Consider the following 57,671-nt stretch of genomic DNA (forward strand, 5'->3'; position numbering starts at 1 on the left):
TACAATGTGTTTGTAGTAGTTAATAAATCATAGAGGTGAAACGTTTTGAGAGAAAATAAAGTCTTGTCATCATTATGTTACTTCAGTATCTTTTTCGCACCATTTTTGTTCCCAATTATCGTCTATTTCTTAGGTCAGGACGAAGTGAAATACCATGCGAAAAAATCATTATGGACGCATGTCATACCTTATTTGATTTTTGGTGTTGGCATTCTTGGTTCAGGTTTACTTGGTATGAAAGATATCAGCCATGCGGGGCCTTTCTTAATTGCGACATATGCAGTGACATTTCTTATTGCCATCTACTTCTTCATTTGGAACATTGTGAAAGGCATCAAAGTGTTTTCAGAATAAATAATAGGTGAAAAAAAACGGTTCTGTTGTTGATCAGAACCGTTTTTTTTGTCTATTTTTATGCTGGTAGTTGGATATCAATTGTTGTTCCTTTTCCTACACTGCTGCGGATCGTGATGTCTCCGCCGTGCTTGACGATAATATCCTTTGCAATGGCCATCCCAAGACCAGAGCCAGCATGTGAAACTCCTGTATTCGTCCCTCTGTAATAGCGGTCAAACACTTTTTCAAGCTCTGCCTCTTCTATTCCACTGCCGTTGTCTTTAATCGTGATATGGGTTTTTTCTTTTTGTTCAAGCTGTACAATGATCGTCACATCAGGATCATTGTGAACGAGGGCATTTAAAATCAGATTGGTAACCGCTCTACGAATGAGGATTTTATCAATATTCAGCATGAGCTTGTCTTCATTCGTTTGAAGCTCAATCGTCTGATCCGCATATCTTGAATCGTTTAAAATATCAATTAACGTTTCCCGCAGCAGTGACACGATGTTGACCAGCTCTTTATTGAGCATGACGCCGTTATTTTTCAGCCTTGTCGTTAAATTCAGATCCTCCATAACATCTTTGATATACAATGATTTATTCTCAATGATGCCCGCGTAATGTCTGATGTCTTGCTTTGAAAGAGGATACTTTGGGTCTTTCATGATTTCTGCATAGCCTTGAATAGAAGCGAGCGGCGTTTTAATATCATGAGAAATATGGCTGATCCATTCTTCCCGCATTTGCTCTAGTTTGTCTTTTTCTTTTTTGCTTGAAGCGAGCTGCTCTGATAAGTGATTGACATTATAGAAGACATCTTTATAAATTCCTTTAGCAGGCAGATGAATCGTGTAATCTCCGTTTGCCAGCCGCTGGATGCTATGAATGGCACGGCCGAGCGGTTTTGTGAGCTGCCGGCTGAATAAGTAACCAATGAGTAAAGCTATGATGGCATCAATTGATAATAAAATCATCGTCCCGATATTGAATCTTGTTACTAAATCCTTCGTGTCAAACGAGAATAGGTATTTTCCGATGGAAGGATCTTTAAATCCGATAAAGTAACTGTATTCTTTGCCCTTTACTTTTTTTTCGCCTGCATAAATGGTCGATAATAATTGCTTATCTTTATATTTATGTAAGTTCACGATGTCAATCGGTGTATATTTGTTCTTTAATCCTTTAGGTGCCTGCGCATGATACACGTCTTGTCCATTTTCGTCTAAAATTTGAATCCATGCATTCTGTTGTTTTAAGGCTTTCTGTCCTTCTTTGTTTACGGTGATTCCTTGATCAGAAAAAGAGACGTATTGTTCAAATGATCTTGTGAAGGTTTCGGGCGTATTTTCCTCGTTATGCTGGCTGTTTGCCTGAAGTACGAGCCAAATCATAAATACGAATAAGTTGATAAAGACCGTGATTATGGTCACGATAATGACAGAAACCATATACCTGCCTGTTAATCGCCATTTCATCCTTACGCATCCTTTACAACAAATTTATAGCCAAGCCCTTTGACGGTGACGAGAAACTCTGGTGTTGACGGGGAATTTTCTATTTTTTCCCGAAGTCTTCGGATATGAACCATCACCGTATTGTCAGAACCGAAGAATTCTTCCCCCCAAACGGTTTGATAAAGCGTTTCTTTACTGATGATGCGGTTCGGGTGCTGCATGAAGTAGGTCATCAGCAGAAGTTCTTTCGGCGTAAGCTCAATGACTGCGCCATTTTTCGTCAGTTCTGCTTGCTGCTCGTTTAACTCAAACGGCCCTTTTTTGATCACGGGATCGGCTTGAGATGACTGCAAGTATGAGAGCCGTCTCAGCTGCGCTTTCACCCGGTAGGCGACTTCCTTTGGGCTGAACGGTTTTGTAATGTAATCATCCCCGCCGATGGCAAGTCCTACAATTTTGTCTGATTCCTCTCCCTTTGCTGATAAAAAGATAATCGGAACATGGGAGGTCTCTCTGATTTGTCTGCAAATATCATAGCCTTCACCGTCTGGCAGCATAATATCAAGTATGACAAGATCGGGTTGTTCTTGATGAAATTTCGTGAGCCCATCACGTGCAGTTGAAGCTGTTATGACACAATCTATACCTTCTCTTGTTAATACTGTGTTGATTAATTCCAAAATTTCTTTTTCGTCATCGATCATTAATACTTTGCTTTGATGCTTTGGCATACATTGATCACTCTCCTGAAGTCATTGCCATTATTATACCCAATGTAAGTACATAGTGAAAAATCAACTTCCTATCTGCATAAAAAAAGCCAATTTTCTTTTGAAATGAGAAAATTGGCTTTTGGTAATTCAATTGATTCTAGCGTTTGACTACAAATGTTGTCACACTTTGAGCCGGGAGATGAGCCCAAAATTGATTACCTGATATATTTAAGTCTGTACCGGGCTGAAGGTTGCTGTTGCTGCTCGTAATCCATCTTGATGCTTGCGAAGCAGTTCCATTTTGCATCACAAAGTGCTGATTGACTCCTGAATTGTTTTTGTTAATTGCGACAATGACGACCTGATTGTTTCCTTTGTAGGCAGATACGAAAACATTTGATTCAGGACTTTTCGTTGCATCAATTCTGACGTATCCCGGGCGTACAAACTTGGAGAAATGCGCCATGTTGTAACCGCGTTTACTGATCAGGCCATCTTCCTTCATAGGGCCGTAGGATCTGCGGATGTACCACCAAACATATGCCTGAAAGTCCCCTTCTACCATCGAGTGATGAATATGCTCTGAAACCCCTAATGCCTCAGGCCAGCGGTCGGCTGAATTGTTATCGCTATTCGGGTAGTAGACCTCTGTCATCCAAAGCTCCTTCCCCCCTCCTTTTTGTTTGAACAGAGGATACGGAAGCTGGCTGATTTGGGTTCCATACAAATGGGCTCCGAGAATGTCCATATTTCCAAGCGCCTGCGGATCATTTAAGATAGGATCTGATATATTTTTAAGGTATTGAAAGGATTCTGGCGCAATCACGCGGGCATTAATGGAGCCGGCATTTTCTCTCATGAAACGCAGAATTTCCTGAGGAGTCCACCATGTCCATTCATGTGCATAATCGGGCTCGTTTTGTACTGATATCGCATAGAGATTGACGCCATTATTTTTCATATACGTCACAAAATCGTTCAGATGCTGAGCATATGCAGCGTATTGATTGTATCTCAGGCGCTTTGCAGTTGTACCATTACGGTTGAAAGTCTCGACCATATGGCTTGGAGGATTCCAAGGTGAAGCGATCACTAAAGCTCCATGCTCTATTGCTCTTTTAGCTGTGGCGACCTCTCTGTGCCAATTATTTCTGTTCTCATCTACAAAAATTCTTAGAATGGAAAACCCTAATTGATTCTGCCCATTGCCAAAAGCGGTTTCCCTTTGAGGTGCGGTCAAATCACCAATCCAAGCCGGGTGGTTCATTCCGCCAAAGCCGCGAATCACTTGTCTTTCTGCATTGATATTAATATTGGCATCTGCTGCTGAAACTTCAGTGACGCCAGGTCCGATGAACATGACAGACAGCATGGTGAAGCAGATCAATAAAGTACAGATTGGTTTTTTAATCATTGACATCAAATTTTTCCACTCTCCTATCATTTTGTCATCCTTTGTTATTGAGTAAACCGCCAGGAATCAAACTGAAATAGGTTTGAACCTGTTCCAGTAAAGACAAAAAATACGTTGTGCACGCCAGCTGCTCCGTTTACTGTCGTTTCTACTTCTCGCCAATTGTTTGTTCCGCCTGTGGAAGGGACATTTAGTGTCCCGACGAGTCTGCCGTCAGGGCTTCCGAGGCGTACTTCTATTTTTCCGCCTGCATTTGATGCTACATTCGCTTTAAATGTTCTTGCGCCGTTTGATCCGAAATCGACGTTACTGGCAGCCACCCAATCTCCATTTTGAATGTTTGTGACATGCTGGTTATTGACCGGTCCGCCTGGAGCTGAGGAGGCCTCTGTTAAAATGCGTCCATTCCAAGCAAATGTTTCAGCTTCTACCCGCTGATAAGGATTCAGGTTGGAAAGCTGTTTGACCCCTTCAAAATTGGCTGCAACCTCTCGAAGGGAGCCGTCAGCATTATGCACAAGCTTGTTAATATGCGGAGATCTGTAGCCTTTTCCTGCCCCGTATAAGGCAGAGCTGACCGTTTGGGTATGATACACGACATACCACTCGTTTTTAAAATTGAACACAGCATGATGGTTGTTACCGCCTCCACCGAAAAATGCACCCGGATTTTTCAGGAAGTGCCCTCTATACGTAAAGGGACCCATCGGACTTGAGCTCGTCATATATCCGATCTCACCAGGTGGTTTATCTGCTGGGTGGGAGCCGCCAAAGTTGATGCAATAGGAATAGTAATAGGTTCCGTTATACTTATGCATCCCTGAGTCTTCAAACATAAAAGGAGCATCAATGGTCGAGGCGCTGCCCACAACACTTGTCATATCAGGCCCTAGTTTTAAGACTCTTGCTGTTTTAGGATTTGCCCATTGTCCCTGAGTTGGATTAGAACCGCCTGGTACGCCTCCGCCGGCATATAAATACCCAGTGCCGTCATCATCTACAAAAACGGCTGGATCAAACAGCCATACAACCCCGGACATTCCTGGTGTATTTGGCGTGACGAGCGCTTTTCCGATAGGATCTGTCCATGGGCCGATTGGGGAATCTGCTGTCAGAACACCAATTCCTCCGCCGCTGTTCGCGAAATAAAGGAAAAATTTATCTTTCCCATTGATTTTTTTCACCGCCGCTGATGGAGCCCAGGAAGCACCTGCCCATTTAGCAATCCCTTTGCCGCCATTTGCCCCATTAGCCCCGGCTACTGGAATCGCGCCATGATCTGTCCAGTTCACCATATCTGCTGAAGAGATGACGAAGACCCTATTCAAATTGGCAAAAGAATTATCTTTAATCGTTCCGTTGCTGTGATATTCATAGTCATCACTCGACATATAAATGTACACTCTTCCGTTATAGGTGAGCGCAAACGGATCAGCGCCTAAATGGTGGTCTATGAGCGGGTTTGCATTTCCAACACGTTTTGCAATTGTTGTGCTTGCCGCACTCGCATCATATACCGGTAAAAAGCTCAGTACCAAAGCAAAAATCAATAAACCAACGCCGCACTTCATCCTCGTCCTCATCGTTTCATTTCCTCCTGTTTTCATCTTCCTAATATTGGGGTTTAGGCCCAATTTCAAAATATGTTGATAGGTACTGATGAAGAATGAATAGAAAGAATGATTTCTAGTGCAAATCCTTGCTGTAATCATGATGAAAACCCTTACTTTTTGACTAGAAGACAACAAAAATGCAGTCTCCGATGATGGAGCTGCATTTTTTCTTTTTGGTAATGAAAAAAGAGACTGCTTTCAGCAGCCTCTTCTTTTGAATTGATTATACTTTTTCAGGAACAAATGATTGATGATAAAAGGCTGGACGTTCTTGGAGATGGATTGGTGTTGTCTTACCAGTTGCCTTTGCTTTAAGACAAGCATCTGCTGTTACGGCAGCTACATATCCATCCCAAGCAGTAGGTCCATTTACTTCTCCTTTTAAGGAGGAATTGATCCAATCCTGCAATTCTTCGTCATAGGCTGCTTTAAATCGATGCTGCCAGTCTGTTAAGATATTTGTAGATCGTGTTGCCTGACTATGCAAAACGACACTGGCAGGATCAGGAAGACTTGCAATCCCTTTTTCACCGACAATTTGACACTGAATGTCATAGCCGTACTGACAATGAACGAATATTTCGCCATTGATGATGGTTCCTTGCTGCGTTTTCATGATCACTAATAAAGGATCTTGTAAGTGCTCAGCCGCTTGCTGCGTTTTTTTAGGTGCAATGACTTGTACGGATACGTATTCATCATTTAGTAACCAGCGGTGGACATCGATTTCATGAATGAATGTATCGACAATTGACATATCTCCTGTATATGTGTCAGGGACGGTTTGGTTTCTATGTGCAGCATGAATTATTAATGGTTCACCTACTTGTCCTTCATCCAGTACTTGTTTTAAAGCGCGATATCCCGAATCGTACCGGCGCATATATCCAACCTGTACGAGTAATTTCCCTTTCTTCATTTCAGCCTCGACTATACGAATGCAGCCTTCTGCTGTGGTTGCAAGTGGTTTTTCACAAAAAACAGGTTTATTAGCTTCAATAGCAGCTAACACATATTCTTCATGTGTCGGCCCCCATGATGTGACGATAACGGCATCTACCTCATCTGATTGAATGAGTTGATGGCCATCCTCATAAATACGTGCATCAAGGCTGAATGCATCTACGATGGCTTTCGCCTGCTGTCTGTTTACATCAGTAACAGCCACCACTCTTCCTTTAGACAGCGTATTTGTAATTCGTTTCATATGATCTTGACCAATGGCACCTATACCAATAACACCAATCTTTAATTCCATCTTGTTACCTCCTGTTATTGTGCTTTTTCGCACAGCTGTTTTGAAGTTGATAGGAGTATGTTGTATTACATATAACGAGCGGTGACCATTTTCTTTCTAGTATAAAATTCAACACCGTCCGTGCCATTTGCGTGCAGGTCGCCATAGAATGAATCTTTCCAACCTGAGAATGGGAAAAATGCCATTGGTGCTGGAACGCCGACATTAATACCTAACATGCCTGCATCAATATTCTCGCGGAATTCCCTCACACTTGATGCACTGTCAGTGTAAAGGCAGGCACCGTTTGCAAATTTAGACTCATTGGCAATTTCAATAGCATCAGCAAGCGATGAAACGCGAACAATGGATAAAACTGGAGCGAAAATTTCGTCCTGCCAAATTTTCATTTCTTTTGTTACATGATCAAAAATAGTCGGTCCGATAAAGTATCCTTCTCCTTCTGTTTCACGATCTTTGCGGCCATCACGAATGAGACTCGCTCCTTCTTCAATACCTGATTGAATATATTGAAGCGTTCGTTCTTTGTGACTTTCCCGAATGACCGGGCCGAGGAAAACATCTTCGTTCATGCCATTTCCAATGACCATTTGATTGGATTCAGCGATTAATTTTTGAATGAGCTCGTCAGCGATGTCTTCTTCTACTGTGACAACAGCTGCAGCCATACATCTTTCTCCAGCAGAGCCAAAGGCAGCGCCGGCAATTTGTTTGACGGCCGCATCTATATCTGCGTCTTTTAGGACAATAGAGTGATTTTTAGCCCCTGCAAGTGCTTGGACACGTTTGCCATGCTCTGTTCCTTTTTTATAGACATATTCTGCGACTGGCTGAGAGCCGACAAATGAAATAGCTTTGACGTTTTGATGTTCAAGCAGGCCGTTAACGACATCGTGAGCCCCATTGACTATGTTAAGAACACCTTTTGGAAGACCCGCTTCTTCAAACAGCTCTGCTAACCGTGCCGCAAGAACTGGGGTACGTTCTGAAGGTTTTAAGACAAATGTATTTCCGCAGGCAATGGCAAGCGGGAACATCCAGCAAGGAACCATCATTGGAAAGTTAAATGGCGTAATGCCGCCAATGACGCCAATAGGATAGCGGTACATGCCTGATTCAAGTCCAGTCGCAATATCTGGCAGCTGTTTTCCCATCATTAAAGTTGGGGCACCGGCTGCGAATTCGACGCATTCAATGCCTCGCTGTACTTCTCCGCGTGCTTCAGTTAAGCTTTTTCCATTTTCGAGCGTAACCAGTTCGGCTAATTCCTCCCATTTTTCGACTAATAATTGCTGATATTTAAAGAGAATACGTGCACGTCTTGGTACAGGGGTTTTCGACCAGCTGGTGAACGCTTCTTTAGCTGCTTGAACTGCTCGTTCTACATCTCCTTTTGTTGATAGGGGAACTTCTGCAATGATTTTCCCTGTTGCTGGATTATAAACGGGTTCAGTTTGACTTGTTTCAGCATTTACCCATTCTCCTCCAATATAATTTTTTAATGTTTTGACAGTTGTTTTAGCCATGGTATTCTCTCCTCTACGATTAAATTGGTTGTGTTTGTTCAACTTTTGTTTTGTTCATCAAGTCTTTGATTTCTTTAACTGTGGGCATGGCATCTGATGAACTATGCTTAGAAATTACGATGGAGGCAGAAGCGCTTCCAAAACGCATAGCTTCTTCAATGGACATGTTGTTCATCAGTCCATAAATAAAGGCTGAAGCATATGAATCACCCGCTCCAAATGTTTTGAGGACCTTTGTTTTAAAGATGCCGCCTCGATATGACTGTCCATCCTGCGTATAAGCGATGGAACCATCACCCCCATGTTTAATAACAACGATTTTGGCATGGTGTGAAAACCATTTTTTGGCGGTCGATTCATCATTTGACGGTCCATCTGCTATGAGTTTTTCCATCATATCAAACTCTTCTCTTGTGCCGATGATCACGTCTGATTTTTCAGCAGCTAAATTGTAATAAATCGCTGTTTCTTGCTCGGTTTGCCAAGTGTATGGACGATAATCCAGGTCAAAGAAGACAGTTACGTGATGCTTACGTGCATAATCAAGTGCCGCAAATACTGCTTCTCTTGACGGGCTTTTTGCTAGCGCAGTGCCTGAGATGAGTAAGGCTTTCGCCTTTTTGATATATTGTTCAGATACTTCTTGGACATCGATTTTTAAATCTGCTACATTGTCTCGGTACATTAAAATACTGCATTCTTCGGGACTCTTAATTTCAGTAAAAGCAAGACCCATGACAGCACCAGTTTGATCTATGACAATGCCGTCTGTATTGATGTTGTTCTTTTCCAAGTAGCTTGTTGCAAAACGTCCCATCTGATCGTTAGCGACTTTTCCAATGAATCCAGATTTCATACCGAGCCTTGCTAAACCAATGGCAATGTTGGCTGGAGACCCCCCGACGTATTTTGTGAAAGTCATCGTCTCTTCCATCGGCCGATTCAGTTCGTTCGCATTTAAATCAATACATAATCTACCCATTGCAATAACATCAAGCTGCCGATCTTGTTTAAATGTTAAGTCTAGCATCAGCGCCCCTCCCTTTTCATACTCAATTTGTTTTTCATCACCCATTCATGTTCAGCATTGTTATGAAACTTCCAAGTTCTCACTGGACCTGCCATGACATTCAAATAATAGATTTCATAGCCAGGTGGTGCTGACACAGGGTGATATCCTTTTGGTACAAGAACGGCGGAACTATCTCTTACAGCCATTGTCTCATCTAGTGAAAGATCATCTGTATATACTCTTTGTAAAACAAAACCTTGTTCTGGGTTTACTTTGTGATAATACGTTTCTTCTAAATAAGATTCGTGCGGTAAATTATCTTGATCATGTTTATGCGGCGGATAGCTCGACCAGTTTCCTTCCGGTGTAAATACTTCCACAACAAGCAGGTGGTCAGCTGGTTCATGTTCGGGTAAAATGTTGTGAACTTGTCTTGCAATATTACCTGCACCTCTATGTTCAACCTCTACTTGTTCAGGAAGAATCAGACGAGCTGGATATGTGCCTTTTCCAGGTGCACTACAAACGGCGATCTCAATATCTGTTATGGCTTCAATTTCGTAATGATCATCGTTTGGTATATAAATGGAGAAAGGAGGTGTTTTCTCAAAAACATTCATTCGTTTGCCAATTTCTTTCCATGTCTTTTCTTTCGTTTGGAGATGAAGTTTCCCTGATAAAATGACAATGCACACCTCATTTTCACCTGTTTTTTTACGAAGGTTTTCACCTTTTGCCAATGTGTACACCTCAAAACCAATATAGATCCAGCCTGCTGATTGAGGTGTGATGCTCAGCACCTTTCCCTCTTTGTCTCTTTTTTGTTTCGGTACAATTAAATCAGCCATTATGCACACACCTTTCATGTAGCTTTTCTTAATATTGTCTTGCTTGTTTTAATTTTTGCTGTTTTTCTTCATATTCTTTTTTGATCTGTTCTTTATCAGAGATTTCTGAGATACCTACGTTCCACCATGAGTCACCGTAACCTACTGTCATAGTTTTTGGAAGTACCTTCACATCAATCAGGGTACTGACCGTCTGCTTTTTAGCATCTTCAACCGCAGATTTCAATTCATCGAGTGTATGAACTTCATATGTTTTTGCTCCATAACCTTTTGCTGATTGTGCAAAATTGATTCTCATAATCTCTCCATCAAGCTGTCCTGTTTTCTTGTTTCTTTTTCGAAATTCAGTCGCGAAACTGTCCATTCCATGGCCCATTTGCAAATTATTAATACAGCCAAAACCGGAGTTGTCAAAAAGAATGATATTCATTTTATAGCCCTCTTGAATGCTTGTGACAAGTTCGCTATGCAGCATTAAATAACTGCCATCACCTGTTAAGGCATACACTTCTTTGGTTGGTTCAGCCATTTTTACTCCAAGTGCAGAAGCAATTTCGTAGCCCATGCAAGAGTATCCATATTCAAGGTGATATGTGTTTCGCTCTTTTGTCACCCACATTCTCTGTAAATCTCCTGGGAGACTGCCTGCAGCACATGTAATAATGGCGTCAGATGGAAGACATTCGTTTAAACAGCCAAGTACAGTCGTTTGAGGTAGCGTTGTATGAAGTTTTTCCTTATATTCATCTAATTCATGATCAAAGTGGCTTTTGATTTCAGGTGTAAAGCCTGTTTCAGTGTATTGAATATGATGAAGCCGATGTAATTCTTGTGCCCAGCGCTGCTTTGCTTCTTTGATTTCATTTTGATAACCTGTTTGATAGTTTGCCAGTTCATCCTTTAATGCAAGGAGTGCCATCTTCGCATCAGAAATGACTGTTGTTGCATCTAATTTAGATGCATGGTAATCGGATAGATTGATCGTTAAAACATCACTGTTTGCGTATAGCCGTTTAGATGATGTTGTAAAGTCTGTAAATCTAGTGCCGACACCAATAATAAGGTCAGCCTTCTGAGCGAGTTCATTGGCAGCACTATTGCCAGTGACACCAAGTCCACCTACATTTAATGGGTGGCTGCTTTCAACACAGCTTTTACCAGCTTGTGTTTCACTAAAGGGTATATGAAAAGTTTCAGCAAATTGGATAAACTCGTCAGCCGCCTCTGAGTAACGCACCCCTCCGCCTAAAATCAAGAAAGGCTTCTTTTTCTTACGAATGAGTGCCGCTGCTTCTTGAATACTTCTTGCTGAAGGTGCATATCTGTCTAAAAAATGCGTCCGCTCTTGAAAAAAAGACAGCGGGTAATCCCATGCTTCTCCTTGAACATCTTGAGGCAGCGAAATTGTGACCGCACCAGTATCTGCTTGATTTGTTAAAACACGCATGGCGTTAATCAGTGCGGACATGAGCTGTTCTGGTCTTGAAACCCGGTCCCAGTATTTACTCACAGCCCGAAAGGCATCATTCGTCGATAAACTCAAGTCATATGTTTGCTCAATCTGCTGAAGTGCTGGATCTGGCTGTCGTGTGGCAAAGACATCACTTGGGAAAAGCAAAAGTGGAATTTGATTCGCTGTTGCCGTTGCAGCAGCTGTGATCATATTGGCAGAGCCAGGCCCAACGGATGAGGTGCAGGCCATTACTTGTTTACGTTGCTTTTGTTTTGCGAAAGCCGTTGCAGCATGTGCCATCCCTTGTTCATTTCTTCCTTGATATACCTCGAGCCTTCCAGGGTTTTCTTGAAGGGCTTGACCGAGCCCCAACACATTTCCGTGACCGAAAATAGTAAAGATTCCTTTGATAAAAGGCTTTTTTTCACCGTCATATTCAACGTACTGGGCATTTAAAAATTTGACCAATGCTTGACTCACCGTTAATCTGATTGTGTCCATTTTGTTCCCTGCCTTATCTGAAAATATTTTTGACATGTTCCTTCACGATAAGGTTTGCTGACTTTTATCTTGTGAAGGAGCAACGATCCATTTGATATGATTCTTTTTGAAAAAGGTTGTATAGGAGGTATCCAGAGAATCGTCAGTGATTAAGTAGTCAATTTCATCCAGCTGGCAATATGTCAACATCGCATATTTATTGAATTTTGTATGATCTACTAATAGAATCACTTCTCTACCTTTTTTGACGACCATTTCCTTCATGCTTGTTTCTACTGGCGATGAATTTGTTACTCCATTTGAAATAGAGACCCCTGTTGAGGCCATAAACACTTTATCGAAGTTGTATTGAAGTACATCATTTGTATTAGTAAGGCTGGAAAATGATTTCGTTTTTCGCTCTAATTGGCCGCCAGTTGAAATGACTTGAAGCTGAGTGTAAGGCAATGCTTGTACAATAAAATCTAAGTTGTTCGTGACAACCGTTAATTCCTTTTCTTTTATAAAATGAATCATTTCTAATGTTGTGGTCCCAGAGTCAATAAAAATGACATCGCCATCATCTACTAATCGAGCCGCATCTTTTGCAATCCATCTTTTTTGAAGTTGGTTTCGTGTTTGTCTGTCATAAAAAGATTCAAGCCTTGCATGATTGGCTGCTACTCCCCCATAAACTTTTTGGATATGTCCTTCTTCAACGAGCTTTTGAACGTCTCTTCTAATTGTATTTTTTGACACCCCAAAGGTTGTGACAAGATCATCTAACGAGACAGACTGATGTTGGATCACATATTCTTTTATTTGCTGGATTCTTTTCATTTTTATCATGCTTAATCTTCCTTTTCATCTTATCTATGGGAGTGTCTGCTAGATGTGATCAAACACGCTGACTAGATCCAAATTGTTGGATTTTCATCTTGACAGCTTGTTTAATGGCTTCTGTACCAGGTGTTAAAATTGTTTGTGGATCATTGGTTGCTTTGTTTTCAGTTAGTTGAGCTCGGACAGCTTGATTCCAGGCTTCCAAGCATTCAGTGTTGACATTGATTTTTGCATGACCAAGGGAGATAGCCCTTTGAATCTGATCAACAGGAATGCCTGAACCGCCGTGTAAGACAAGCGGAACGTCTGTGAGTTCAGCTATTTGCTTCATCTCATCAAAACCTAGCTTCGGTTCTCCTTGATAAGGGCCATGCACTGAACCGAGTGCTGCGGCTAAGGCATCAATTCCTGTTTCTCTAACAAGGCGCACACATTCGTATGGATCAGCATAGATGATATTTCCTATCAAGCCATCTTCCATTCCTCCAACTGAGCCAACTTCAGCTTCGACAGATACACCTCTTTTAGAGGCATAATGAACAACTTCTTTTGTCATGGCAATATTTTGTGAAAGAGGATAGGAAGAGCCGTCTATCATGACTGAGCTAAATCCTGCATCAATGGCAGCTTTGCACCGAGAGACAGTCATGCCATGATCTAAATGTAAAGAAACTGGGACATGGATCTCCAAATCTTTCATTAACCCTTCAACCATGCCTACAATCGTGTGAAAGCCGCCCAAATAATCAATGAGCCGGTCAGAAGCTGCTAAAATGATAGGAGATCGCTCCTCTTTTGCCGCAAGTAAGATGGCTTTCACCCATTGCAAACCATTGATATTCATTTGTCCTACTGCATATTGTTTTTGTTTTGCTTCATGCAGTATGCTTTTCATTGAAATGAGCTTTGAATCTATGACGGTCATCTATTGAACACTCCTTACTGTTGAAACTCCTTTTTCATCAAATTGGTTCGACACGGTCTTTGTTTTCATCCCTTTTATTTAAGACAGCGTTTGATGATCTGTCGTGATGTCAATGGATGTTTGATCGTGCTTACGGAAATTCATTTCTAGTTCTTCAAGTGTCAGCCCTTTTGTTTCCGGTAAGCACTTCACCACAAACAAAATAGACAGGACTCCGAAAGCGACAAAAACGAAGAAAGTCATCGAGAGGCCGATCTGAGCAAGTAATATTGGGAACGTCAAACCAATTAAAAAGTTCACCATCCATAGACAAAATACACTCACCCCCATACCAAGCCCCCGCAGCCGAAGAGGAAAAATTTCTGACAGCATGAGCCAAGTGACAGGAGAGATGGCGCCTTGCTGGAATGCAAGGAATGTAATCGTCAAAAATAAAATCAAATATGGAAGAAAGGCTGTTCCTGCAAAAAGATTAGAGCAAATGCCGATAGACAGTAATGTGAAGGTTGTTCCAATCAAGCCTGAAATTAACATAGGGCGACGTCCTATTTTGCCAAGCAGCCAAATTCCAACAAATGTAGCAAGAACAGAGATCACACCATTCCCGATATTCCCAATTAGAGCTGCCTTCGTTTCGAAACCTGCATCTTTTAAAATTTCTGTTCCGTAATACATGATGGAATTCACCCCTGTGAACTGCTGTACAACCGCAATTCCTATGCCGATAAACACAAGCCGCCTAATCCAAGGCGTGGATAAATCTTTTAAAGTCGCTTTATCTAAATTCACTTCTTCCCTGTAAGCGTTCTCTATTTCGAGCAACTCCGTTTTCGCCGCTCCTTTTGAGCGAATGCGGTGAAGTACTTGAAGTGCTTCTTTGTTTTTCCCCTTTGTTACAAGCCATCTTGGGCTCTCTGGCACTTTTAGCATACCGAAGAATAAAATAATGGCTGGAATCGCCGCAATTGGTAGCATGATGCGCCATACATACGGGTTCTCTCCAAATAAATTTCCAATCAATGCATTACAGATGAAAGCAAGTAATTGACCGGATACGATCATCAGTTCATTTTGTGTGACGATTCTTCCGCGTTTTTCTGCTGGAGAGATTTCAGCTAAAAAGGCTGGAACTATGACTGAAGCTCCTCCAACTGCAAGTCCTAATAAGAATCGGAATAAGACCATTACTTCAGCGTTTGGTGATACAGTACATCCTAATGTAGAAAAAAAGAATAGAGCGGCTAAGTAAAAAATAGTTTTACGGCGCCCGAACCGGTCTGATAAACGTCCGCATATGACTGCACCTAATGCTGCACCTAATAATAATGCACTTGTCACAATCCCTTGCATCAATGCTGTTAAATTTAACTGATTCGGTAAAGACATGTAAGGTAATGCACCATTTAATACACCAGTGTCATAACCAAAAAGAAGTCCTCCAAAGGTCGAAATTAGGATAATAGATCTTAAATTGGTTTGTTGACTTTTGTTCATGGTCTTTTCTCCTGTTCTCTTTAAGAATGAATAGCCAAGTTTTCATCAATATACTGACGAGCCTTTAATGCATATTCTAAAGGATGGGCAATCGCAGGATTCTGTTCAGCTTCAATGACGATCCACCCTTTATAGCCATGACTGATTAACAAACGGTATACTTCATTAAAATCGATACAGCCATCCCCAGGTACTGTAAACAGTCCATTTAAGAAAGATTCAGAAAAAGACAATTCTTTTTGACGACAGCTTTCCATCACTTCTTTTCTCACATCTTTAAAATGCACGTGCTGGATACGGTCGATATGCAGTTTGAGCAAGGATAAATAATCGCCATCTGATACGTAAATATGTCCAGTATCATATAGAAGGTGAACATACCGAGGGTCTGTTCCAGCTAAAAGACGTGTGACATCTGATAAGGTTTGTACCCCTGTTCCGAGATGATGATGATAGACTAGTTTGAGATGATAACTGTTTGCTATTTGACCTAATTCATTGAGACCTTCTAAAAGCAAAGCCCATTCCTCACCTGTGAAAGATGGCTGATGTTGATAGATGTTGATGTTTTCTTTTTGAATGGAATACGTTTGCTCTGAGACAACAGCTACACTAGCATGAATGTCTTGCAAGTACTGACAATGCTTTTTGAATGCTTGTATTGAAGCCGATAAACCATCTCGGATTATATAACTGCTAAACCATTTTCCAGCTATTTTTAAATTGCGAAGGTTTAGTTCTTTATTCAAGACAGCTGGTTCTGGAAAGAAACCACCTGCTTCAGTTCCTTCAAAGCCAGCGACACAAATATCACTTAATAAATGAGATAGTGTGTTTTCGGCGCCAAGTGCTGGGATGTCATCGTTCCTCCATCCAATAGGCGCGATGCCCCATAAAATTTCTTCTTTAGACACGTTGTTTGTCACCTTCCTTTTATTCATTCCTTATTTCCATCAAATTATCATGAGTTAACCAATATAGTGATAATTAATTGGGTAACTTATGGTTAAGTTTGAGGTAATCATAATATTAAAAGCGCTTTCAGTCAATTGTTTTTCTGAATTTTTTCTATTTATTTGTGATTTTTTGTATAAAAAAACCTGATGGCATTTGCACATCAGGTCTTTTTTTCTTGTCCATTTATTATAGATTTGACTTAATTTTAATGATAGATTCACCATAATGCTTCATGGATTCTTTTAGTTCTTCAATAAACTTTTTCACATATGTTTTCATAATGAATGACTCCTTCGTTTTTCGGATTCTTTCATTATGAAGACAGTGTGTTTTTTTTGCAAAACAGATGAAAGCGTCAACAAACTTTCAATTCATCCATTTGATTCTTTTTCCTGTGATTTTCACCCACTACTATTTTTTTAAAAAAAGATAGATTGGCATGATTAATTTGACGATGGTGATGAAACGCTATACTGTGTAGCCCCTTTGTAGGCTGGCAGTATATCCCCATGCGCTTCAATGAGGTCGTCGCAAAGATTCACGATGTCATCAATTGATAGTTCAGCGCTTGTGTGTGGATCCAGTAGAGCAGCTTGATAAATGTGTTCTTTTTTACCGCTGATTGCTGCTTCAATTGTCATCAGCTGTGAGCTGATATTCGTTCGGTTGAGTCCTGCCAATTGTTCAGGTATTTCTCCGACATAGCATGGCATGATGCCGCTTCGATCTGCCACACACGGTACTTCTACACAAGCTTTTTCAGGCAGGTTGTCAATGAGCCCGCCAGTGTTCAGAACATTCCCGCCAAATTTAAAGGGAACGTTCGTTTCGATCGCTTCAATGATCCGGGAACCATATTCTTTTGAGCGGGTATGTGTGATCTGTGTGTTTCCCACAAGGTCATGCTTCATTGTATTCCAATTGTTGATTTGTTCCTCGCAGCGTCTCGGGTATTCATCGAGCGGAATGTTAAACTGACCGATTAGTTCTGGGTACCGTGATTTGATGAAATATGGATGGTATTCGGCATTGTGCTCTGAGGATTCTGTGACATAGTAGCCGAATTTATCCATCAGTTCAAAACGAACCATATCATGATGCCGCGATTGCTGTTTTTCTTTTGCTCGTCTTTTGATTTCTGGATACAAGTCTTTTCCGTCCCGTTTTACTTCTAATAACCATGCCATATGGTTAATGCCGGCGATTTTTTCTTCAATGCCTTCATGATCCATTTCAAGAGATTCAAATAGGTCCTTTGTACACACCTGCACACTATGACAGAGACCAACCGTTTGAACCTGTGTATAGCGAAGCATCGCACCTGTCAGTGTGGCCATTGGGTTCGTGTAATTTAACAATAAAGCATTTGGGCAAACCTCTTCCATATCCTTTGCAAAGTCAAGCATGACAGGAATCGTCCGAAGGGAGCGGAAAATGCCGCCGATCCCTACCGTATCCGCAATCGTTTGTCTTAATCCGTATTTTTTAGGTATTTCAAAATCAATGACAGTACTTGGCCGATAGCCTCCAACTTGGATGGCATTGATGACATATTTTGCATCCTTTAAGGCTTCTTTACGGTTGTGATAAGACTGGATGGTCACGTTTGCACCGTAATTTGCTTTTAAATGCGACAGCATTGTTTCTGATTCTTTCAGCCGGTTGTGGTCGATATCATATAATGCGAATTCAAAGCCGGCAAGGGCGGGAACAAACAGACAATCTCCTAATATATTTTTAGCAAACACGGTACTCCCTGCACCGATAAATGTAATTTTAGACATAGACGACTCTCCTTTTTACATCCATATTGGGCTAGCCTTTGACAGAGCCTTGTGAAAGCCCTGCGATAAAATATTTTTGCAAAAGTAAAAACATCGTGACCATTGGCAGCATCGCAATGAGTGCAGCTGCCCCAACAAGCTGAAGCTGATGCTGATTTTGACCAAAAAAATGGGATAAGGCGACTGTGAGTGTATGCATCTCTTTATCTTGCAAAAAGAAGATAGCAAATTGATAGTCGTTCCAAATATACACGCAGGCAATGATTAATACAGAAGCGGTAATGGGCTTCAGAAGCGGAAAAACGACTGTGAAAAAAACTCTAAGTGTCCCTGCTCCATCAATACGGGCAGCTTCTTCAAGCTCCTTTGGAATTGTCGACCGGATAAAGCCTGCGTATAAGAAAATTGTCAGCGGCAAAAAAGCAGCCACATTATTTAAAATAGCGATTTGGTAGGTGTTCATCATCCCGATTTGAACGACCATTTTATAGAGCGGGACAAGGGCTGTAAGCGGTGGAATGACCATAATGGCAATAAATAAAACATAGACTGCTTTATTCAGCTTTGTGTTCCTTCTTGCAAGCGGATAGGCTGCAAGAGATCCAAACATAATGAGCAATACAGCGGAACTGAACGTAATGATCACTGTATTCAAAAAGGACTGGCCAAGCTGAGCCTCTGTCCATGCTGTGCGGAAGTTTTCAAGATGCAGCGCTTTTGGAAACAGCCATTTTGAACTAAAATCTCCTATCCCCTTTAATGATGTCGTCACCAAAATATAAAATGGAATGAGGTGTAGCAATGTGATCAATAGTGCGAGGACGGAGTACCATCTTTTCTTGCGCTTATAGGCCTTATCCATCACACCTCGGTCTCCTTTCGTTTGAAATAAATCAGCGCTGCGACACTAATGACAAGGATGATGACCGCCATGAAAACCCCTTGCGTCGCTGCATAGCCTGCATCCTGACGTTTGAAATACAGATCATACATAAAGGTCGACATGGATTGCGAGGAATCTCCAGGTCCGCCGCCCGTGAGTGCCACGATGACATCAAAGAGCTTGAGCCCTCCAATGACATTCAGCACAACATTAATGGTGATCGACGGCATCAGCAGAGGCAATGTAATCCGCCTGAATTGCTGGAAGCCCGATGCGCCGTCTAATTGCGCCGCTTCATAATAATCCTTAGGAATACTTTGAAGTCCTGCTAAATAAATGATCATCGCAATCCCCACAAATTGATATGTGTTGACAAGCACAATGATCCATGTGTTTAATTCCGGGTTGCCGAGCGCATTTATTTGATCAAATCCAAAAAGCGTCACCACATCATTTAAGGCACCGCCTTGGTAAGCAAACACAAAATACCAAATATAGCCCATCGCAATCGGGCTGATCATGACAGGTAAATAGATGACCGTTCTTGTGATGGCTTTCATCTTTAAGCTTTGATTTAATAAAAGAGCATATCCAAGTCCGATGATATTTTGCAAGATGGTGCTCCCAATTCCATAGAGAAGCGTGTTTTTGACCACAAGCCATGTCGCTTGATCCTGAAGCAGCCTTTGATATTGCTCAAGACCAATCCATTGATAAGTTTGTGAAAAACCGTTCCAATTCGTAAAAGAAAGCTGAATGCCGTTCAAAAAAGGATAAATGATAAAGGTACTGACGACGAGAACAGCTGGCATGTACATCCACCAAAGTGATGAATTCTGGCGTTTTTGTATCTTTTGTTTTGGTAAAGAGGTGAATGCGGCTGGCTGCTTTGCTTTTGTGATGTCATTCATTGGCTTCACTCCTGTTTTCAGCATCCATCGGCTATTGTTTTTTCAAACGCTTATATTCCTCTTCCATTTTCTTTGATAACTGTTCTGGTGTGATGGAGCCTGCTAATAATTCTTGACCGGTTGTTGCCATGACTGCCCACATTCCGCTTGGTAAGTATTTTCGATCGAAATACGGTTCAATCTTCACCTCTTTGTATTGATCGTAAAATGTAGAGTAATAGTTTTTCGCTTTCACTTGTTTTAGAGCTGTTTCAGAGGATGTCCCCTCTGCGATTTTTTTGGCGTTTTCAGGTTTTGCTAAAAAATCGATGAATTGTTTTGCTTCTTTTAGATGCTTAGAGTCTTTCCAAGCAGCAACAGTAAACCGTTCTCCGCCAATCCAGCTTTGTTCATCTCCTTCATGAATGGCTGGAACAGGCATCGTGCCTACTTTAATCGATGAATTCAGCTCTGTCGCTTCAGGTCCTAAAGATCCCCCGAGAAAGGTGAAGGCGATTTTGTTTTGTGCCATGAGTTCAGGCGCTTGAGAGAGTTTCGCTGTCAGGACATCCTTGTTTAAAAGGTCTTGATCCTTCAGATCTTTCATGAACCGGGCAAGCGGTGTATAGAGAGACCAATCAAATGATCCGTTTTCAAGTTCCTTTCCGTATTGATGCTTTTGATCGGTGATTAATAAAGGCGTCGCCAGCTCATCAAAGACTTGGGCAATATTTGAGTTATCTCCTCCTGGTATCCAGAGCGGCACAACATCACCTTTACTTTTTTCTTTCACTGTCAGCAAAGCAGATTTTAATTCATCAAGTGTTCTAGGGACTTCTATGCCATATTCCTTTAATAGATTGGCATTAAAGCTTAGCCCGTCTTTTGCTTGATTCAGCGGATAAGCGTACACTTTGCCATCTTGATCTTTTAAAATTTGGTCGAGTGAAGGATCGAGCTGTTTGACCCAATCCATCTCTTTTAAATCAGCCACATACTCGCTATAGCGCAGTTTGGCCCAGCCGTGTGTATCAAACAGGTCTGGCATATCGTTTGCTCCCATTTTGACGCGGATCATATCTTCATAGCTGTTGCCTGGGAAATTAGCATCGATTCGAATCTGTTGATGCTCCTTCTCAAACTCACGAATGACTTCTTCAAATGCTTTTCTTTCCCCGCTGTTGCTCATCGTTGAAAATAGCGTCAAGGTGACCTTTCCATTTGCTTCAGATGAGCTGTTATTACCGCAAGCAGACAAAATCATGGTCAAGAACATGGCTGCAGTCAGCAGCATGATTTTTTTATTCATGGTTTCCTCCTTTTAATCACTGAAAATTCAGACGATAATCGGTAGAATTCATGCAGTTGCGGAAACAAAGGAAGTCCATTATACTGGAATTCTATTCTTTTCTAAGAGATAAGAGAGCAAACCGGCAGGCTGCCTTGTTCTTAGCATGATCTGGCCATCATGCTAAGCAGCTTGCTTTCTGCTTTTTTGTCTCTTTTTTGTGTGCTGAAATCTATGGTTCACCTCCTTTCATGGACGAGGCATGTACTGTCTCGCTCGATGAGTGTTGTTGGCACGACGACTTTTAGAGGAAGTTTTCTTCCGTTTATTCTCTCAAGCAAAAGCTTCAGACCGACTTCCCCCATTTCTTCTGTATATACTTTGACGGTCGTAAGCGGCGGGCTTGAAAATGACGCGGCTTCAATGTCATTAAACCCAACAATCGATACATCTGAAGGTACGTGTAGACCCGCTTCATGCAGAGCGCGCATTGCGCCGATTGCCATAGAGTCACTTCCAATGAAAAAGGCTTGCGGCAGTTTTCCCTTTTTGATCGCTTGCTGCATAAGCGTATAGCCTTCTTGCATCGAATATTCACCAATGTGGATGTCTTCCATATGAAGAGCGCCCGCTTCCTGCATTCTTTTCATAAACGTCGTTTGTCTTTCGTCTTCAATCACAGCGTTTCCTTCGAAATAATGCTCCCGCTCTTTCCCGCCAATATAGCCTAGATGTGTATAGCCGAGAGATTGCAGATGGCGAATGGCGCGATCTGCCGCTCTGACAAAATCGACATGTACACAATCATACAAATCTTCATCCGCATAATGATTGATAAAAACAATGTGTTTCATTCGATTTGTCATTTTTTCAACCGTATCGGGGCTGATTCGTCCAATGACGATCAAACCGTCAATATCCTTTAGCATTGCCCCTTTATCCATGCTTCTTAGGCGAAAGGTATGGAGAGTGGACAAGCCTTGTTTGGCATATTCTTTTTCAATTCCTTTTCGAATCGATGAAAAAAAGGGATCATTTAATTCTTCGTCAATGGATTGAGCGACAACGACACCGATGACTGGGGATTCAGATGGGCTTTTTTCTTCTGCTTGATCGGCTTTTCTTGCTCTCACTGGGGTATAGTTTAACTTCTTAGCAATGTCGAGGATGTTTTGTCTCGTTGCGTGTGAAACGGCAAGCGTTTGATCGCCATTTAACACACGGGATACAGTGGAAACGGACACTTTTGCATCATGAGCAATATCTTTGAGTGTGGTCATAGGCAAACTCCTCATCGTTATTTGACTAAATATTTACTAAAGATATTTGAAGGATAACACATAAATAAAGCGCTTTCAATTTGAATTTTTGATTTTTATTTTGTTTTTGGGTAAGTTTTGGTGAATGAATTGTGTTTTAGTAAAATTTGCGTAAAAGAGAGGATGGTTTTCATCCTCTCTTTTACTAACGTGATTCGATTGAGGCTGTTTCTTTTGCAAATATTTGCTTCATTCTTTCCCAAGCAGTGTCGAGTTCTTTATGAAGTCCAAATAAACCTGAGGTGCCGATGATGTAGATCTCATTTCCAGCCTCAGCAAGCAGCCGGAACGTGCTCTCATTACAAGAGCCGTCTACTTCAATTGAAAACGAGTATCCTCCATGTTTTTTGATATCTCTCACCTGTTTAATTTTTTGAAGCATTTCTTTAATAAAAGGCTGCCCGGCAAAGCCTGGATCGATTGTCATGATCGTCACTCTGTCTATTAAATGAATAAAGGAATCTAATGCTGCAACTGGTGTGGCGGGATTTAGAACAAAGCCAACATCACATTTTCTTTGGTGAATATGCCGGATGATTCGAAAGGCATCTTTTTGCACGACTTCTGGGTGTAAACAAATCATCGTTGCGCCTGCATCAATACATGCATCGATTAAAAATTCCTGCGGATGTTCGGCCATTAGATGAACATCAATCGGTAAATTTGTCAGTTTCCGAAGCTGTTCAATGAAAAAGGGTGATAACGTCATATTCTTCACATAATGCCCATCCATCACGTCGACATGGTACCGGTCTGCTCTTGTGTTGAGAAGATGAATTTGTTCACGGAAGTGCGTTAGATCCATGCACATCAGTGAAGGGGAAAAAACGGCTGTCATTCTCTCGCTCCTCCTTTTTACAGCTGAAATAAAAACTTGATCAATCCAATCAAGATCCCGATGATACCAAAGTCTGTATCTCCAAACGTTGTCCCTTCAAAGCCAAGGGTTCCTAACACAGGTAATAAACAAGCAGGTAAAAAGGAAAGAAGCAATCCATTTACAAAGGCCCCAGCAACAGCACCTTTTACCCCTCCTGTTGCATTGCCGTACACGCCTGCTGTAGCACCGCAAAAAAAGTGCGGGACAAGACCAGGGACAATGACAGTTAAACCAAACAAAGGTAAAAGAAAAATGGATACGATGCCTCCTGCAAAGCTGCATAAAAAACCGATAATGACCGCATTTGGCGCAAATGGAAAAACGGTTGGCGCATCAAGTGCCGGCTTTGCCCCCTTCACGAATCGATCGGCAATCCCTTTAAACGCAGGTACGATCTCGCCAATGGCCATCCGTACCCCTGCTAAAATAATGTACACGCCAGCAGCAAACGTAATCGCCTGAATGAGAATGAAGACAGCGAAGTTCGTACCCCCGCTAATTTGTTCTATAAAAGGAACTCCTGCAAACGGTGCAATCGCAAAGAACAGTAAAGCCATCGTAATCGAAATGGCAACAGATGTATCTCTTAGAAAACCTAGTGATTTAGGGACTTGAATGGTTTCCGTTGATTTTTCAGGAGAACCAACCCATTTACCGATCATTCCAGCAGTAAAATACCCGAAAGTACTGAAGTGTCCGAGTGCGAGATCATTGCTTCCGGTGACTTTTCTCGTAAACGGCTGAAGGATTGCGGGTGCAATGACCATAGCTGCACCTAATATCATTGAGCCAATGGAGATGAGCAGCCACCCGTGCATACCGGCTGTCGAGAGAACGACGGCGAGCATCGCCGCCATATACAACGTGTGGTGACCAGTCAAAAAGACGTATTTAAAGGGTGTGAATCTTGCAAGTAACAAATTGACCAGCATACCAAAAATCATGATGAGTGCTGTCTGTGTACCGAATTCCTTTTGAGCAATAGCGGCCATAGCATCTGTATTTGGGACAACCCCTTGAATATGAAAGGCTGCTTCAAACATCTTTCGAAAAACCCCGAGTGAATCAGAGACGACTGTAGCGCCGGCCCCTAGTATTAAGAAACCCATGGTTGTTTTCAAGGTGCCTGACACAGTGTCTGCGGCTGATTTTTTCTGCAAAAGTAAACCGGCTAGTGCAAACAAACCGATAAGAATGGCAGGTGTACCCAATATATCGTTCATGATCAGTTCTATCATGATGTGAATCCCCCTTTTTCATGACTTAAATGTGTTGACGAAGGACGTCTTTAATGGCTTTCTGGTCTAATAAATTATTTAAGCCAGCCACATTTCTTGTGCCGTCATTCAGCTGGTCAATAATATCAGCTGCGCCGATATAAAGATCTGCTTGTTCATTTTTACTTGTACTGAGATCGGTATGATCCACTTCAGCTTTAATGCCTAATTCTTCTAATGCTTTTTTGACATTCATTTCTACAATAAAGCTGCTTCCTAACCCGTTTCCACATACAACAAGAATTTTTTTCATTGTCTTTTCCCCCTTTATATTTGTGAAAATTGATCAATTAGTTCTTGAACAGATGCTAAATTTTCTGCTTCAATCAATTGTTTCGTCCGTTTCTCTTCACTTAACAGCATGGTCAGCTGTTTGAGTGCTTTCAAGTGGCTCATGCTGTCAATAGCGGCTAACACAATGACGAGCCGCACCTGCTTTTTTCCATCCTTTGAAAACGAAATGGGCTGTTTGAATGACATGAGCGTCATGCTCAATTTGTTCACGCCATCCTCTGGCCTGGCATGTGGGATGGCCACTTGTGGTGCAATGACAATATAAGGACCATTTTGATGAACAGACTGTATCATGGCTTCTACATAACTTGGTTTAATAGCATTTTGATCAAGTAAAGGCTGCGCCGCTTTTGTAATCGCCTCTTGCCATGTGTCTGCTGTTTGGTGGAGCTTGATGGTTTGTTCTGTTAATAAATCATTTAACACTGGGTTCCACCCTTTCTGATAGGATACATATGTGGGATGTAGCAGCTCCCGAATGTCATGAAGCAGTGCTTGTTTATTTTGTACGATGGTATGCTGCTGAATGATGTTGAATAAAGCGTTTACATGATTCTCGTCAATCTTCGCTTCGGAGCCTTTCCCGTATTGAAGTAATGTTTTTTTCTCATAGGCAGTTAAAATAGGATGAACGAGATGAACTGGTTTTCCTTTAAACGAAATAGGTGTTGTGGACACAACGAAATCTGCATCAACGGCTGCTAATTCTTCATATGCACGCTTTGATAAAAGTCCGCGTACTTCAATATAGCCGATTAATTCGAGAAGCTGAGTTTTCAGCATGTTACTTGTGCCGATTCCTTCTCCGCAGACAATGTATACAGACCGCCTGGCAATGGATGAAATTCCTTCTCTTCTCATCCAGCTGCCAAAATGCATGGCGAGATATGCAATTTCATGGTCACTCAACTTTGAACAGGCCGCCTTTTCTAAATGACATGCAACTTTCTGAGTGATTTCAAACACTTCTGGCTGTGCTTTTTTTATAGAATCCGTCAGTTCGTTGATCATACCAATGTGATAGATGAGCCTGTAATAGGCTGGAATTAAATGCATTGTTAAGTTTTGCTCCAATGCTTTAGGTTCTTGAAAGGAAATACAAGCATATCGCTGAAAGTCAAATATCATTTGTCTGGCGATGGTGCGAATGAGATGTTCTTCTGGTTTTTTAATTGATGGAAGTTTTTGTTTTTTTGCACTGAGCCATAAGGTGCTAAGAAAATAGATCTCATCATCATGAACAATGAGACTGGCCTCTTTTTGAATCTGTGCCATGAAACGAATAGCCGCCAAGCATTCCTCTGTTTCCTGCAATGTTCGCTTTTCTTCGTTTGAAATGTGTACAGCATGCCCCAGCTTCATCCGCTTAAAGTAAAAAAAGAGATCCAAAGAGAGCTGATCCAGCATCTCATCTGCAAATTCAAGCTTAAGTTCTTGTTCTGACTGCTGGAGGAGATGGTGTACCCGTTTGGATGAAATAGGTCCCTTTAACCAAAACGACGGAAACGTTTTTTCGTTTTTTATCATGGTGCGAATGAAATGTATATAAGGTTTGAGTGCCAATCGAATGGCCCTTTCGTCTCCTGAAATGACATAGCCGCTTGCTGCCTGATAGCGGAGTGTGATCTCCTGCTTTGAAAGCGCTTCTTTTAGCTGTTTCATATCCTCGAGTAATGTATTTCGGCTCACCTTTGTCATCTTCATAAAATCATCAATTCTTAGGCAATGCTCGCTGCATGCAATGGATAAAAGCAAGATAGCCCTTCGTTCCTTTACACATGGTTCATAATCGTGACCAACAAGCATGGTGTCAGCTTTTTGAATAATGACTTCTTTTTCATGAGGGTTTAAATAATAGCCAAGTTGGCCTTTTCGCTGCACACCACTAAGCTGATGTGTTTCCAGCCAGCTGTTCATTCGTTTGATTTCAGCATAAACGGTTCGAGTCGAGACATTCATTCGATTCTGTAAATCTTCTATTGATAAATAAGATGTCGTATGAAGCAGCATAGATAGTAACGTCGTGCCCCTTTTGGTTAAGTACAGTTGGAATTCCTCCTTTCTTCCCTTTGCTTATAAGTCTAATCAACTCACATGCATCAAAGAAGTCCAAATGTCTTCAGCACGTGCTGTGCAGCGATTGTGTGCTCTTTTCATAAGAAAAACACACCATTTGAGTGTGCTTTGAGGCTTGTATACTATTTGAGAACCAATAAACGCAAAAAACCTGAATGGTATAAAGCCAGTCAAGGTTTTTTCATTTCTTATCATCTTTTATTTTTCCTATATGTGACGCTTAAAATTATTTTTTGTTTAAACTAAATCCGAAATCCAAATCGTTTTCAAATGAAATACAAATACACCAATCGCCTTCTAAGGATATAAAGTAGTGGTGCTGTGGGATATCTAAAAAATAGACTAGTAACTCTTTTAAATGTTTTAATTCAAACTGGTACCCAAACTCTGTAAGGTTATCCCCTATGTAAATTACTTGTAAGTTATTAGCTAAATATTTTTCTTTTAATTCGGTTATAAATAGAAGAGCTTCAGGAAGTAACGATTCATGATTTGAGCTCTTACTATAATGTTTATTGGTTTGTAACCAATCTATTTTTGAACCAGCAAAATCAAATTTTTGTTCTATTAAGTCTAAATAAATTTTTGGATTTTTATGTACTTTGACATATTTAAGAAGGTCTTTTAATTCCAAATCTTTTATTAGATCTTCATCATAAGAATTCAATAAAATAACCCCCTTTTATGTTTTTTAATGTCTTTTTTGTCAAAATCCATAGGAATCGCTGTTTTGTCATTTGTTGCAATCATTTCAGTGTACAATGCCATTGCAGCTTGCTGATCCATCTCTGACAAAGCATATTTATCTTTCTTCAACAGCTGAGATCTAAAGAAGATGGAACTAAGATTGGTGGTTCATTGAGATTTTGTTCGAAACTTGGAGCAAGAATTTTTTGATACGACTCACTTTCATGTATCTAGTATGAGGTCTAACCAGCATTGATTATGGACAATATAGGAGTAGTCTCTCTTGTAAACTTTTCTTGATTTCTACAGGCATTTCCCGGACCTTAATACCATTGCCTAGGAAAAGTAGCCAATTTGTCATTTCCGTTATTTCTTCTGAATGATTAACATCGATAAAAGTCTTTAAAATGGCTGTAGTTTGGTAAGGATTCGTATAAGAAATTGACATTTTGAAAGGATGGTATTTTTTGAACTGTGCCATTGCCTTTGGACCAAGTTCAAGGACAAGGTTGATTACTTCCTCCTGCTTACTTAGTTTTTCTAAAATCTTTTTCCTGCTTAATCTATTTTTTGTAGAGCATGGTTCTACATCTGTGAGGTTGTCGACAGGCAAAATCCGTTTCTTCTCTTCCTTTAAATCAAAGCCTTCAATCAGCCAAAGGCTTTTTTCACGATAAAGGTTCAAGAGGTAAATAGGATAGGACTTCATCACTTTCTCCTCTCTCATGGTAATCAGTAAATATCGATCCAAAATAAGCAGTTGGATTAATTTTTCTAACATGGGATGAGGGAGATCTGTCAAATCAAGCAGATCAGGATTATTCGGATTAGTCCCTTCAAATAGCAAGAGGCGATTTAACAGAACAAGGTCATCTTGCTGGGTCTCTGAGATGAGTCCTAGTAATTTTTCAGCTAAAGACTGTCGACTCTTTAAATAAGGGAGTTGTTGGTTTCTTGTGGCCATAAAGGCAATAAAAAGAGCTTTAATCTCATTATCGGTAAAACGAACAGTTGGCAGGACGGAATTGTTCATCACAAAATATCCCCCGTCCCTTCCGACTTCAGCGACAAGCGGCATCCCCATAGCTTCAATTTCTCGGATGTCTCTAATTGCTGTCGAACGAGAGATATGAAATTCTCTCATGATTTCAGAAATTGTAAAGTTGGCGCGGTTGTTAATATACCGCATGATGGTATTTATCCGTTCAACTTTTTTCATCTGTTCCCCCTAAACAGTATCATTTTTTGACATGGTTTAAGCCTATTATATATTTATCAAGTGAAAAGAAAAAACATTTGATCAATTTTTCAAAAGGAAGTGTTGAATATGGCAGATTATATACTAGAAGAAAAAGACAGCTTTCACGTGTTAGGAATTGGAACTGAACTTAAGAGTCATTACACAGACTATGCGGGCATCACGAAGGAAAAAGCAGACTTTTGGCAAGCAGTTACACAAGAAGGTAAGCTTGACACCTTAAAAGCCATTGCCACAAATGATTATATTTTTATCGTAAACCGGTAAATAACAAGCTGATGCATTATGTCGGGGTCATGACAGAGGAATCGTTACCAGAAGCAGACAGAGTGATTCAATTCCCTAAAGGGGAATATCTAATCGTTAAAGGGGAAGCTAAAACCGCTGATGAATTGCATCAAACGCTTACTGGTATTGCATTTGGTCAAGTCTTGCCTGAAGCAAAGAATTTCGCCTATGTCGGTGGACCAAATGCAGTGGTAGAGATGGGGCAGCGGAACGACTTATTACTTGGTGAGATGTGGATTCCTGTTGTACGAAAATAAGAAGGATATGGAGGGATAGAAATGGCCTATATCGTTGATTTTAAAAATGTGTCTACGATTGGTTTAGAGTCTTCACCTGTAGCAGAAGCACTTGCTGGCTTACGAGCGAATGAGGCTCGTTACTTTATGAACAAATATAAGCATGAATTTACGGTATTACCTGCCAGCGAAAGTCAGGATACCCTTGATTATGTGAACCGAGTGTTAAAAGAAGAACGTGAACTAGAGTTTGCAGCCAAGCCTTTAGAAACGGCAAGTTTTCAAGTAGAAAATATCAAATGGACCTACGTCTTTTATGAGGATGGTCTTGCAATTAACGTCCTGTATACAGTGGATGACCCGAAAAAACGTGCTGTTGGTTTTAAGCTTTCTGAAGGGATGGAAGTACCAAAGGAATTAGAAGGGAAATTTAAATTTGCTAGGCAGAAGTCTAAACTTGCTGGAACGATTCGTGGGTCATTTTTTAAAATTAAAGGGGAATATTGAACTCGAATTTGTGAATCTGATTGAACAAATAAATTAAAATTATTTCCCCCTTCTAAACAGAGCAGCATTCTCTATGCATTATTAGAGGATGTTTTTCTGTTTATTGTACCCACTTCATTTTCTTATGAAGAAGTTCGCCGTTAAAATGGCTTGGTTATTTCACTGTTTAACATCTATACTTTTTTCAGATCTATATTCAAAGAAAATGATGTGAAGTATCCCTCATTCAAAAAACACTCACCATAAAAGCTGTGAGTGCCTAGTTTTGCTTGTCTCTATATACGATGATCCACACAGGAAAAAAGGTCCCCATTCTCCTTTTGGTCGTTTTTTTCTCGGATAGGAGTCCAGAGTCCAATAAACACCAAAAACCTTGAAAGGCATTAGCCCATCAAGGTTTTATATAATCTATAAATTCTGTAAATCATCTCCACCGCCAGCTAATTTCCCTATCAGGATAAACTGCAGGTATATATATCCCCCTTCTTTTATTTTCATCATCAATAATGTACCAATTGTTATCCTCTAACCATTCTTCATTAAAATTTGTTTCTACAAAATCATTTTCTTCATCAACAAGTGCTGCGAAAAAATCATTAAATTTGTCTATATTATTTGAAGGGGTAATCTCACCATTAACCCACATACCATCAACATTAATATCGCGTATATCTCCTAAAAACTCGTTTAGAAAGTATAATTTCACAATTCTCACTCCTTAGGTGAAACCTTAATATATTGGCTTGGAACTTCCCCTTTAATCAAATACTCATTATCCCTTTTAGTCCAATTAATCGCTCTTTTCTTCCAAAAATCAGAACAAGTAACATCTCTTTCAATCAACTTTTGAATTTGTTTTGGAGAAAGTATAACAACACCTTTTAGCTTTCCAGACTGTATATCTTTCCTTAAAGCTGATATGTTTAGTTCAATTGCATTTTCTCCATAATTTCCAATAACATTTTTGTTATTTGTAAAACTAGTATAAGGGCTATTAGATTTAGCTCCTTTTCTATAACCTCCAAGTATATGCTCTGTAACAGTCACTTCTCGTCCTTTATATAAACCTTTTTTACTAGCTGGTACTAAATCACCTGAACTTGATATATGAGGTTTACCAATTCCATTTGGTCTAGTTGGAGAGTGTAGTAAACTATCCCCTCTATATAAATTACTTTTGTTGGTTAAAGAAGCATCATCTATACCCCTAATCCCCATCTTCCCATGAAACCCTTTAGCCCCGATCGGCAAAAGCATCCCCAGAGCCGCGTTCATGCTCGCTTCCTGCTGTTCTTTCGGGATCTTATTTCCAAACATGTCTCGGCCTGTAATTGCTTCGCTGAAGCCGTTGGTGGCGGTGAGTCCATATAAACCTTTTTGCGATGTTTTCAGGGCGTCAAAGGATTTTTGTGATGTCTTATAGATGTCAACTGCCCTGACTGCGGCTGATGTGGCTTGGGTCGTTTTATAGACTGCTTTCCCTCCTTTGAAAATGCGGCCTGCCCAGCCGACGATTGGGATGTAGCCTGCTGCTGCCATGCCTCCTGCCGCGACTCGCTGGCCTGCGGTGAGTTCCTCGCCTGTGATTGGATCAACGCCTGTTGCGGCACGTTTTGCATCGTTCACGCCAGTCAGTTCATTCACGATGTTTCCACCATAATCGAGGGCTTTTTCATACCAAGGGCGGTTGGCGAGGGCTTCTTGTTCCTTTGCGATCTTACGAGCTTCTTCTTGTTCTTTTTTGATTTTCAGATATTCAGAAGTTTGCTTCTCAATATCGCTCTTTGCCTTGTAGATTTCGCTATTTTGATACGCTTTCTTGTCAAAATTCATAGGCGAAATCGCTTTTCCGTCATTTGTCGCATTCATCATTTCAGCATACAATGCCATTGTAGCTTGCTGCTCCGTCTCTGACAAAGCATATTCATCTTTTAAATTTTGATCAAGCTCTCTTAGTTCTTTGACCGTCTTTTTTCGTTCATCTTCCGCATCATCTATTTTTTCATCAAAGGTTTGGCTATCAAATACCTCTAGGGAAATGAGGTCATCAATGTCTTGAAAAATCGTTTTGAGTGCCTTTTTTTGATCCTTTACAATGCTTTTGGCATTCTTGATGCCCATATGTACTGCGTTGTCTAAAAAGTGTTCTTCTACAAAGGTATCGCCGCCAAAGTTTGTATCATCCAGTGTCCCAGAAACACCTTCATGAAAGGCTTTTTGCTTATCAATGAAGCTGATAAACATGTCTACATTTCCAGCAAGCTCTTTATAAAAGCTTTTAATGTTATCGGCTCCTTTCCCAGTGAAATCATCACCGAGATTGGCCACACCTTGTAATGCCTTTTTTAAATCTACCATTTGTTCGCGGAGTTCCTGGTAGTGTTTTGCCCTTGTGTCCATGGCACTTGTTAGTGCTTTTGCATCAAGTATCTTCCCCAGCAGAATTCACTCCTTCCTATTCATTGACAAGGTCAATTTTACCAATACAAAGTTTGTCATTAAATAGGAATTAAGACACAAAAACAATACTTATTATGTAAATGAACAATGTTTCAATAGAATACTTTAGCTCCTCTTTTGTCAGTAATAATTATGATGCGATATTTAGAACAATCTTTTAAATAGAACATTTTTTTGAGCTACTCCATTATAAAAAAGTGTTATAGAGCACTTTCATGGTAAGGAAGATGTCACTAGTCGAGGCAATCCATACATGAATTAGGAATGCACTTAGAAAAAGCACACCCGCATCAGTGTACTTTTTACGATTTAGACTTCAGCAATTGCAGCTCTTGCTCCATGATATCTGCTGCTTCAGTTATAAATTGAATAATTAAATCTAATTCTTCTGGTTTGTATTCATTTGTGAGTTCCTTCGTTGATGTTGATAAGGATCGAAAGAGTTCTTTTACCTGTGATTTCCCCGCTGTTAGAGGAACAATGATGACTCTTCGTTTGTCTTTTGGGTCCTTTTCTCTTTTGGCGTACCCCGCTTTTTCAAGCCGGTCAATAAGAGCTGTCACCGCACCTGAGCTAAGACCTGTTTTTTCACTTAATTCTCCTGCTGTGAGAGGGCCGAGTTCGTTTAATAAATCGGCGGATTTGAGATCTGTTGGAAAAAGGCCGAGCGATTGAGCGGCCGCTTGGTGGAACAAGACGGTTCGTGTGGCGAGCCGCCTCATTGTATGTATGATCTGGGCTGCTCTGTCTTCAGCCTCGTTCTTTATTGACAACTTGTTCTCCTCCCTTTAAAATCAATTTATCTTGATCATCAAGATAAATGTTCTCTTACTTTATGGTTAAGTTGATCATAGCAAAAATAATGAGAGAACGTAAGCAGGAGGTAAATGAAATGAATCATGTGGATAAAGGCAAGGCATCCACTCGCTTTGTTGTCATCGGTTTGCTGTTAGGGATTTTTATGGCAGCGATGGACAATACCATTGTTGCAACAGCAATGGGAAGCATCGTAGCAGATTTAGGCAGTTTTGATAAATTTGCTTGGGTGACGGCTTCTTATATGGTGGCAGTGATGGCGGGAATGCCTATTTACGGAAAGCTTTCTGATATGTATGGTCGAAAGCGTTTTTTTTCTGTTTGGACTTATTTTCTTTTTAATTGGATCAGCGCTGTGCGGTATCGCACAAACGATGGATCAGCTCATTATTTACCGAGCCATTCAAGGGCTTGGGGGCGGTGCACTTCTTCCGATCGCATTTACGATTATCTTCGACATCTTCCCGCCTGAAAAGCGCGGAAAAATGTCTGGGATGTTTGGAGCAGTCTTTGGTTTATCAAGTGTACTCGGACCGCTTTTAGGTGCTATTATTACGGATTCGATCGGCTGGCATTGGGTTTTCTATATTAATGTGCCAATTGGTATTGTCAGTGTCTTCTTGATCGCTAGATACTATCAGGAATCGCTTGAACATCGTAAGCAGAAAATCGACTGGTCAGGTGCTATTACACTTGTCGTTGCGGTTGTCAGCTTAATGTTCGCGCTTGAGCTTGGCGGTAAATCTTATGCTTGGGATTCGGTGCAAATCCTCACACTTTTTGCTGTGTTTCTTGTGTTCGGTACGATCTTCTTTATTGTTGAGCGTAAGGCTGAGGAGCCGATTATCTCATTTTGGATGTTTAAAAATCGATTATTTGCAACATCTCAAATTTTGGCGTTTTTATATGGCGGGACATTTATTATTCTTGCTGTCTTTATTCCTATTTTCGTGCAGGCGGTGTACGGTGAATCTGCGACAAGTGCAGGGTTCATTTTAACACCGATGATGATTGGATCAGTCATTGGCAGTATGATTGGCGGAACGATGCAGACGAAGGTGCCTTTCAGACGTCTTATGACTATTTCTGTCATTTCATTTTTCGCTGGGATGCTGCTGCTTGCCAATATGTCACCAGATACAGCAAGACTGTGGCTCACACTCTTTATGATGATATCAGGCTTTGGCGTCGGGTTCAGCTTCTCCCTTCTGCCGTCAGCTTCAATGAATGATCTTGAGCCGCGCTACCGAGGCAGTGCAAACTCGACCAATTCATTTATGAGATCACTTGGAATGACGCTCGGTGTAACAATTTTCGGAACGATTCAAACCAATGTACTGACAAATCGTTTAGCTGATGCCTTTAGCGGAATGAAAGGAGCCCCTTCTCAAATAAGCGATCCACAGGCTATTTTCCAAGAAGGTGCCCGCTCACAAATTCCGACTGATATTTTAAATAAAGTCATCGATGCGATGTCACAAAGTATTACGTACGTATTTTTGCTTGCATTATTCCCGATTGCACTTGCGGCGATTACGGTCGTATTTATGGGAAATGCACGGGTACGCACATCTAATGAAATGAAGGAAAACGAATAATGTGAAAAAGCAGAGCGATAGCGGCTCTGCTTTTTTTCTTATTGATATAACGGATGGGCTTTGCCCTCACTGCCAACGATTCGTATTTTCGATTGGACCATGTCTTTTGCTGCTTGTTTTGCTTTTTGTAAATACATACGCGGATCTAAGCTTTCAGGTTCGTTTGAGAAATGATCACGTATCGCTTCGGAATATGCATTTTTCAGTTCAGTTGAGACATTCACCTTTGCCATACCAAGTGCAACGCATCGCTTGACGTCCTCATCTGGTACAGCGGAACCACCGTGCAGGACAAGTGGTACATCGACCAGCGCTGCAATTTGTTCAATGCGGTCAAAGTCAATATCCGGCACCCCTTTATAAATGCCATGGGCAGTACCAATCGCAGGCGCTAAAGTAGGCACCCCAGTTTCTTCTACAAATTGACGGCATTCTGATGGAACGGCTTTTTCAGCATCTTTTTCGTCGACGACGATATCATCTTCTACACCGCCTACCTTGCCTAGCTCTGCTTCGACATTTACACCGACTTTTAAGGCAAGATCCACGACTTCTTTTGTGCGGCGTACATTTTCTTCATATGAGTGCATAGATGCATCGATCATAACGGATGTATATCCAGCCCTGATACAGGTGAGAATCACATCAAAGTCTGTACAGTGATCCAGGTGAAGACCGATTGGGATTTGATATTGATCAGCAGCCGCCTTCACTGTATCTGCAATCGCTTTTGCTCCAAGAGATTGAACCGTTCCAACCGTTGTTTGCAAAATCACAGGTGACTTTAATTCTGCAGCAGTTTCGAGCACCCAATAGATACTGTCAAAGGAGTGTACATTGAATGCCACAATTCCGTATTGTTCTTTTTTCGCAGCCTCAAGCATTGGTGTTGTTGAAAGTAAAGGCATGATCAAACATCCTCTCTAGTTAAAATATCCGTTTCTAATACAGCAAGCATGTCTTCATTTGTTCTTGTTTCCAGCAGTTTTTGACGTTTCGTTTCATCCATTAAGCCTCGTGAAAGGGCTGAAAGAGCTTTTAAATGAGTCGTCCCTGCTTCACTTTTAGGGATCAGTAAGGATAAGAAGAAAAAGCAAGGCTTCCCATCAAAAGCGTCCCATTCAATACCTGTTTCCGTGCGGACGATCACAAGTGCTGGTTTCGTGATGGCTTCTGTTTGAGTATGCGGAATGGCAAATCCATCTTGAAATCCGGTTGTACTCAGTGCTTCCCTTTCCGCTAACCCTTTTTTGACATCCTCTGGTGAGGTGCAAATACCTGCTTTGTAGGCAATGTCAGCAATGGCTGAGAACACGCCAGCCTGTGAAGAAGCTGTTTCGTGAAGATTCATATAGATATGTTCCATCATTTCTCCTCCTCCGTTTTAAACTGCGGGGTTGTCTATTTTTTTACGGTAAAGTCCGTAGAGAATCGCACCTACGAGTGAGCCGATTAGTATGGAAAGCACCCATTGGAATGCACCTGTGACGACCGGAAGAACAAGGAATCCACCATGCGGAGCTGGAACCTGTACGCCAAACAAATATGTCAATATAGCAGAGATGGCCGAGCCAAACATGATAATTGGCAGGACAACGACCGGGTTTTTGGCCGCAAATGGGATGGCTCCTTCTGTAATATGTGTCGCTCCTAGAATATAGTTGATTGCCCCTGCATTTCGTTCTTGTGGCGTGAAATGTTTTCGGAAAATCGTTGTGGCAATCGCAATGATAAGCGGCGGTGTGATACATGCTGCTGACACACCTGCCATGAAGTAAAGGTTACCTTCTGCAAGTAAAGCCGTTCCTGTGACATAGGCTGCTTTGTTAAATGGACCGCCCATATCAAATCCACACATTGCTCCAACAATTAAGCCTAAAAGCAGCGGATTTGTGGATTGTACAGATGAGAGAAAGTCCATTAAGGAATTATTTAGCCCTGTGATTGGTACTAACAGCGGGGTCATGACAGCCCCAATTAAGAAAATACCGATGACAGGATAGATGAAGATTGATTTTAATCCATCAAGTGATGCTGGTAATTTTTGAAGCAAAAATTGAAGCAATAAAATGATATATCCTGCTGCAAAACCTGCGATAATACCGCCTAAGAATCCAGCACCTCCATCATTTGCAAGGAGACCCCCTATAAATCCGACGACCATCCCTGGGCGTCTAGCGATCGAATCAGCGATAAATGCTGCTAAAATTGGCACCATTAAGCTGAAGCCAAGTCCGCCAATGCTTTTCAAATAGGCAGCAAACGGATGATACGTTTCGTGCTTAGGATCAGCAGAGTAGATCCCAAATAAGAAAGAAAGGGCAATTAAGACACCGCCTCCAACAACAAATGGCAGCATGTGTGATACACCGTTCATCAAGTGTTTATAAATGGTGTGTATCCATTTATTTGCCGACTTTTGTTGAGAGGATGAAGGAGCAGATGGTTTCTCTGTTCCAGAAGCTCTTCCTTTCACTTGATGAACGGGAGCATCTCCATTTATAATGCTCTGAATCAGCTCAGTAGGTGTGCGAATGCCTTTGGCTACAGGCACTTCAATAAGTGGTTTGCCGTGAAAACGATCTGTATTTACATCTTTGTCGGCTGCCACAATGACCCCATCTGCTTCCATAATGTCTTGATCAGTTAAAGCGTTTTCAATTCCTACTTGACCATGCGTTTCGACTTTAATGTCGACCCCTAGCTGCTCAGCAGCGATTTTTAATGCTTCAGCTGCCATAAATGTGTGTGCAATACCTGTTGGACAGCCGGTTGCAGCGACAATTTTTTTACGGCTCATGTGTTATTCCCCCTTATATCTTCTGAATGTGTACTTGCTCAATCAATGAATCAATATCATGTAAATCACTTAAGCCTTTTGAAAACGCAGTGGATGCTCCCGTTGCAATGCCGTAGCGTAAGCATTCTTCAGGTGAATGTCCTTCAAGATGTTTACTAAGAAAAGCTGCGAGCATCGCATCTCCAGAACAAGCTGTGTTTACGACAGTGCCTGTTGGTGCGTTTCCTTTAAACACTGCGTCCTTCGTAATGAATAAAGCTCCTTCTCTCCCGCGGGAAATCAGCACTTGCTCTGCACCCATCTCAATGAGTTTCTCTCCTGATTGAATGAGTTCTTTTTCTGACAAAGGATGTGTTTTGCCGAAAAAAGCAGCAATTTCTTCTTCATTCGGTTTTAATAAATACGGCTTGTATTGAAGCGTCTCAAGAACAGCTGCGGAGCTTGTGTCTAAAATGAACTTGACCTTCTGTTGATGACAAATAGCTGCTACTTCTGAAAAGATGCTGGCAGGAACGCCTTTTGGCAGACTGCCTGACATGATGAGGATGCCTCCCTGCGGGATAGCCGCAATTTTCTCACGAAAGGCGTGAAGCGCTTTTTCTTCAATCGCTGGGCCTTGATTCACGAGCTTGTATTCTTCTGTCGTATTGATAAAAACATTAATGCGTGTAATGCCTTCAACCGAGATAAAATCGGTTTGAATGGAGAGATCCTTTAAAGATTGTTCAATATAAGAGCCTGAAAACCCAGCAATAAATCCTAATGCGGTGCTGGTGAAGCCATATTTCTTTAGCATAATCGACACGTTCACGCCTTTTCCATTCGGCTGATAATCTTCATCTTCTGTGCGATTGACTGCATTTGCCCGCATTTCTTTTAATGCAATATATAGGTCAATAGCAGGATTTAAGGTGCAGGTATAAATCAATTGGTTTCACCTTCTTTCTTTTCTCTAAAGAAAGTATCTCATACGATTCAGTGAAAATGTTTTCAGAATGTGTAAAGGTTTTCATGAGAAAAAGCCTTCCAGATCAAAGTCTCGAAGGCTTTCTTATTGGTTATTTCATTCGGATCACATAGGCATCGAGTAAAATGCGGGCAATGACATGAAGAGACAGGCGGGATCTGACTTCATAATCTGGGAAGAAAGATTGTTCCCCTTTATATCCGACTAGTGTCATATCTGATATTTTGCTTAATGTAGAATCTATTCTTGTCGTCACCGTAATAGTTGTGACTTGCTTCATACTGAGATTTTGACACGCTTCAACAAGCTCAGCTGTTTCGCCATTTAATGAAACAAAGATGGCAAGCTCACTTTTTTCAATGTCTCGCGATTTCAGCCGAATGATATTCGGATCGTCGTGTACTTCACATGTTTTCCCGATGAGCTGTAATTTGATGGTCATCTCTTTGGCAATCATCTCTGAGAAGCCTCTGCCGAAAATATAAATTTTGTCTGCATTATGTATTTTTTGAACGGCATCTTCAATTTGTCCAATACTTTGCAGCTGTATCGTTTTTAAAACCTCTTCTTCATTTTTCCGAATTGCTAGTTTGATGTCTTCATCAATATTTTTGAGCTGGTCGCTTGCATCTGTCATTTTCTTTTCTTGTTTCAATCGATATTTAAAGGATGTATAGCCGTTATAGCCAATTTTTTTCATCAGTCTGACAATCGTGGCCGTTGATACATTGGCTCTTTCGCTTAAAGTGACAATGGATAAGGTGGAGATATCCTCTAAATGCTGGTGAATATAATTGAGTAAATATCGTTCTGTTTCACTTAACGTTTGATATACATCACTTGGGATGTTAAATAATGATTCATTCAAATCGATTCCCCCTTATTCATTTCATACTATAATTAAATGCCCAATAAAAACAAGATGATTCTTTTGTCATGTATTTAGATGAAAGGCGAAAATGAGTGAAATTTTATTTTTGACATAAACTAAAGAAAAGTTGTGTCTATGTGAAAGGAGCTGATCCGTATGCTTCATCTTTTGTTTTATCTGATCCTTCTCTATGTCGTTTATGTCTTTTTGACCGCATTTGTTTTGTTTTATTTACCGATCCAAAAAACATGCAAAGAACATTGTATCTATAAAGCTTCTTCGATCTCAGGAGACAATCAGGGCACAAATCAAGTGATGCTTCTTGACGATGGATTTGAGTCTGGTCAGGCCAGAATCCAAATGATTCGTGAGGCAAAGAGGATGATCCGCCTTAGTTATTATTCCATCCAAAAGGGGAAAACAGCCGAATGGGTACTAGGTGCTTTAATTGAAGCTGCTGATCGAGGGGTGAAAGTTCAGCTGCTTTTAGACGGCATCTGCCACAGTTTGCGTGGACCGCTAAAAGATTTACGGTATGCCGTGGCAAATCACCCGAACATGGCCATTCGTTTTTATGAGCCCTTTCGGTTATTTAAGCCATGGACGTGGCATAACCGCCTTCATGATAAGCTGCTGATGGCAGATGGCCGAGTGGCTGTGATGGGCGGAAGAAATATCGGTGATAAATACTTTGCAGATCAGCCCCCGAAAGATTTTGCATTTGACCGCGATGTGCTGCTTTATAACGACAAAAAAGGAAAAGTATTAGATGAAATGGAGCAATACTTCGTTTATTTATGGAATCATCACTTTACGAAAAGAACAAAAGCTGTGTTCTCCAAACAAAAAGCAAAGAAAGGCTTAAAACTAAGAAAGAAACTGCTTAGATCCTATCAGGAGGCAGTGCATGCGAAAGAACCTTTTGTGATGTCGTCCTTTAATTGGGCAGCAGATGGCATCTCAGTAAAGCAGATTGCATTTTTTACAAATCCTGTGGAGCGTTTCAATAAGCGTCCTCTTGTGCTCAAAAAACTAAACGATCTAGCTCACCGGGCAAAGCGTTCTGTGCTCATACAGACGCCTTATGTCATCCCGACACGACCCATGAAAGACGGCCTCACTCCCTTAGCCAGCGGGATTCAAACGACAGTTGTTACGAATTCTCTTACAGCGACGCCAAATCCGTTAGCTTTTGCAGGTTACTTAAGCACGAAAAAGGAACTGATGAAAACAGGCGTTCATTTGTACGAATATGAAGGCCCGTATTCCATTCATGCGAAATCAATGGTCATTGATGATTATTTAAGTATTATTGGCACATATAATTTAGATGCGAGGTCTAGTTTTTTAAATACAGAGTCGATATTGGTTATTGATAGTGCCCCTTTTGCGCTATCACTTACTCAGGCAATAGAACGTAAAATCGCCTATAGTATTCTTGTCGCGAAGGACAAAGCAGCCTATAAAGCGGGGTCCTATGGGCAGAAAAAAAAGCCTTTGATGAAAAGGCTCCTTTTAAATGGTTTATCCGCGATAACTGTTCTATGGCGGCGGTTGATCTAAAGGGCAGCTACTCTTGTGGCAGCCCTTTTTCTCCCTCTTCTGCTGACTCGAATTTGGTCAATTTAAACACCAGGATCCCCGCAACAATCACAATGACACCTAATAGTTTTGCGGGAGAAAATTCCACTTTCTCTAACCCAAGCCAGCCAAGCGAATCGAACAACAGCGCGGAGCCGAGCTGTGAAATCAGGACAATCGAGATTCCATAAGTCGGACCGAGACGTTTGATGCTTTGAACGAGGCAGATGACCACCCCTACTCCAATGGCTCCGCTAATCCAGTACCACGCTTCCATATGTCTTGATTGAAACATGCCGGTTCCTTCTAGCAAAAGACCCATCAAAAGTGAAGCAATAAAGCCCATACCTAGAACGAGAGTGGTCGTTGACCAAGAGCCTGTCTGCTCATTGACCTTACTGTTAAAAATGGTTTGTAAGCTGACGAGTGCGCCAGCTATGATGGCTAATCCTATTCCTATGATCATGTCTGAATCCCTTCATTTCTTCTATTCATAAATGTTTCGCTCCGCTATTTCTAAGAGTCCTTCCCGGTCAAGAATCGTAATCTTCCCTCTTCGCCTCTCTATCAGCCCTTTTTCACAAAATTGCTGAATCACCCGGTTAATATGACGGTAGCTTGTACCAATTAAGCTCGCCGCATCAGTAAGACGAAGTGCGCTCGCGCTGTTATCCCCTGTTAACACAGACAAGAAGTAGCTTGCGAGTCTGACCTCTACAGGGTATAAAAGGTGGAAGCTCAAATCGTTTGATTTCGTATAAAATTTGTTTGTGATGCCCTTTAGTAAAAAGGTTAACACGCGGGGGTCATCCTTCGCATGGCGCATGAGCGCTTGATGAGAAATCCTTAGCATATGTACTTCTGTGACAGCCTCCACTGTATTGACCATATCAGTCTGCTGAACGTATTCAATATCTCCAATTGCTTCAAGAGGATGTTTAAAACAAAGAATAAAGGTCTTCCCTTCTTTTGTGGTGGTGAAAATCTTTAATTTCCCTTTTACTAACAAGTACAAATGCTCCCTCTGATCTCCCTTTGAACAAATCAGCTCACCTTGCTCATAGCGCCATAAGCTGACGTGTGATATGAGTTTCTGATGAAAGACGTTTTCTAATTCATGTGCCTTGAGATAAGTGGAAAATAGAGATTCATCATGAAGCTCCTCCATCTGACGCCCTCCTTTATAGCTTTAAAATGATTACGCCTGCGATCATCAATAGAATTCCTGCATAATGCGGCCATTTCATTTTCTTCTTCTGTACACCAAACCATCCTTTTGCATCGATTGCAAAGGTGAAAGCAAGCTGAGCAATGAGTAAAGCAGCGATGGTCAGTGTGACACCGATCATTTGAATCGCAGTCACTTCATTGAAAATAATAATGGCTGCAAATGCACCGCCTACTAAATAAAGCGGCTGCACCTTTCGATATTCTCGAAAGTGTCCGTCACGTACGATCAGTAAAATGATCAGTGCGATCATAAAGCCGGTCAGCTGCGTGATGGTTGCCGCCTGCCATGTCCCGATATCCTGGCTGATTCTTGCGTTTGCGACGCCTTGCAGTGTAATACAAGCGCCTCCTAATAAAGCGAAAATAACACCTTTCATTCGTTCAAATGCTCCTTCTTTTTCAGTCTAGTTCCATTAAATGATAGATGCCCTGATGTTGAAAAGGACATATGTCCCACTTTGCGTATTATATCAGAAACTTTTTCTTTTACAGTTGCATCGTTTTAGATTTTTCACAGTGGGTACAGTTTTATATCACCTGAAAACAGAATATTGAATGGAATCACATATAAAAAGGAGACATGTCAGAATGAGAAATCAAGAGAAACATTTTATTAACGGAGAATGGATCGCATCAACAGGAAACGAAACGACGGAAGTCATCAATCCTGCTACAGAGGAAGTCATTGGCACCATTAGTTTAGGAACAAAAGAAGATTTAGATAAGGCAGTCAAAGCTGCTCGTGCCGCCTTCCCTTCTTTCTCAAAAACATCTCGAAATGAACGCGTAAAGATGCTGGAAAACATTGTGCGTGGCTACGAAAAGCGTAAGGATGAACTAATTGAAGTCATGACACAAGAGCTCGGTGCACCGCTGAAAGTATCGGAAGAGGTTCATTACAAAATGGGACATGAACATTTTTCTAAAGCAGCGGAAGCACTTAAATCGTATACATTTACTGAGGACCGCGGCGGGCACACTATTATAAAAGAAGCGATTGGTGTCAGCGGATTGATTACACCTTGGAATTTCCCAACAAATCAAACATCACTTAAAATCGCGGGTGCCATTGCAGCAGGCTCACCAGTTGTCTTAAAGCCTGCGGAAATTACACCTTTTGCCGCAATGATTCTTGCAGACATCATTGATGAAGCTGGCGTACCGAAAGGCGTCTTCAACCTAGTAAACGGAACTGGTGATGTCATTGGTGACGGCATTAGCTCACACCCTGATATTGACTTTGTTTCATTTACGGGATCAGGTGCTGTCGGCTCTAAAATAATGGAAAATGCTGCAGACAATATTAAGAAAGTGGCTCTTGAGCTCGGCGGGAAATCCCCTCTTATCATCTTAGATGATGCAGATGTGGATGAGGCAGCCGAAACAGCCGTTCATCATATTGCGATGAATACAGGTCAAGTGTGTTCCGCAGCTACACGTGTGCTGATTCCTGAATCAATGAAAGACGCATTTGAAAAAGCGCTGCTGAATGCTCTGCCGAAGTTTACAGTTGGTGATCCTCGAGAAGATCACGCCACTGGTCCGCTTGTCTCCAAAAAGCAATGGGATACCGTGCAGTCTTATATTGAAAAAGGAATTGAAGAAGGTGCTCACCTGCTTGCTGGGGGAACTGGTAAGCCGGACGGACTAGGCAAAGGATATTTCGCCAAGCATACTATTTTCACAAATGTGAAAAATGATATGACCATTGCGCAAGAGGAAATATTCGGACCCGTCATGAGTGTGATCACATATCAAGACCTGGATCATGCCCTTGAGATTGCCAATGATACAGTGTACGGTCTTGCTGGCTATGTGGTTGGAAAAGATGAAAAAACATTAAAATATGTAGCTGAACATATTCGTGCCGGTCAAATTACCATTAACAACGCCGAAACAGATTACTTTGCCCCATTTGGCGGCTTTAAGCAATCTGGTATCGGAAGAGAATGGGGAGACTTTGGGATCGAGGAATATTTAGAAGTGAAAGCTGTGATAGGACTTCCAACAGCGTAATTTCAAAGGGGAGAAAAACGCTAAGGTTTTTCTCCCCTTTTTTAAGAAAAAGGATTATTTTAAGTTTTAGAAAGCAGAAAACATCATTTGATGTTCATTAAAGATGTATTTTTTCTATTTTAAAGGTTGTTTTCAGTTTCTTTTTGTGTTTGACATTTATTGTTTCTTTCCGATAAGTTAAGCCATATACCCCCTATTGATATAAACAATATTAATAGGAAGAACGGTAGTTTATATCCATTAAAATAGTCCACTGATAAACCAAATAGGGAGGGTGCCAGCACAATAAAAATTTGATTTAAAGTTAAACCAAAGCTTACAGTTAATCCAATAAACTCTTTATCTGCTTTTTCAGACATTAGCACAATAAATAAACTGTACCATCCCACTCCTAAAAAACCTAAAATGAAACAAATTATATAAAGTCCCCATAGTGGAAGATAATTCGAAAAGTAAACTAGAACAATTAAAATAATGACAGTTAATAATATTGTAAGTTGTAATGGCTTACTTCTATCTCCATTAAACAAATTGTCACTCATCCATGCTAACAATATCCGTCCAATTGCACCACCAATTAAAACCACACTTAACAACGTTCCAGAAATACTTAATGATATATGTAAGGTATTGCTTAGATAACTCATCAGGTGAGCTAATATGATTAATTGTAAAGAAATCATACTCATTCCAATAAAAAATACTGGATAAAGACTCGATTTTGCTTTGATCTTATTAATTTTCTCAAAAAAACGATCATTCTGTTGTCTTTGCGCAGTCATTCCATGATCTTTGTAGAAAATTGAAAAGATTATACCACCTGCAATTGCTACAATAGCTTGTGTTAATTTAACTGAAGATAAACCATAATTATAGAAGAAAAAAGGTAGGGATGTTGAAGCTAAAGCACCACCAAGTGGTATTCCAGTTTGACGAATCCCCATTGCAAGTCCTCTGTTATTGTTTTTAGGGAACCAATTGATGATTGCACTGCTCCCCCCTGGTTGAGCCGTCCCATACCAAACCCCGACAAAAGCAAGAACAATCAAAAGGTATACATAATCATTAATAGGAATTGTTATTAACATGGTAAGTCCTAGTAAGATTGAGCCTATTCCTACAACCCACCGCTCGCCGTATTTATCCATTATGTTACCGAATATTAGCATAGAGAATATAGGACCAATGTTTACAGCTGATACAATTAAACCTGTTTGAAATTGTGATAAGTTATATATTTCTTGACAAAATGTTGCTAAAGGACCTACTCCGTAATTTACAAATGTTGCACACGTTTGTGAAAAGGTAGCTATTATGAGTATAACCCATCTGTAGCTCCCCTTTTCATGGATCGCTTTAATTTGTGACATCTAACCTACCTCTTTCAAAATATGTAAATTTTATGTCATTATCTCAAAAATAAAACGAGGTTTGAATAAATTTTTTGAATTTTATATCCGGTTTAATTAAAAAGGTATTAGAAATCTTAATCATAACAATCAATATTATATATTTTACTTAATGGCAAACTTTCGGTAAAGTTCAAATTGAACCTATATATATAATTCCTATCGAATTAATCTATGTTTATATTCCTTGTGAGGTGGATATCGTTGCAACTTCATGTATTGAACAGTCCGTTTAGTCAGGAGCAGGCAGAACTGCTTAATCAGCTGCTTCCGACTTTAACAGATCAGCAAAAAATTTGGCTTACCGGTTATTTATCAGCACAGGCAGCTTTAGCCGGATTAGAAAATACTGCCCTAGCCCCTTCTCCTTCTGCCGCAGCACCAGCGCAGCCTGTCAGCAAAGATGTGACCGTCCTTTATGGCTCGCAAACAGGCAATTCTGAAGGGTTAGCAAAAAAGACAGCGCAGCATCTTGAAGAGAAAGGTTTTCAAGTGACGCTCTCTTCTATGTCAGATTTTAAACCAAATAGTCTGAAAAAAATAAACAATTTACTGATTATCGTCAGCACACATGGCGAGGGAGATCCGCCTGATAATGCCCTTTCTTTCCATGAATATATTCACGGCAGACGGGCACCAAAGCTCGATCATTTAAGTTTTTCTGTCCTATCACTTGGTGACAGCTCTTACGAATTTTTCTGTCAAACAGGTAAAGAATTTGATGAGCGCTTAAAAGAGCTTGGCGGAACGCGTCTTTTCGATCGAGTGGACTGTGATCTTGATTATGATGAGCCGTTTTCTGAATGGCTTCAAGGGGTGGCATCATCACTTAGCGAAGGCGGAGCTGCAGCAGCCCCGCAGGAATCAGCGGGAGCAAACACTCAAACGGCTGCATCTGAATACTCAAGAACAAATCCTTTTTATGCTGAAGTGCTTGAAAATATCAATCTAAATGGCCGCGGTTCTAACAAAGAAACCCGTCATTTGGAGCTTTCTCTTGAAGGATCAGGACTTGTTTATGAGCCGGGTGACAGCCTTGGTATTTATCCAACAAATGATCCTGCGCTTGTTGATGAATTGATCACAACATGCGGATGGAATGCAGAGGAAGCCGTAACCGTTCATAAAAACGGCGACACGCTTCCTTTAAAAGAAGCACTCATCTCTCATTTTGAGATTACCGTCTTAACAAAACCTCTTCTTCAAAAGATGGCGTCCTTTACAAAAAGCGAAGCCTTGCAGGCCCTTTTAGAAGAAGGAAACGAAGAAAAGTTAAAAGCATATATAGCAGGAAGAGATTTAGTAGATGCTGCTCGTGATTTCGGTCCTTTTGAAGGAACAGCGGCAGACTTCACTGCCATTTTAAGAAAAATACCGGCACGCCTTTATTCCATTGCAAGCAGCCTGAAAGCAAATGAAGAAGAAGTTCATTTGACGATCGGTGCTGTGAGATATGATGCTCACGGAAGAGAACGTCAAGGTGTCTGCTCAATCTTATGTGCGGAGCGCTTAGAGCCAGGTGATAAGCTGCCTGTTTATATCCAGCACAATCAAAACTTTAAGCTGCCTGAAAACCCTGATGCACCGATCATTATGGTAGGACCAGGCACAGGCATCGCCCCTTTTCGTTCCTTTATGCAGGAGCGTGAGGAAGTCGGTGCAGATGGAAAGTCATGGTTGTTCTTCGGTGATCAGCACTTTGTGACGGATTTCTTATATCAAACCGAATGGCAAAAGTGGTTAAAAGATGGCGTGTTAACGAAAATGGATGTGGCTTTTTCAAGAGATTCAGAGGAAAAAGTATATGTCCAGCACCAAATGAAGAAACAAAGTAAAGAATTATTCGAATGGCTGGAGCAAGGTGCCTATGTATATGTCTGCGGAGATGAAAAACATATGGCGCATGATGTTCATAATACCCTTCTATCAATCATCCAAGAAGAAGGTGCGATGAGCAAAGAGAAAGCTGAAAGCTATCTAGCCAACTTGCAGCAGCAAAAACGCTATCAGCGTGACGTATATTGATTGAATGCTTGAAAGAAAGGAGCTTTTACTTACATGGTGAAGACAGCATTAACAGCGCCGGATGGACCTCCGAGCGACGTAGAGGAAATCAAAGAAAAAAGTGATTATTTACGGGGTACTTTAAAAGAAGTGATGCTTGATCCGATTTCAGCGGGTATTCCTGATGATGATAACCGTCTGATGAAGCATCACGGCAGTTATTTACAGGATGATCGTGACCTGAGAAATGAACGGCAAAAACAAAAGCTTGAGCCTGCCTATCAATTTATGCTGCGCGTCCGCCTGCCTGGCGGAATCGCTACATCCAAACAGTGGCTTGTGATGGATGAGCTTGCTCATAAATATGGAAACGGTACGTTAAAGCTGACAACTCGTGAAACCTTTCAGCTTCACGGTATTTTAAAATGGAACATGAAAAAGACCATTCAAGACATTCATTCCACTATGCTTGATACGATCGCTGCTTGCGGCGATGTGAACCGTAATGTCATGTGTACATCAAACCCCTATCAATCAGAAGTGCACCATGATGTATACGAGCTCGCCAAAAAATTAAGTGATGACCTGCTTCCGCAAACAAGAGCGTATCATGAAATTTGGCTTGATGAGGAAAAGGTAGCAGCAACGCCTGATACAGAGGTTGAGCCGATGTATGGTCCACTTTATTTGCCAAGAAAATTCAAGATTGGTGTGGCGGTCCCCCCTGCTAACGATATTGATGTTTTTTCGCAGGATTTAGGCTTCATTGCAATTATTGAAAATGATCAATTAGTCGGTTTTAATGTCGCGATTGGCGGTGGAATGGGCATGACTCATGGTGATACAGCGACCTATCCTCAGCTTGCAAAAGTAATTGGCTTTTGTACACCGGAACAAGTTGTAGAGATTGCCAAACAAGTGATCACCATCCAGCGGGACTACGGAAACCGTTCGGTGAGAAAAAATGCCCGCTTTAAATATACAGTGGACCGCCTCGGTCTTGAGAATGTAAAAGAAGAGCTTGAGCGCCGCCTTGGATTTACCCTATTAGACGCAAGAGATTATCACTTCGATCATAACGGTGACCGCTATGGCTGGGTAAAAGGCATTAATGGCAGATGGCATTATACGATGTTTGTAGAAGGCGGACGTATCACGGATTACGATGATTATCCGCTGATGACAGGCATTCGTGAAATCGCAAAGATTCATACAGGTGACTTCCGCTTAACAGCGAATCAAAATTTGATCATTGGAAACGTCACATCTCATAAAAAGAAACAAATCGAGCAGCTCATTCAGGAGTTTGGTTTGTCAGATGGACAGCAGCACTCTGCACTTCGCCGCAGTTCAATGGCCTGTGTTGCTCTTCCGACATGCGGCTTAGCGATGGCAGAGGCAGAACGCTACCTCCCGCGCTTAATTGACAAAATTGAAGAGATTGTCGAAGAAAATGGCTTAAGTGATAAAGAAATCACGATTCGTATGACTGGATGTCCAAATGGATGCGCCCGTCATGCGCTTGGTGAAATTGGCTTTATCGGGAAATCACCTGGCAAATACAACATGTATCTTGGCGCTGCGTTTGATGGCAGCAGATTAAGTAAACTGTACCGAGAAAATGTAGGGGAAGAAGACATTTTAAACGAGCTTGGCTCTCTACTCCCCCGCTATGCAAAAGAACGCGAGGAACATGAACATTTCGGTGATTTTGTGATTCGGGCAGGTATTGTAAAAGAAACAACAGATGGCACGAATTTTCATGTGCAATAATAAAGACAGGGATCTCTCCTGTCTTTTTTTATGGACTTTGTTTCCTTTTCAAGTATTCGCAAATGCTTTTGTAGACATTTGGATTATCTAAAGAAGATAGATCTGGTGAAGGCTGCTGTTCATACGCTCCTTTTAATAAACGCCGGACGATTTTTCCGTTTCTTGTTTTCGGTAAAGCTGAAATAAGATAAATTTCCTTTGGAGTGAGCGCTTTTCCCGCATATGAACCAACATGTGTTTTGAGCTCTTGAATGAGTGCTGCTTCTTCGAAAGTCTGTGAACTGGCCACAATGAAACAAACTAGTGCTTCTCCCTTCACCTCATCTTTCACTCCAATCACAGCAGCCTCATGTACGGCTGGATGCCCGACAAGAATGGATTCAATTTCAGCTGGACCAATGCGTTTACCTGCTGTATTAATGACATCATCCGATCTGCCCGTGATATGGAATGCGTCATCCTCTGATTGCATCACCCAATCACCGTGCGTCCACACCCCATCAAATCGTTTAAAATAGGTGTCTTCATATCGCTCCGGATCTTTCCAAAACCCACATGTCATGCCGACCCACGGCTTTTTCACAACAAGCTCCCCCACCTCATTCAGAACACTCTCTCCTGCCTCATTATACACATCTGCCGCCATTCCTAAGATGGCCGCATTAAAAAGGATCGGTTTGATTGGACGAAGCAGCGTACTTCCTACAATACCGCCAGAAACCTCTGTTCCCCCTGAGTAATTTAAGATGGGAATGTGCTTTTGACCAATGGTGTCAAAAAGCCATTGCCATGGTGCTTCATTCCACGGTTCACCTGTAGATATGATGGCTTTCACATGCGGCAGCTCAATGTCTGAAAGGTTTTGCTGCATCGCAGAACGAACAAAAGTAGGTGAAAGTCCAAAATGGGTGACTTTTTGCTCGTGGATGAATGACCAAAGGTGCTGTTCATTTGGATAATCGGGGGCGCCGTCATATAAAACAATTGCAGCTCCATTGATCAAACCGCCAAAGACGAGAAAGGGCCCCATCATCCAGCCCATGTCTGTGAGCCAAAACAAACGGTCTCCTTTTGCAACGTCCATACAAAGACCGGCATCAAAAGCCGATTTTACAGGAAAGCCTGCGTGTGTATGGACAGCCCCTTTTGGTGTACCGGTTGTTCCAGACGTGTATAAGATCATAAGGGGATCTTCATTTGAAAGATAAGTCGTTTTATTCATTGGTTCCTCTTTTAACAAATCGTTTAACTGAATATCCTCTTTATATTCAGTAGAAGAGGAAGCATGTACAATGACTGTTTGGACAGTCTTGGTTTTGTCGATCGCTTCTGCCGCACATTCACGCATGTTGATTGTCTTTCCCCGGCGCGTCACGCTTGAGCCTGTGACGACAATGGTTGCACCTGATGCACGAATACGTACGGCAAGAGGCTCGCTTCCATAGCCAGAGAAAACCGGGCTAAAAATGACACCAATCTTTGCAAAGGCAAGCATGACGGCAGCTGTTTCCGGAAGCATCGGCATATAAATGACCGCTACATCTCCTTTTTGTATTCCCTTCTTCAAAAAACCAGCAGCGAGACGATTGACCTTTTCTTGAAGTTCGAGGAACGTCCATCTTCTCTCTTCTCCCGCTTCATTTCTCCACATCACAGCTGGTTGATGCTGGGTTTCTTCATTCTCTGCCCATTTGTCAACAGCCGTTTCGACCACGTTGAGCCTGCCGCCTTTATACCAATTGGGCCACATGAATGAATCTTGGCCTAATGCAGCTTCATACGGCTCCTTCCACACGATACCGACCGCCTTTTCGGCTTCTCTCCAAAACCAATCGGTCCGCTCGATACTAGCTTGATAGAACGCATCATAAGTAGAAAAACCAAGTGAATGCATCCATTTGTAAAGGCGTGTTTGTTTCATCATTTGCTCTTCGGGTTTCCACGCTGGTTTTAGGTTCATCATGAGGCCCGCCTCCTTTAGACCGGATAAACCGGGTGTTTTCGTCTTGTAAATGTCATCTCTTTAGAGGTATAGGCTCGTAATCTATGACAAAGCTCATCTCGCAAATGGTCAAACGGGATGACACCATCGACAATCATTTCAGAGGCAAGCTCATATATATTCATGTCTTCCTGGTATTCCTTGCGTTTCTCTTGAATAAATGCCGCTCTTTCCTCAGCAGGCAGTTCGGCAATTTTATTCGCATAGACCGCATTTACAGCGGCTTCTGGCCCCATGACAGCAATTTGTGCTGATGGAAGTGCGAGACAGCAGTCCGGTTCAAAGGCTGGTCCTGCCATTGCATATAAACCTGCACCATATGCTTTACGAACAATGACGGATATTTTCGGAACGGTTGCCTCTGACATGGCGGAGATCATTTTCGCCCCATGCCTGATAATACCTGCTTGTTCCACTTTTGTTCCGATCATAAACCCCGGTATATCGGCAAGGAAAAGGAGTGGAATATGAAAGGCGTCACATAGCTGAATAAACTTAGCGGCTTTGTCGGCCGAGTCATGGAATAATACGCCGCCTTTTACCCTAGGCTGGTTGGCAATAAGACCAACAGGCTGACCATTCATACGGCCAAATCCTGTGATCAGCTCTGCGGCAAATAGCTTTTTGATTTCAAAAAATGATCCTTCATCAATGAGTAAATCAATAAGCTGATACATATCAAAAGAGGTATTCTGCCCTTTAGGAATGAGGTCTTGGATGGTGATCTCTGATGGTTTAGGTGCGATTGCGGCTGCCGGTTTTGGTTTTTCTGTATAGTTGGCAGGCATGTAAGTTAAATAAGTGCGGGCGATTTGAATGGCTTCTTCCTCTGTTTTTGCTAAAATATCGCCGCATCCAGAAATGCTGCAATGCATTTTTGCTCCGCCCATTTCTTCAAGGGATACTTTCTCTCCAATCACCATTTCGGCCATTCGCGGTGAGCCTAAGTACATTGAGGCATTCCCTTCGACCATGACGACGATGTCACAAAAAGCAGGAATGTAAGCACCTCCGGCTGCCGAAGGACCAAATAGTAAACAAATTTGCGGAATACGTCCAGACAGCTTCACCTGGTTATAAAAAATGCGGCCTGCACCCCTTCTGCCTGGAAACATGGCGATTTGATCGGTGATTCTAGCACCCGCAGAGTCAACTAAATACAGCATTGGGCAGTTGAGCTTTTCGGCTGTTTCCTGGATTCTAATGATTTTTTCTACCGTTTTGACGCCCCATGATCCTGCTTTGACGGTAGAATCATTTGCCATGACGCAAACAGTCTGCCCATTCATCCGCCCTGTCCCTGTGACAACACCATCTGCTGGTAAATGTTCATTTTGACACTCGGCAAACATGGCATCCTCAATGAAAGAATCCTCATCTAATAACAACTGGAGGCGGTCACGGACAAACAATTTTCCTTTTTCTTTGTTTTTTTGATGGTATCGGTCTGCCCCGCCTTTCAGAATCTGCCGTTTTTTTAGTTCATATCCTTCGATCATACCCATTCCCCTTTCTTGCTACCTGCCTCTGTATTGAGGCGTTCGTTTTTCTTGGAAGGCTCGAAGACCTTCCGTTCGATCTTCTGTCTCAATGAGCCGTAGATACGCTTCGTATTCCTTTGTCAAACCTGTATGCAAATCGTGATCAAGGCTTGATTGAATCGCTTGTTTCGCTTCTTTTAAGGCAAGCGGGCCATTTTTGATGATTTGTTTTGCAAGAGAGATGGCATCGTTCATGAGGGAATCTGCTACAGAGATATGCTCAATCAGCCCGATTTGAATGGCTTCTTCTGCTTGTATTGATGCGCCTGTGAAAATAAGTTCTTTTGCTTTACCGAGTCCAATGAGGCGCGGAAGGCGCTGCGTCCCTCCGGCTCCTGGTATGATAGCTAGTCCTGTTTCTGGCAGGCCGAGTTTTGCTCCGGCTCGTGCAATGCGGAGATCACAAGCGAGCGCGAGCTCAAGTCCTCCGCCTAGTGCGTGTCCGTTCATCACTGCAATGACAGGTACAGGAATAGATTCAATCTCGATAAAGGTTTGCTGAATCGAAAGAACAGCTCCTTTTGCTTCTGCTTCTGTCATCAATCGTCGTTCTTTTAAATCTGCTCCAGCACAAAAGACTTTTGAACCGGCTCCTGTAATGAGAAGACAGCGAATGCTTTCATCGTGTTTGATTTCTTGAATGATTTGATTGATCTCCTCCAGCATTGGAGCAGATAGGGAATTCGCTTGTTCTGGCCTGTTTAAGGTCATGATGCCGATCTGTTCATCTTGTATCGAAAAATGGATCAATGATGTCATGTTATTCATCCTTTATGAAGTAGTCTGAGAGTGATAAGCACGTAAACAGTGACTAGGCAGGGTTCGATCTACTTTTGCTTCAATCCATTCTGCCGCTTTAATTAATGCAGGAAGGTGAATATTTGTCTCAATTCCTAGTTTTTGAAGCATATGCACCACATCTTCTGTCGCCACATTTCCGCTGGAACCAGGTGCATAGGGACATCCGCCAAGCCCGCCGCTGGAGGAGTCAAATATGGTGATCCCTGCTTTTAATGCCGTATAAATATTCGCAAGAGCCATCCCCTTCGTATCATGAAAATGAAGAGCGATTTTATCAGCAGGAAAACGTTCGAGTAAAATGTCTAAGCGTCTTTCTACTTGAAGCGGATGGGCTTCACCGATGGTGTCACCGAGAGATATTTCATCAATGCCATAAGAAAGCAAAATATCCGTTAGCCGGAGGACTTGATCCATTGGCACTTGTTTTTCATATGGGCAGCCAAACACGGTGGAAATATACGCGCGTGTGTTTTTTCCTGCTGCTTTTAAATCAGCTGTCATTTGTTTGATAACAGGAAGTGTTTCGTGGATGGATTGATTCATATTTTTCTTGTTATGTGTTTCACTCGAAGAGATGAACATAGCGCCTGTGTCAAGATTGGCTTCAAAAAAATGAGCTAAGCCTTTTTCATTGGGAATGAGTGCTGCATAGGTGATGCCGTCTTTTTTGTTAAAGGATTGGGTGAGTTCTTTGGCATCTTTTAAGGCTGGAACCCATTTAGGATGAACAAATGATGTGATTTCAATATAAGGGAGCTGGGCTGCTGCGAGCAGATCAATCCACGTTCGCTTCTCGCCTGTGTCAAGCCAGACTGATTCATTTTGCAGTCCGTCCCGCGGCCCGACCTCCCTGATAAGCACACTCTTTGGTAATGCCATCTGGCTCCCTCCTATTCTGATAGTTCTAAAAGAACCTCTCCTTCATCGACAAACTCTCCCTCTGCCTTATACACTTTACTGATGATCCCGCCCTCTTCAGCAACGATCGGAATCTCCATTTTCATTGATTCTAAGATGGCAACCTCCTGTCCTTTTTGCACTTCATCACCTTGTTTCACAAGGAGCTTCCATAAGTTTCCAGCCATTTGAATTGTGACAGTTTTCATGAACGGTTTTCCTCCCTTTTTTTCATGAGAAAATCGGTGGTGATGCTGCCTTGTAAGAAAGCAGAAGATCCGGCCATTTCCCTTAAAAGCGGTAAGTTGGTTTTGATCCCTTCTATTTCATATGCTTGTAATGCCCCTTTTAATCGTTCTATTGCAAGTTTTCGTGTATCACCGTAAACGATCATTTTCGCAATCATTGGATCGTAAAAAGGGGTAATGATGCTTCCATTTGTCACGCTTGACTCATGACGGATATACGGAGCTTCAGGTGTGGAAAGCCGAGTGATCGTTCCTGGTGATGGATAAAAGGTGACGGGATCTTCCGCATAAATTCTAACCTCGATGGCATGGCCGATTTGATGAATATCCTCCTGATTAAAGGAAAGCGGCTCACATGCAGCGATTTTCAGCTGCTCCTCGACAAGGTCAATGCCTGTAATTTCTTCTGTGACAGGGTGCTCTACTTGTAATCTTGTGTTCATTTCTAGGAAATAAAAGTGTTGATGCTGATCAACTAAACATTCAATCGTTCCTGCATTTTCATACCCAATCGCTTTGGCTGCTTTGACGGCCATCTCCCCCATCTGATGTCTTACTGATTCATCAAGACAGGCGGCTGGTGCTTCTTCAATGATTTTTTGATGTCTTCGCTGGAGTGAACAGTCGCGCTCAAATAAGTGAACCCCATGGCCGAAGGAATCAAAAAGGACCTGAATTTCAATGTGCCGAGCGTTTTCAATGACCTTTTCCATATACAGCGTCCCATCGTTGAAAAAGCTTTGCGCTCTTTTTTGATTCCCTTCAAAAGCCCTGTACAGCTCCTCGTCATTTTGCACGAGCTGCATGCCAATTCCTCCGCCCCCGCTTGATGCCTTGAGCATGATCGGATAACCGAGTGACTGCGCTTGACTGACCCCTTCTTCTGCATCATGCAGCGGAGCTGAAACGCCTGGTACAATGGGGATACCTGCTTGAGCCATCGTTTTTCTTGCTTCAATTTTATTCCCCATTCGCTGAATGACTTGTGCGGATGGGCCAATAAAGGCGATTCCTTCGCTGCGGCAGCGTTCTGCAAAGGCTGCATTTTCTGATAAGAGGCCATATCCTGGGTGGATGGCATCTGTATTTGTCTGTTTGGCTACACGAATGATGGCTTCCATGTTTAAATAGCTCTCAGATACTTTCGCGCCTCCAATCGGATAGGCGCTTTCTGCTTCTTGCACATGAAGTGCATGCTGATCTGCTTCTGAATAAACGGCGACGGTGTGGATTCCGAGCCTTTTACACGTTCGAATAATTCGCCTAGCAATTTCGCCTCGATTTGCAATCAGTACTTTTTGAAACATCACTGCCTTCACTCCTTTATTAGATCAAGCGCCTGCTTTTTCAGACGAAATTTTTGAATCTTCCCTGATGCGGTCATTGGATACTCGTCAGTGATGAAAAAATATTTAGGAATTTTGTAGCGAGCCATTTGCGACTGACAATAGCTGGTGAGTGTCTCAATTGTCACCGTCCTACCTTTTTTAAGCCGAATGAATGCGGCGGCTTCTTCTCCATACGTCTCGTCAGGTATACCAACGACCTGTGCATCAAGGATATCCGGATGAGTATAAAGAACATCCTCAATCTCTTTTGGGTAAACATTCTCCCCGCCTCTAATGATCATATCTTTCAGCCGTCCTGTGATTTTCACATAGCCGTCCTCATCCATCTCTGCTAAATCACCCGTATGAAGCCAGCCGTCCTGGTCAATCACTTCATTTGTGGCTTCTTCATTTTTATAGTAGCCTTTCATCACATGATAGCCTCTTGTACACAGCTCTCCTTGTTCTCCTCTTGGTACTTCCTCCGGCGTGCCTGGAACGGTGATTTTCACTTCAATGTGAGGAAGCGCCCGGCCGACCGTTTGAACCCGCCTTTCAAATGAATCATCCGTTCTTGTTTGGGTAATGACAGGAGAGCTTTCGGTCTGGCCGTAAGCAATCGTGAGCTCCTTCAGTCCCATTTGTTCAATGACGGCTTTCATCACATGGGATGGGCAAAGAGATCCTGCCATAATGCCCGTTCGTAATGTGGACAGATCGTATTGGTGAAAATTCGGATGGTCGAGCTCTGCAATGAACATTGTCGGGACGCCGTGAAGGACGGTGCACTTCTCTTTTTCTACGGTTTGAAGAACTCGCTCTGGGTGGAAGGATTCAATTGGAATGATCGTTCCTCCTTTTGTGAGACACGCAAGCACGCCAAGAACGGATCCAAAGCAATGAAAAAAAGGAACGGGGATACACATTCGGTCCTTTTGGGTGAGCTTCATACAATCTGCGATTTGGCTGGCATTGCAGACAATGTTTGTATGGCTGAGCATAACTCCTTTTGGATAGCCGGTTGTGCCTGAAGTATATTGCATATTAATGACATCATCAGGTGCAAGCTCATCCATTCGTTTCTCCCACTCATGATCCTCTGTTCTTTTGGCAGCTGCTTGAATACTGTTCCAGCTGCGCATGCCCTTTGGCGTGTGCTCACCTATATAGACGACACTTTTTAAATAAGGAAAAGATGAGGATGTGATCTCTCCTTGATGAGCGTTTTGAAGCTCCGGTATGAGTTCTTCAAGCATTTTGACATAGGATGTCTCTTTGAATCCGTCTACGATAAACAGCATGCTGCTATCAGAGTGCTTGAGTAAATAAGC

Annotated in this window: 50 protein-coding genes and 2 pseudogenes (1 of these 52 running past the window's edge); 8 read left to right on the top strand and 44 right to left on the bottom strand. The window is 41.7% G+C overall.

Features of this window, described 5'->3' with window-relative positions; all coding sequences use genetic code 11:
* The first annotated feature begins 45 nt into the window (after window positions 1-45).
* Window positions 46-354 (top strand): DUF4870 domain-containing protein, encoded by a 309-nt coding sequence (locus M1D81_RS09345; RefSeq protein WP_456264970.1) that lies wholly within the window; start codon window positions 46-48, stop codon window positions 352-354.
* A gap of 58 nt (window positions 355-412) precedes the next feature.
* Here M1D81_RS09345 and M1D81_RS09350 read toward each other — a convergent pair whose 3' ends face one another.
* The 25 genes from M1D81_RS09350 to M1D81_RS09470 form a co-directional block, all read right to left on the bottom strand.
* Complete coding sequence (locus tag M1D81_RS09350; protein WP_456264969.1) at window positions 413-1,816, bottom strand: ATP-binding protein; 1,404 nt, start codon at window positions 1,814-1,816, stop codon at window positions 413-415.
* 2 nt (window positions 1,817-1,818) lie between these two features.
* A complete protein-coding gene (locus M1D81_RS09355; protein ID WP_456264968.1) occupies window positions 1,819-2,526 on the bottom strand; it encodes a response regulator transcription factor in 708 nt (235 codons plus the stop codon).
* Window positions 2,527-2,665: 139 nt separating this feature from the next.
* Window positions 2,666-3,931, bottom strand: coding sequence for a glucuronoxylanase (locus M1D81_RS09360; protein WP_456264967.1), 1,266 nt, complete (start codon window positions 3,929-3,931; stop codon window positions 2,666-2,668).
* Between the two features lie 35 nt (window positions 3,932-3,966).
* Window positions 3,967-5,505 (bottom strand): glycoside hydrolase family 43 protein, encoded by a 1,539-nt coding sequence (locus M1D81_RS09365; RefSeq protein WP_034622046.1) that lies wholly within the window; start codon window positions 5,503-5,505, stop codon window positions 3,967-3,969.
* 253 nt (window positions 5,506-5,758) lie between these two features.
* Entirely contained in the window at window positions 5,759-6,793 is a 1,035-nt protein-coding gene (locus M1D81_RS09370; RefSeq protein ID WP_456264966.1) for a Gfo/Idh/MocA family oxidoreductase, read from the bottom strand.
* A 65-nt stretch (window positions 6,794-6,858) separates the two neighbouring features.
* Complete coding sequence (locus tag M1D81_RS09375) at window positions 6,859-8,319, bottom strand: CoA-acylating methylmalonate-semialdehyde dehydrogenase (RefSeq protein WP_456264965.1); 1,461 nt, start codon at window positions 8,317-8,319, stop codon at window positions 6,859-6,861.
* Window positions 8,320-8,338: 19 nt separating this feature from the next.
* The gene (gene iolC / locus M1D81_RS09380; RefSeq protein WP_456264964.1) at window positions 8,339-9,349 is read right to left on the bottom strand and encodes a 5-dehydro-2-deoxygluconokinase; all 1,011 of its coding nucleotides are present in this window, start codon (window positions 9,347-9,349) and stop codon (window positions 8,339-8,341) included.
* The gene (gene iolB, locus M1D81_RS09385; RefSeq protein ID WP_456264963.1) at window positions 9,349-10,179 is read right to left on the bottom strand and encodes a 5-deoxy-glucuronate isomerase; all 831 of its coding nucleotides are present in this window, start codon (window positions 10,177-10,179) and stop codon (window positions 9,349-9,351) included. The genes iolC and iolB overlap by 1 nt, the downstream gene beginning before the upstream one ends.
* A 28-nt stretch (window positions 10,180-10,207) precedes the next feature.
* Complete coding sequence (iolD, locus tag M1D81_RS09390) at window positions 10,208-12,133, bottom strand: 3D-(3,5/4)-trihydroxycyclohexane-1,2-dione acylhydrolase (decyclizing) (protein WP_456264962.1); 1,926 nt, start codon at window positions 12,131-12,133, stop codon at window positions 10,208-10,210.
* A 42-nt stretch (window positions 12,134-12,175) separates the two neighbouring features.
* Complete coding sequence (locus tag M1D81_RS09395; RefSeq protein ID WP_456264961.1) at window positions 12,176-12,961, bottom strand: DeoR/GlpR family DNA-binding transcription regulator; 786 nt, start codon at window positions 12,959-12,961, stop codon at window positions 12,176-12,178.
* 49 nt (window positions 12,962-13,010) lie between these two features.
* On the bottom strand, window positions 13,011-13,880 hold the full coding sequence (gene fba / locus M1D81_RS09400; RefSeq protein ID WP_456264960.1) for a class II fructose-1,6-bisphosphate aldolase: 870 nt from the start codon (window positions 13,878-13,880) through the stop codon (window positions 13,011-13,013).
* A gap of 78 nt (window positions 13,881-13,958) precedes the next feature.
* On the bottom strand, window positions 13,959-15,374 hold the full coding sequence (locus M1D81_RS09405; RefSeq protein ID WP_456264959.1) for a sugar porter family MFS transporter: 1,416 nt from the start codon (window positions 15,372-15,374) through the stop codon (window positions 13,959-13,961).
* 20 nt (window positions 15,375-15,394) lie between these two features.
* Complete coding sequence (gene iolE / locus M1D81_RS09410) at window positions 15,395-16,288, bottom strand: myo-inosose-2 dehydratase (RefSeq protein ID WP_456264958.1); 894 nt, start codon at window positions 16,286-16,288, stop codon at window positions 15,395-15,397.
* Window positions 16,289-16,774: 486 nt separating this feature from the next.
* Window positions 16,775-18,115: an alpha-galactosidase gene (gene melA, locus M1D81_RS09415; protein ID WP_456264957.1), complete on the bottom strand. Its 1,341-nt coding sequence runs from the start codon at window positions 18,113-18,115 to the stop codon at window positions 16,775-16,777.
* Between the two features lie 31 nt (window positions 18,116-18,146).
* Window positions 18,147-18,977, bottom strand: coding sequence for a carbohydrate ABC transporter permease (locus M1D81_RS09420; protein ID WP_456264956.1), 831 nt, complete (start codon window positions 18,975-18,977; stop codon window positions 18,147-18,149).
* Window positions 18,977-19,909, bottom strand: a complete 933-nt coding sequence (locus tag M1D81_RS09425; protein WP_456264955.1) for a carbohydrate ABC transporter permease — start codon at window positions 19,907-19,909, stop codon at window positions 18,977-18,979. Before M1D81_RS09425 ends, M1D81_RS09420 begins: the two co-directional genes overlap by 1 nt.
* Before the next feature lie 31 nt (window positions 19,910-19,940).
* A complete protein-coding gene (locus M1D81_RS09430) occupies window positions 19,941-21,197 on the bottom strand; it encodes an ABC transporter substrate-binding protein (protein ID WP_456264954.1) in 1,257 nt (418 codons plus the stop codon).
* Window positions 21,198-21,415: 218 nt separating this feature from the next.
* Window positions 21,416-22,456, bottom strand: a complete 1,041-nt coding sequence (locus tag M1D81_RS09435) for a LacI family DNA-binding transcriptional regulator (protein ID WP_456264953.1) — start codon at window positions 22,454-22,456, stop codon at window positions 21,416-21,418.
* Window positions 22,457-22,640: 184 nt separating this feature from the next.
* Window positions 22,641-23,333: a D-allulose 6-phosphate 3-epimerase gene (gene alsE / locus M1D81_RS09440; RefSeq protein ID WP_024425190.1), complete on the bottom strand. Its 693-nt coding sequence runs from the start codon at window positions 23,331-23,333 to the stop codon at window positions 22,641-22,643.
* A gap of 17 nt (window positions 23,334-23,350) precedes the next feature.
* Window positions 23,351-24,613 carry a PTS ascorbate transporter subunit IIC gene (locus tag M1D81_RS09445; protein ID WP_456264952.1) on the bottom strand — a complete coding sequence of 421 codons (1,263 nt, stop codon included), beginning with the start codon at window positions 24,611-24,613 and terminating at the stop codon, window positions 23,351-23,353.
* 25 nt (window positions 24,614-24,638) lie between these two features.
* A complete protein-coding gene (locus M1D81_RS09450) occupies window positions 24,639-24,905 on the bottom strand; it encodes a PTS sugar transporter subunit IIB (RefSeq protein WP_456264951.1) in 267 nt (88 codons plus the stop codon).
* A 14-nt stretch (window positions 24,906-24,919) separates the two neighbouring features.
* Complete coding sequence (locus M1D81_RS09455) at window positions 24,920-26,992, bottom strand: BglG family transcription antiterminator (RefSeq protein ID WP_456270902.1); 2,073 nt, start codon at window positions 26,990-26,992, stop codon at window positions 24,920-24,922.
* A 256-nt stretch (window positions 26,993-27,248) separates the two neighbouring features.
* Window positions 27,249-27,689 (bottom strand): rhs-associated protein, encoded by a 441-nt coding sequence (locus tag M1D81_RS09460; RefSeq protein ID WP_268501662.1) that lies wholly within the window; start codon window positions 27,687-27,689, stop codon window positions 27,249-27,251.
* Entirely contained in the window at window positions 27,686-27,838 is a 153-nt protein-coding gene (locus M1D81_RS09465; RefSeq protein ID WP_456264949.1) for a hypothetical protein, read from the bottom strand. Before M1D81_RS09465 ends, M1D81_RS09460 begins: the two co-directional genes overlap by 4 nt.
* Before the next feature lie 127 nt (window positions 27,839-27,965).
* On the bottom strand, window positions 27,966-28,928 hold the full coding sequence (locus M1D81_RS09470; protein ID WP_456264948.1) for a helix-turn-helix transcriptional regulator: 963 nt from the start codon (window positions 28,926-28,928) through the stop codon (window positions 27,966-27,968).
* A 108-nt stretch (window positions 28,929-29,036) separates the two neighbouring features.
* Here M1D81_RS09470 and M1D81_RS09475 point away from each other — a divergent pair.
* Together M1D81_RS09475 and M1D81_RS09480 are read left to right on the top strand one after the other, a co-directional pair.
* Window positions 29,037-29,512, top strand: a pseudogene (locus tag M1D81_RS09475) (GyrI-like domain-containing protein).
* Window positions 29,513-29,533: 21 nt separating this feature from the next.
* Window positions 29,534-29,998, top strand: coding sequence for a hypothetical protein (locus M1D81_RS09480; protein WP_024425197.1), 465 nt, complete (start codon window positions 29,534-29,536; stop codon window positions 29,996-29,998).
* Window positions 29,999-30,422: 424 nt separating this feature from the next.
* Here M1D81_RS09480 and M1D81_RS09485 read toward each other — a convergent pair whose 3' ends face one another.
* From M1D81_RS09485 to M1D81_RS09495, 3 genes are all read right to left on the bottom strand, one after another.
* Window positions 30,423-30,704 (bottom strand): hypothetical protein, encoded by a 282-nt coding sequence (locus tag M1D81_RS09485; protein WP_166644672.1) that lies wholly within the window; start codon window positions 30,702-30,704, stop codon window positions 30,423-30,425.
* A 5-nt stretch (window positions 30,705-30,709) separates the two neighbouring features.
* Complete coding sequence (locus M1D81_RS09490) at window positions 30,710-32,398, bottom strand: ribonuclease YeeF family protein (protein ID WP_456264947.1); 1,689 nt, start codon at window positions 32,396-32,398, stop codon at window positions 30,710-30,712.
* Window positions 32,399-32,760: 362 nt separating this feature from the next.
* On the bottom strand, window positions 32,761-33,180 hold the full coding sequence (locus M1D81_RS09495; RefSeq protein WP_044335851.1) for a MarR family winged helix-turn-helix transcriptional regulator: 420 nt from the start codon (window positions 33,178-33,180) through the stop codon (window positions 32,761-32,763).
* A gap of 170 nt (window positions 33,181-33,350) precedes the next feature.
* Here M1D81_RS09495 and M1D81_RS09500 point away from each other — a divergent pair.
* A pseudogene (locus M1D81_RS09500) lies at window positions 33,351-34,872 on the top strand (MDR family MFS transporter).
* A 38-nt stretch (window positions 34,873-34,910) separates the two neighbouring features.
* Here M1D81_RS09500 and M1D81_RS09505 read toward each other — a convergent pair.
* From M1D81_RS09505 to M1D81_RS09525, 5 genes are all read right to left on the bottom strand, one after another.
* Window positions 34,911-35,780 (bottom strand): class II fructose-bisphosphate aldolase, encoded by an 870-nt coding sequence (locus M1D81_RS09505; protein ID WP_034624364.1) that lies wholly within the window; start codon window positions 35,778-35,780, stop codon window positions 34,911-34,913.
* A 2-nt stretch (window positions 35,781-35,782) separates the two neighbouring features.
* The gene (locus tag M1D81_RS09510) at window positions 35,783-36,241 is read right to left on the bottom strand and encodes a PTS sugar transporter subunit IIA (protein WP_025093184.1); all 459 of its coding nucleotides are present in this window, start codon (window positions 36,239-36,241) and stop codon (window positions 35,783-35,785) included.
* A 15-nt stretch (window positions 36,242-36,256) separates the two neighbouring features.
* Window positions 36,257-37,672, bottom strand: coding sequence for a PTS fructose transporter subunit IIC (locus M1D81_RS09515; protein ID WP_280149539.1), 1,416 nt, complete (start codon window positions 37,670-37,672; stop codon window positions 36,257-36,259).
* A 13-nt stretch (window positions 37,673-37,685) separates the two neighbouring features.
* Entirely contained in the window at window positions 37,686-38,600 is a 915-nt protein-coding gene (gene pfkB / locus M1D81_RS09520) for a 1-phosphofructokinase (RefSeq protein ID WP_125587017.1), read from the bottom strand.
* Window positions 38,601-38,730: 130 nt separating this feature from the next.
* On the bottom strand, window positions 38,731-39,507 hold the full coding sequence (locus M1D81_RS09525) for a MurR/RpiR family transcriptional regulator (protein WP_024425669.1): 777 nt from the start codon (window positions 39,505-39,507) through the stop codon (window positions 38,731-38,733).
* A gap of 159 nt (window positions 39,508-39,666) precedes the next feature.
* Between M1D81_RS09525 and M1D81_RS09530 the strand changes: the two genes are divergently transcribed.
* Window positions 39,667-41,073 (top strand): phospholipase D-like domain-containing protein, encoded by a 1,407-nt coding sequence (locus tag M1D81_RS09530; RefSeq protein ID WP_456264946.1) that lies wholly within the window; start codon window positions 39,667-39,669, stop codon window positions 41,071-41,073.
* Window positions 41,074-41,080: 7 nt separating this feature from the next.
* Here M1D81_RS09530 and M1D81_RS09535 read toward each other — a convergent pair whose 3' ends face one another.
* The 3 genes from M1D81_RS09535 to M1D81_RS09545 are packed head-to-tail and all read right to left on the bottom strand — an operon-like array spanning window position 41,081 to window position 42,698.
* Window positions 41,081-41,557: a DMT family transporter gene (locus tag M1D81_RS09535; RefSeq protein ID WP_456264945.1), complete on the bottom strand. Its 477-nt coding sequence runs from the start codon at window positions 41,555-41,557 to the stop codon at window positions 41,081-41,083.
* A gap of 21 nt (window positions 41,558-41,578) precedes the next feature.
* Entirely contained in the window at window positions 41,579-42,259 is a 681-nt protein-coding gene (locus M1D81_RS09540) for a Crp/Fnr family transcriptional regulator (RefSeq protein ID WP_456264944.1), read from the bottom strand.
* Between the two features lie 13 nt (window positions 42,260-42,272).
* Window positions 42,273-42,698, bottom strand: coding sequence for a DMT family transporter (locus tag M1D81_RS09545; protein WP_120206925.1), 426 nt, complete (start codon window positions 42,696-42,698; stop codon window positions 42,273-42,275).
* A 211-nt stretch (window positions 42,699-42,909) separates the two neighbouring features.
* Between M1D81_RS09545 and M1D81_RS09550 the strand changes: the two genes are divergently transcribed.
* Window positions 42,910-44,337 (top strand): aldehyde dehydrogenase family protein, encoded by a 1,428-nt coding sequence (locus M1D81_RS09550; protein ID WP_456264943.1) that lies wholly within the window; start codon window positions 42,910-42,912, stop codon window positions 44,335-44,337.
* A 119-nt stretch (window positions 44,338-44,456) separates the two neighbouring features.
* Here M1D81_RS09550 and M1D81_RS09555 read toward each other — a convergent pair whose 3' ends face one another.
* Entirely contained in the window at window positions 44,457-45,707 is a 1,251-nt protein-coding gene (locus tag M1D81_RS09555; protein ID WP_456267079.1) for an MFS transporter, read from the bottom strand.
* Window positions 45,708-45,950: 243 nt separating this feature from the next.
* Between M1D81_RS09555 and M1D81_RS09560 the strand changes: the two genes are divergently transcribed.
* Together M1D81_RS09560 and cysI are read left to right on the top strand one after the other, a co-directional pair.
* Entirely contained in the window at window positions 45,951-47,771 is a 1,821-nt protein-coding gene (locus M1D81_RS09560) for an assimilatory sulfite reductase (NADPH) flavoprotein subunit (RefSeq protein WP_456267078.1), read from the top strand.
* 33 nt (window positions 47,772-47,804) lie between these two features.
* Entirely contained in the window at window positions 47,805-49,523 is a 1,719-nt protein-coding gene (cysI, locus tag M1D81_RS09565) for an assimilatory sulfite reductase (NADPH) hemoprotein subunit (RefSeq protein ID WP_252050493.1), read from the top strand.
* Window positions 49,524-49,551: 28 nt separating this feature from the next.
* Here cysI and M1D81_RS09570 read toward each other — a convergent pair whose 3' ends face one another.
* The 7 genes in view from M1D81_RS09570 to M1D81_RS09600 are tightly spaced (at most 18 nt apart) and all read right to left on the bottom strand, a layout consistent with a single transcriptional unit that may run on beyond the window.
* The gene (locus M1D81_RS09570; RefSeq protein ID WP_456267077.1) at window positions 49,552-51,486 is read right to left on the bottom strand and encodes an AMP-binding protein; all 1,935 of its coding nucleotides are present in this window, start codon (window positions 51,484-51,486) and stop codon (window positions 49,552-49,554) included.
* A gap of 14 nt (window positions 51,487-51,500) precedes the next feature.
* Window positions 51,501-53,024 (bottom strand): acyl-CoA carboxylase subunit beta, encoded by a 1,524-nt coding sequence (locus tag M1D81_RS09575; protein ID WP_456267076.1) that lies wholly within the window; start codon window positions 53,022-53,024, stop codon window positions 51,501-51,503.
* An 18-nt stretch (window positions 53,025-53,042) separates the two neighbouring features.
* Window positions 53,043-53,825: an enoyl-CoA hydratase gene (locus M1D81_RS09580; RefSeq protein ID WP_456267075.1), complete on the bottom strand. Its 783-nt coding sequence runs from the start codon at window positions 53,823-53,825 to the stop codon at window positions 53,043-53,045.
* Window positions 53,826-53,837: 12 nt separating this feature from the next.
* The gene (locus M1D81_RS09585; RefSeq protein WP_326134511.1) at window positions 53,838-54,746 is read right to left on the bottom strand and encodes a hydroxymethylglutaryl-CoA lyase; all 909 of its coding nucleotides are present in this window, start codon (window positions 54,744-54,746) and stop codon (window positions 53,838-53,840) included.
* An 11-nt stretch (window positions 54,747-54,757) separates the two neighbouring features.
* Entirely contained in the window at window positions 54,758-54,973 is a 216-nt protein-coding gene (locus M1D81_RS09590) for an acetyl-CoA carboxylase biotin carboxyl carrier protein subunit (protein ID WP_024425681.1), read from the bottom strand.
* Window positions 54,970-56,319 (bottom strand): acetyl-CoA carboxylase biotin carboxylase subunit, encoded by a 1,350-nt coding sequence (locus M1D81_RS09595; protein WP_456267074.1) that lies wholly within the window; start codon window positions 56,317-56,319, stop codon window positions 54,970-54,972. The genes M1D81_RS09590 and M1D81_RS09595 overlap by 4 nt, the downstream gene beginning before the upstream one ends.
* Window positions 56,320-56,327: 8 nt before the next feature.
* Window positions 56,328-57,671: the 3' portion of an AMP-binding protein gene (locus M1D81_RS09600; RefSeq protein ID WP_431020445.1), read on the bottom strand. It continues 294 nt past the right edge of the window; the window shows 1,344 of its 1,638 coding nt (coding positions 295-1,638); the start codon falls outside the window, past its right edge — the gene reads right to left on this strand; the stop codon is at window positions 56,328-56,330.

The organism is Bacillus sp. JZ105 (assembly GCF_053903125.1).

Coding starts and splice junctions, on each gene's coding strand:
- M1D81_RS09350 (WP_456264969.1), bottom strand. CDS start 1,816: ATGAAATGGCGATTAACAGGCAGGTATATGGTTTCTGTCATTATCGTG.
- M1D81_RS09355 (WP_456264968.1), bottom strand. CDS start 2,526: ATGCCAAAGCATCAAAGCAAAGTATTAATGATCGATGACGAAAAAGAA.
- M1D81_RS09365 (WP_034622046.1), bottom strand. CDS start 5,505: ATGAGGACGAGGATGAAGTGCGGCGTTGGTTTATTGATTTTTGCTTTG.
- M1D81_RS09370 (WP_456264966.1), bottom strand. CDS start 6,793: ATGGAATTAAAGATTGGTGTTATTGGTATAGGTGCCATTGGTCAAGAT.
- M1D81_RS09375 (WP_456264965.1), bottom strand. CDS start 8,319: ATGGCTAAAACAACTGTCAAAACATTAAAAAATTATATTGGAGGAGAA.
- iolC (WP_456264964.1), bottom strand. CDS start 9,349: ATGCTAGACTTAACATTTAAACAAGATCGGCAGCTTGATGTTATTGCA.
- iolB (WP_456264963.1), bottom strand. CDS start 10,179: ATGGCTGATTTAATTGTACCGAAACAAAAAAGAGACAAAGAGGGAAAG.
- iolD (WP_456264962.1), bottom strand. CDS start 12,133: ATGGACACAATCAGATTAACGGTGAGTCAAGCATTGGTCAAATTTTTA.
- M1D81_RS09395 (WP_456264961.1), bottom strand. CDS start 12,961: ATGATAAAAATGAAAAGAATCCAGCAAATAAAAGAATATGTGATCCAA.
- fba (WP_456264960.1), bottom strand. CDS start 13,880: ATGACCGTCATAGATTCAAAGCTCATTTCAATGAAAAGCATACTGCAT.
- M1D81_RS09405 (WP_456264959.1), bottom strand. CDS start 15,374: ATGAACAAAAGTCAACAAACCAATTTAAGATCTATTATCCTAATTTCG.
- melA (WP_456264957.1), bottom strand. CDS start 18,115: ATGTCTAAAATTACATTTATCGGTGCAGGGAGTACCGTGTTTGCTAAA.
- M1D81_RS09420 (WP_456264956.1), bottom strand. CDS start 18,977: ATGGATAAGGCCTATAAGCGCAAGAAAAGATGGTACTCCGTCCTCGCA.
- M1D81_RS09425 (WP_456264955.1), bottom strand. CDS start 19,909: ATGAATGACATCACAAAAGCAAAGCAGCCAGCCGCATTCACCTCTTTA.
- M1D81_RS09430 (WP_456264954.1), bottom strand. CDS start 21,197: ATGAATAAAAAAATCATGCTGCTGACTGCAGCCATGTTCTTGACCATG.
- M1D81_RS09435 (WP_456264953.1), bottom strand. CDS start 22,456: ATGACCACACTCAAAGATATTGCTCATGATGCAAAAGTGTCCGTTTCC.
- alsE (WP_024425190.1), bottom strand. CDS start 23,333: ATGACAGCCGTTTTTTCCCCTTCACTGATGTGCATGGATCTAACGCAC.
- M1D81_RS09445 (WP_456264952.1), bottom strand. CDS start 24,613: ATGATAGAACTGATCATGAACGATATATTGGGTACACCTGCCATTCTT.
- M1D81_RS09450 (WP_456264951.1), bottom strand. CDS start 24,905: ATGAAAAAAATTCTTGTTGTATGTGGAAACGGGTTAGGAAGCAGCTTT.
- M1D81_RS09470 (WP_456264948.1), bottom strand. CDS start 28,928: ATGAAAAAAGTTGAACGGATAAATACCATCATGCGGTATATTAACAAC.
- M1D81_RS09480 (WP_024425197.1), top strand. CDS start 29,534: ATGGCCTATATCGTTGATTTTAAAAATGTGTCTACGATTGGTTTAGAG.
- M1D81_RS09490 (WP_456264947.1), bottom strand. CDS start 32,398: ATGGACACAAGGGCAAAACACTACCAGGAACTCCGCGAACAAATGGTA.
- M1D81_RS09495 (WP_044335851.1), bottom strand. CDS start 33,180: ATGAGGCGGCTCGCCACACGAACCGTCTTGTTCCACCAAGCGGCCGCT.
- M1D81_RS09505 (WP_034624364.1), bottom strand. CDS start 35,780: ATGCCTTTACTTTCAACAACACCAATGCTTGAGGCTGCGAAAAAAGAA.
- M1D81_RS09510 (WP_025093184.1), bottom strand. CDS start 36,241: ATGATGGAACATATCTATATGAATCTTCACGAAACAGCTTCTTCACAG.
- M1D81_RS09515 (WP_280149539.1), bottom strand. CDS start 37,672: ATGAGCCGTAAAAAAATTGTCGCTGCAACCGGCTGTCCAACAGGTATT.
- M1D81_RS09530 (WP_456264946.1), top strand. CDS start 39,667: ATGCTTCATCTTTTGTTTTATCTGATCCTTCTCTATGTCGTTTATGTC.
- M1D81_RS09535 (WP_456264945.1), bottom strand. CDS start 41,557: ATGATCATAGGAATAGGATTAGCCATCATAGCTGGCGCACTCGTCAGC.
- M1D81_RS09540 (WP_456264944.1), bottom strand. CDS start 42,259: ATGGAGGAGCTTCATGATGAATCTCTATTTTCCACTTATCTCAAGGCA.
- M1D81_RS09545 (WP_120206925.1), bottom strand. CDS start 42,698: ATGAAAGGTGTTATTTTCGCTTTATTAGGAGGCGCTTGTATTACACTG.
- M1D81_RS09550 (WP_456264943.1), top strand. CDS start 42,910: ATGAGAAATCAAGAGAAACATTTTATTAACGGAGAATGGATCGCATCA.
- M1D81_RS09555 (WP_456267079.1), bottom strand. CDS start 45,707: ATGTCACAAATTAAAGCGATCCATGAAAAGGGGAGCTACAGATGGGTT.
- cysI (WP_252050493.1), top strand. CDS start 47,805: ATGGTGAAGACAGCATTAACAGCGCCGGATGGACCTCCGAGCGACGTA.
- M1D81_RS09570 (WP_456267077.1), bottom strand. CDS start 51,486: ATGATGAACCTAAAACCAGCGTGGAAACCCGAAGAGCAAATGATGAAA.
- M1D81_RS09575 (WP_456267076.1), bottom strand. CDS start 53,024: ATGATCGAAGGATATGAACTAAAAAAACGGCAGATTCTGAAAGGCGGG.
- M1D81_RS09580 (WP_456267075.1), bottom strand. CDS start 53,825: ATGACATCATTGATCCATTTTTCGATACAAGATGAACAGATCGGCATC.
- M1D81_RS09585 (WP_326134511.1), bottom strand. CDS start 54,746: ATGGCATTACCAAAGAGTGTGCTTATCAGGGAGGTCGGGCCGCGGGAC.
- M1D81_RS09590 (WP_024425681.1), bottom strand. CDS start 54,973: ATGAAAACTGTCACAATTCAAATGGCTGGAAACTTATGGAAGCTCCTT.
- M1D81_RS09595 (WP_456267074.1), bottom strand. CDS start 56,319: ATGTTTCAAAAAGTACTGATTGCAAATCGAGGCGAAATTGCTAGGCGA.